Origin of the sequence: Enterococcus sp. AN402 (genome assembly GCF_040719405.1) — a bacterium.
In the GTDB taxonomy this organism is placed as follows: Bacteria; Bacillota; Bacilli; order Lactobacillales; family Enterococcaceae; genus Enterococcus; species Enterococcus faecalis.
The window spans coordinates 686,419-744,089 of the sequence record NZ_JBFDTM010000004.1 but is presented as its reverse complement, the minus strand read 5'-3'; the positions used below and the strand labels follow the sequence as shown (position 1 = coordinate 744,089).

The following is a 57,671-nucleotide window of genomic DNA, read 5'->3' as shown; positions in this document are numbered from 1 at the left end:
ATCCATACTACCACCGCTGAGAAGAATACTTTGGATATTACTCTCTAAACCTACTGCTAATTGACGGCGATTAGGCGCAATTTCGTCAAATGCACCGATGGCAATCAATGGTTCGATATTTTCAACTTTCAACCACTTACGGTCAATTCGCAAAAGAAACTCATCGAACGTTTTGTACGGTCCATTTTCTCGGCGTTCATTTAAAATATTTTGAATGAAGTCTCGGCGGATTCCTTTTAAAGAACTAAAACCAAATAAAATTTGCTGTTGCTGATTTAGGTAAAAGCTGTAGTGACTTTGGTTAATTGACGGCTGCAAAATCGTCTGCTTGTTTTTTCTAGCTTCGCCAATATATTCTTTAATTTTTGTTGGATTATGACGAACAGAATGCAACAATGCGACATAAAAAGCACTCGGATAATGAACCTTCAAGTAAGCCATTTGAAAACCAATAAAGGAATAGGCAAATGCATGCGAGCGGTTAAAGCCATAATTAGCAAAGCGCTCAATATAATCGTACACTTGGTTAGCTGTCTCTTGGGGATAGCCTTGTTGTAGCGCACCATTAACAAAATGATTTCGTTCTTCATCTAGCACATCTTTTTTCTTTTTACTAATGGCCCGACGTAAAATGTCAGCTTGCCCTAAAGAGAAGCCTGCCATTTTCGCAGCAACTTGCATAATCTGCTCTTGGTAAACAATAATTCCGTACGTATTTTCTAAAATGGGGGCGAGACTAGGCTCTGGATAACTAATTTGTTCCAAGCCTTTTTTCCGGCGGATGAAAACATCAATATTTTGCATCGGACCAGGACGATACAAGGCATTGACAGCAGCAATATCTTCAATGCTAGTTGGTCCTAATTTTCTTAATACATTCCGAATTCCAGCAGATTCAAACTGGAAAACACCACTTGTTTCCCCTTTTCTAAATAAAGCCAGCGTTGTTTCGTCATCTAATGGAATCTGATTTAAATGAATGGTTTGATTATAGACGCGTTTAATAGCTGTGAGGGTATCATCAATGATAGATAAATTTCTTAAGCCCAAGAAATCCATTTTCAGAAGACCAATTTTTTCAACATCATTCATAGTAAATTGGGTCAATAAAATTTCATTCGATCCTGGTTGTAACGGAACCAAATTCAAAAGATTTTCATCACTAATTACCACACCTGCTGCGTGCGTAGAAACATGGCGAGGTAATCCTTCTAGCTGAACAGCTGTTTTATAGAGCAATTGATTATTTGGCGAAAAATTGACCAATTCTTGCATCCGTTTCGACTCTTGGTACGCTTCTTCTAACGTAATTTTCAGCTTGTTGGGGACAGCTGCCGACCAACGATTCGCTTCACTCTGGGACAACCCGAAAACACGTGCAACGTCCCGTAAAACCATTTTCGCAGCCATCGTACCAAACGTGGCAATTTGCGCCATGTGATAATGACCATATTTTTGACTGACATAAGCTAAAACTTCCTCCCGCCGATTATCAGGAATATCTAAATCAATATCGGGCATCGTGTAGCGTTCTGGATTCAAAAAACGTTCAAAAAGCAAATCATATTTGATTGGATCTACATCTGTAATTGATAGCACATAGGACACTAAAGAGCCTGCAGCTGAACCTCGGCCAGCGCCTGTAACAATTTGATTGTTATGACAGAAGTCCATCACATCCCAAACGATTAAAAAGTAATCATCAAAACCCATATTGTGAATGATGGTTAACTCTTTTTCTAATCGTTTTTGGTAAACTTCATTTAGATGAGGCACTCTTTCTGGTAATTTTTCTAAACACAATGTGCGTAAATAAGAACCAGCCGTTTGATTATCAGGCACAGGAAAATGCGGTAATAATTTTTGATGTAAAGGAATGTCAACTCGGCAATTTTCAGCTAGCTGAATCGTATTCTGGACCACTTCTGCACCAGCTATTTGAAGCATTTGTTCCATCGTCGTCTCTGCTTCACGCAAGTAATTCAGACCTTCTATTTCCGGTGTTTGGCTTGTAATATTCAATTGATTATTTTCTTTGATGCTCTCAAGAACAGTTACGGCAAAGCCTTCTTCCCTTGTTAAATGACGTACCTCTTGCAAAGCCACGCCAGGTAATTGTTCTCTTTGGTAAAAAGAAAAGAGCGCTGGATTGCGTTGTTGATTCATTGAAAAAGAATGTTCAACAAATAACGACTGGGGATCAAAATATGAAGCAAGTTGTTGGAAAGCGTGAACCGCTTGTTGTTCATCTTCAAAAAATGTTTGGGCGACTTCTCCTTTGGCTGACAAAGTCACGGCAAATAAATCACTTAATAAGGATTGATGTTCCGCTAAGTAAAAGGGACCCTCTGTCGTCATTTTGCTGCTAGATAGTTGCATTAATTGCTGATAACCTTTTAAATTTTTAGCAAATAAAAGCAACTCGGAATGCCCTTCTTTTTCTGCTGGGGTATATTCTAATCTTAAACCGATAATTGGTTGAATTCCCGCTTCTTGGCATGCTTCATAAAATTCAACCGCCCCATGCAAGACATTGATATCGGTAATCGCTAATGTTTGATAACCTAACGCTTTCGCTTGTTTTACATAGGAACGAATCCTAACCGTACTAGATAAAAGCGAATAGGAAGTAACGGTATGTAATTGTGGAAATGACATTGGACAGCTCCTTTTTGAATCCTTGCTATTTTTTGCCTCTTCTCTTATTTTCCTATCGCGGATTCTTTACTTTTAAAGAAAATATGCTAAACTAAGAGCTAGAAAAGAGGTGCTCATATGCGTTATCTTGTTGTATTTTTCTGGACCTTCGCATTAGGCCAAGTCGTTGGATATATCGGCGGTGCATTATCTGGTGGTTCATACGACTTTAAAATGACAACGATTCTATCGTTGGCAACAGCCGTTATTATTTTATTAATTGCACACTTTGCAGTACCGAAAGAAACCAAACCTGTTAAATAAGAAAAAACCAGTTACTAAAGTTATTGTAACTGGTTTTTTTATCTTTTCAACTGTTTAGAGCTTTTTATTTAAAACTTTTCGGAAATTAAAGAAGGACAACCCAATGTTTCCTAAAACGAAACAAGCGGTTACCAGAAAAACAGAAGAATAGCCAAAACCATGGGCAACTGTTGACCCTACCATCGGCCCTAAAACTTGACCGAAATTACTACACATCTGATTGTAACTATAAACTCTACTTACGCCCTCCGTTGGCGTTATTTTACTAATTAACGTATTAATTGATGGCATTAAAGCGCCTGTTGAAAAACCTAAAAGGAATCGCAAAACGCCTAACTGAAAAGGTGTTTGCACAAACGCCATGGGAATGTAACAAATAAAAGAAAGAATTAATCCGCCTAATAAAACTTTTTGGTTCCCAATGCGGTCCCCAATTTTTCCCAAAGTTGGAGAAGAAATAATTGCTGAAACGCCGGCAATCGAAACAATCAAACCACTAACAAATAATACATTCTCTGTATCGCCACTTAAAGATCGAATATATAGCGTTAAGATTGGGCTGATACTTGTAATTCCTAATTGTAAAATTAACGTAGTCACAAACAAACCAATCAATACTGAAACATGATCCATCTTACTAAAAATTTCTTTCGTCGTTAATAAATCCTTTTTCTCAACTGGTTGAAAATCTTCTTTAACTAAAAAGATAGTCAACAACGTTGTAATGAATAAAATAACGCCGGTAATAATAAAGACATTTTCCATTCCAAACCACTGTGCCAACGCACCGCCAATCGATGGCGCAATTAACGTCCCAGCAATTGCACCTGTTGATAATGTCCCTAGAGCCCAGCCATTTTTCTCTTTTGGCGCCTGCGATGCAATCATCGCTGTTGCGTTAGGAATATAGCCGGATAAAATCCCGTTCATAAAACGCATAATCAACAGCCAGTATACATTAGGGACAAATGCTAACGCCCCCATTGTGATCGTCATTCCTGCTGCAGCCCGAATCATCATAATTTTCCGACCTTTTCGATCAGCTAAATTTCCCCAAATCGGTGCAACAATCGCAGCAGCAAACGCCGTGACAGAAATTGCCAATCCAGAAAACAACTCTACTTGACTCTTAGGCGTCCCTAATTGTTCAACATATACTGGAATAAACGGCATAACTAAGCTAATACTCGCCCCTGTAAAAAAGCAACCAATCCATGCGACTAATAAATTCTGCTTCCATTTTATTTTCATACTTTTATCCACCTTATCACCTCTTCACCTACCACTATACTCTAAAAGAGTGAATCTCTCAAAAGAAAATTCTTTTAAAAAAAAGTCTGACAGACCGGTCAAAACGACCAATCTGCCAGACTTCTTAACACTTGGGCTTAAGATAAATAGCTGAATAAACGCAACACCTTCAAAGCTAACCGCTGTTATCTCAGCCTCACTTCTATTTACTATAAAATAGCTAAGATTACAAAGTTTAAGATAAACAACGCATCAATGACCCAAATAATTGGTGAAACTTCTTTGGCTTTCCCTTTGACTACTTTCACCACTGCATAAAAGATGAACCCAGCAGCAATCCCATAAGAGATGCTATAACATAATCCCATGAAAATTGAAGCAAAAAATGCTGGAATCGCATCTTCTAAATCCGTCCAATTGATGTCTTTGAAAGAAGCTAACATCATAATTCCCACTAAAATTAACGCTGGAGCCGTAGCTTGTGCTGGCACAATAGCAATAAGTGGTGAAAAAAGACTACTTAGGGCAAATAGAATTGCTACCACTACCGATGTCAAACCTGTTCGACCACCCGCACCGATTCCTGCTGCACTTTCTACATAAGTTGTCGTATTCGATGTACCAAAAATCGCACCGATAGATGTTGCAATAGCATCTGCAAATAGAGCTTTGTCCATTTTAGTGCTGAAACCCTTACTATCTTCTAAAGCTAATTCATCTTCTTTAGAGAAAATCCCTGTTCGACGTCCCGTACCGATAAATGTTCCAATTGTATCAAACGTATCTGATAAACTGAAGGCAATAATGGTCATTAAAACTTGAGGAATTTTTGAAGAATCACTAAACAATGACTGTAACCCCTCAGCACCAAAAGCAGCGCCAAAAGTTGTACCTAATTCTTTAAATGAATTGCCCAACGAATTAGCATGCCAATCAACCGAAGCAGTGTCTACCACCCCCATTGGAATTGCGACTAACGTAGTAACCACAATGCCAATTAAAATAGCTCCACGAACATTCGTGACAACTAAAATCGTTGTTAAAACTAACCCAATTACCGCCAAAATAATGGCTGGATTATCAAAATTTCCTAAAGCGGGCACGATACTCGAACCATTCACAACACCATTTTGAGGTTCTGCTTGTACTGTGAAACTTAGTAAGCCAGCATTTTTCAACCCTACATAAGCGACAAAAATTCCAATCCCACCACCAATAGCATGTTGTAAACTCTCTGGAATTGCTTTAATAATCATTTTGCGAATTTTTGTCACTGTAATCAAAATGTTAATCAAACCACAAATAAAAACCATTGCTAATGCTTGTTGCCAAGTATACCCCATCCCAAAAACGACCGTAAACGTGAAGAAAGCATTGAGTCCCATTCCCGGTGCTTGAGCGTAAGGTACATTAGCAAACAGCCCCATAATTAATGTACCGATGATTGAAGCAATAATGGTCGCTAAAAAAACAGCCTGAAAAGGCATCCCTGTTTCTGAAAGAATGGACGGATTAACAAATAAAATATAACTCATTGCAAAAAAGGTCGTAATCCCCGCCATTATTTCAGTTGATACCGTTGTCTTGTTTTCCTTTAATTTGAAAAACGTATTCATAATTGCACTTCTCTCCCTTAAAATCCATGTTTTCGAATAATTACTCTTTGATTATAAGAGAATCGCTATCTTTTTACAACAAAATATTAACTATTATATATATTTTTCTATATAACGTTCGTGTTTCGCGGATATAAAAAAAGAAAAAGCTTTACATTGTTTCTTCTTTTCCTAATAATTGGATTAGCCCAAACAACAGCATCTGTAGAAACATCATTAATAAAATAAACATTAATTTTTGAAGGGACCAGTCAAAAAAGATAATTTTCACTGTTTCAATTGGACTCATGAAAAGATAGACACTGTGTAATCGATCAAAACGTCCAACATAAATCGCCAAAGCAGACAAGAAATGAAGGCTGGCTTGAAAGACTACAATTGTTCTATAACCGCAATAACTTTGCAATTTCTGGCTAACAGTTGTTACTGTTTTCATCCCTAAAAGCCCATATATAACAATCCCGCTAGTTAAGCAAACAAACGCCCACCAATCACCAATTTGGTTTGCAAAAATCGTATTAAAGCCTCGATAAATAGATAGCGTTTCTAAATGAAAAAAATCCGTAAATAGGTACGGCGCATTAGGATAAAAAATTAACCAAGCAAAACCTATCAACCAATCCCTTTTACGTTTTTCTGCGTTTAAAAGATAACTAAGTTCAATTGGAATATAGGCTAACAACACGTTCAACGCCATAAAATGAAAATGCGTAGCAAATAACCACATATAGATACAATAGATTAAGGTGATCACTCGTAAATAATTTCTAGAATTTTTCAAGATGCTCTGCGCTCCTTTTTCAAACTGTTTATTTTAGTGTAGCATACTTCTTAAGCTTTTTTTTAAACCTTATAAATGAACATGCTTCTCCCCTTGATAATCTTCGGTTTTATGCTAGACTGAGTAAAAGGCATTTAGGAGGAATTTTTACTTGAAAAAATTAATTGCTATTGATTTAGACGGCACAACATTAAATGCACAGTCTTTAATCAGTCCAAAAACCGAACAAACACTAAAAAAAGCGATTGACAACGGTCATTACGTCAGTATTGCCACTGGACGTCCCTATAGAATGAGTCATCAATTTTACCAACAACTTGGCCTAACGACCCCTATGGTTAACTTTAACGGCGCTTTAGTCCACATTCCAGAGAAAAAATGGGACTTGGAAAGCGAAGCCAATATTGAGCGTGACCTAGTCTTTGACATTTTGGCACAGAAAAAAGAATTACAATTAGATTTTGTTGCTGCTGAAAACAAAGAAACATTTTATATCGATACGTTAGATGGGTTCGATCCGAAATTTTTTGCTTCCAAAGCAACCTTAGATAATTTACTTACTGCTAAAAATTTACGAACAAATCCTACCTCAATGATGGTTCGGACCACACCAAACCAAGCTGAAAAAGTTGCTGATACATTGACAAAACAATATGGTGATTATATTGATGTCCGCACTTGGGGCGGTCCAATGCCTATTTTAGAAATGGTCGCAAAAGGAATTCAAAAGGCCCATGGCGTTGATCAAGTGGCGAACTTTTTATCTGTCAAACCAGCTGATATCATTGCTTTTGGCGATGAACATAATGACGAAGAAATGTTAAGTTATGCTGGTTGGGGTGTTGCTATGAACAATGCCACGGATAAAATTAAATCCGTAGCCAACGATGTCACTGAAAAAACAAATGATCAAGATGGTTTAGCAGATTACTTAGAAAATTATTTAGATCTATAAAAGGCTAAAATAAAAGTATTTCTTTAAAAAGAACTCACTTTGGTTTAGCTGATAATCTTAAGATTACGAAAGTAGGGCATAAGTCGAAACGACTTATGTCCTACTTTCGTTTTTTTTATTCCTTCAATGAATTTTGAAACGTGCTGATTCTTTCAGCCAATCTTTGATAAGTAGTAAAAGACGGATGCTTTAGCTCTTGTTCTTCGTTAACGGATAAAGTTTGTTGTGTCGTAATGGCCTTTGTTAGTGTATCTACAAAATGAATAAAAGAATTGTTGGTTTGTTTATTATATCCTGGTGAATAATATTTCGATTGACGATAAAAAGGCCGCAGAGCTGTTTCTGTGATTTTTTCCTGTTCATCTGAAAAGTATTCATCATAGCTGACATGTTTTATTTTCTGCTCTTCTGTTATCACTTGAAGTCGAGCGATTAGGCCATTGCCTAAATCTTCTGCGTAACCGATATACGTTTCTTTCGCTGGCTCTTTTAGCCAAGTGTCCATCTCTGCTGCTAAAGGCATTAAACCTTCACGCGCAGAAGTTGATGAACCGCGTACCGTATAAAAATTACCTGTGACACGATTTTCGTCACGCATTTGTTTTTCTACATAAGTAATACCATTAACAACGGTGACTAACGTATCGTCTGTACGCGTGTTGCTTGCTTGAAATTCAGGATAATCCGACAGGCGTTTGTTGACACCCGAATATCGTGTATCGTAATAAGGATCACTAGCAAACTCTGTAAACTCAACATTCAGAATCCGTTGCGTTTCAGGTTCCGTAATAATCTCTACAATGCCGTAATTTCCGCCAGTAAATACACCTTCATTTTTATAATAGTTACCCGTCATTAATCCCAAAGGCGGTTGATTGGACCAAAACATTTTTTCCTTTTTTTCTTCTGGTGTATATTTTGCTGGTGGGGTTGTCCCAAATGTCGTTTGTGTGGATCCTGTAACCACTTCGTACGTGTATTCATGAGAATCAAAAGTCAATTGATTAGCAATCAGTTCGTCATTTTTAGTCGGCGCTTGTTTTTCCACCGCAGAAGTCGTTTGATTGGTGACGGTAACTTGCTTCACTTGCTTTGTCTCTTGCGGACCACTTGTTGTTTGTTTCGTTAGCTCTTGATCTGGCGCACAACCAACCAAAATAAATAATCCGATAAAAACCAACATTCCTTTAATATGTTTCATTCACTTTTCTCCTTTTTATAAACGCTTAACTTCCTCTTATCTCCAGTGTAGCAAACATTTATAAACCAAAACTGACGGAAAAATGAATAAATAATAAACAAAAACGCTAAGCCTCCTGCAGCTTAAGAGACTTAGCGTTTTTTTATTTAATTGCTTGGCGCTTTTGGCGCAACCACTCTTCTTTAATGTGTTCAGATAGGCGAATCATTCGTTTACCAACTTCACTATATTGGTTAGTAGCTAAATTGGCTAAAGAAATTCGAACTGACCATTTGTCACTCCCGAAAGCATCCGCTTTTAAAAGCATTAATTTTTCTTTTTCTGCTAAAGAGGTTAATACTTTTGTGATCGTCCAAGATTTCGTTAAATAACTTGAAAATTCTGGGCCATAACGTTTTTCTGTCCAATCTCTAAAGTTAATTTCACAATAATATGCTGTATTTAAACTTGCTAAAGGCTCTTCAATGCCTAAGGTGCGGAACAAGAGCTTTTCACGCGTATGACAAATATCCATCACTTCGTCTTTATAAGCTTGACCGTCTTTTAACAAAGCATACAAACTAAATAAAGCCATCATCGCTTGCTGAATAGAAGAAAGTCCCGCTGCATGGTTCAACGCAATATCGCGGCTGTCTGCGACTAAGCGGCTGATAAAGTTAATTTGGCTTGTGTCTGCATTCAATGTAGCATAACGTGCCTGTAATTCCATTTTTCGAGCCACTGGCAATTCTTTTAATATTTGATCAAAGATGTTCTCTTGACTGACCGCAATGGTCCCCACACGCCAACCGGTAGCGCCAAAGTATTTAGAATAAGAATAGATACAGGCTGTATTGTAAGGTAACTCCGTAAATAGTGAACGGAAAGCTGGCACAAAGGTTCCGTAAACGTCATCTGTTAAAATCATTAACTTAGGGTTATCCACTGCAACGATTTGTTTGATTTGTTCAATGGTAGGTTTTCCCATAGCATTGGCAGTTGGATTGCTGGGATTTACGACAAAAACCGCTTTGATGGACGGGTCTTTTAGTTTATCAATTTCCTTGTTTGAGTATTGATACGTCGTTTTTCCATCAATGATCATTTGCTCTGCTTTGATTTTAACCACGTCAAAATCATAACGTGGTAGTTCTGGAATTTCTAGATAAGGAGCAAACGTTGGTAATAACAACGCAATACGATCACCTTTTTCTAGTAAATAATTATTTGCCAACGTATCAAACAAGTAACAAATCCCTGCTGTACCACCTTCAACGGCAAAAATATCAAACGGTTGTGCTTCGCTGGAAAATAATTCTTGATTTAAATATGCTTTAATCGGTTGTTCACACGCCTTCAAGCAACGAACAGGATTCGGATAATTATCCCCAATCACATAGTCTAACATGGCATCTAACCACATTTCCTTATCCATCCCAAAATAGTTATGCTCTGCTGTCCAAATTTCTTGTAAGAAAGTTGCCCCTTTGCTAGGATTTTCTGCTAAAAAGTTTAAGAAGCGTTGCGTTCTACCAAAACTTGGCTGAATCATACCAGCCGTTTGTTCGCTCCCCTCTCTTAACGTTTCTTTTGTAGCAAATTGACCTAATAAAAAAAAGGCTTCCCTTGGTGTTGGCGCCGTCCAATTAGGATTGCCTCGCCCTGCATTTAGCAATGTTTCTAAATTATGATTTTCTTCATGTAATTTCTTCTCTAAAAATAGACTTAATTCAAACGGACTAAGGTTTTCTGTCAATTCATCACTTGTTATCATTTTATCCTCCTGAAGCACACGCAGTCATTTAGTATTTAGTATGTAGTCTATACTACTCTTCTACCTCCAGATGTCAACCATTTAAGCGGAATATTCTGACAATTAATAAAAAAGAAGCAATCCTTTATAAAAAATAAAGGATTGCTTCTTTTTCGCTGATTAACCAAAGAACCGTTGCATCTCAATTTTTGCTGATTGGACAGAATCAGAAGCATGAATTAAATTTTTGGTGACAGACAACCCATAATCCGCTCGTAAGGTGCCACTTTCAGCATCTAACGGATTCGTTGCTCCAACTAATTTACGCACTTTTTTAACCACATTGTCCCCTACAACGACCATCACAACCACTGGGCCACTTGTCATATAGGCTAATAATTCAGGGAAAAATAGTTCATCTTTTAAATGCTCATAGTGTTCCTTCACTGTTTCTACTGTTAGTCGTTCGAATTTAAGGTGCAATAAGTCAATACCTTTATCTTCAAAACGTTGAATGATTTTGCCAACTAACTTCCGTTCAACGCCATCTGGCTTAATAATTACTAAACTTGTTTCCTTCATTTTTTCCATCCCTTTCAAAACTTCCTTTTGCCCTTTCCCAAGGGGTAGCTACAGAATAAAATGAAAGCGGATACTTTGTCAATGATAAATTTTCTTTTCCTTTTGATTAAATAAAAAATTAAAGATTATTCACAAGGTTTGTGAATTGTTCTTTCAGTTCTGTATTGCTTGTTTCTTTTAAAAACAAATAAGGTTGCTCCTCTACTGGCTGTTCTTTACTCACATAAACTTTGGCTTCACCATTCACTAAAGTAAATAAATAGACATGCTTCTGGGCAACTTGTGTCGCACTGTCAGAGTATACTGCCACCAGACAATAACCCCCTTCGCTGCCTGTTTCTGACCAATTTAACCAAATGGGATTGTTCCCAATAGCTGGTTGTATTTTAGGTTCATAACTCAATAAATCATCAGGCACTTGAATCGTGTAAAAAGCTACAGAGTGACCTGGTTGGTACGCTTGATAGTTCTGATTGCGTTCTTGACCCCAGATTTCCATGTATTGTCCTAACTGTTTTGCTTTTTGCTGATTCCAAATCGTCCCTTCTTCTGTAACTAATTCAGTTAATTCTTGTGTTTGCGTTGTTTGCTCTAATTCCAACGCCGTGGTTTGACTAACTTCGGTTGCTGAAATCGCTCTTGTTTCTTCAGTATTTACATTGTTTGTTTGTACGGTTTGTACTTTCTGTGATTCCTCTTTCGATTTTTGCCAACCACAGCTAGATAAAACGCTTCCAACAACCGCTATCATAATAATCCCGTTTAGTTTCATTCCTTAAACTCCTGTTTTTATTTTTATTCTATCGAAATAAACCTAAAATCTCAATCCCTTTCTTTGGATAGTTGAAAACCATTTGGGAACTAGTAATTGTTGGTATTGCTGTTCCATAGTCCTGATTTCTTTTTCACCAAAGCTCAGTGCCCAAACTAAAGAATAGAGTCCTGCGTGAAAAGTATAAAGCTTTTGAAACTGCCAAAATAAGGTAGGAACTTTCCCAGCAAAATAACCTTGTAATTGACCATAAGCAAACAATGGCGAAACATTTCTTGAAAAAAATTGTAACTTGTAAAATTCTTCATAAGGATCCCCAAAATCCCATCGATTAAAATCAATCACACCGACCTGCCTAGTTGGCAAGTAAATAAAATTTCCTGCATGGAAATCTCCATGCTGATAAACTACAGGCCGTTGTTGCAATAACGGTAATTGTTTTTCTAAATATGAAATTATTGGCTGCTGGTACGGCATACAAAATTGAGATTCCTTATACTTATTTAGTTGGCTCTGCTTTTTTTCGTATAAATTTTGCGCAATCTCTCTTTGACTAATCCTTTCGGGCAACAAAAGCTTATGGATTTTGTTTAAATAGCGGCCTGACTCTACGCCTAAAAGTTCAGTTGTCTTTTGGGAGAAAGAGCGGGTAAAACATCGCTTAAGTCTTCACCTTCTAGATACGTTAATAACATGTATCCTTGTTCACTTTCAGGAATAGGTGCACATAAAAAAGGTTTAGAACTGGGAAATCCTAACGCCGCTACTTTTTTGATAAATTGATATTCTTGTTGTTTGGCTAATAACTCTTCTTGTTGAAAAATTCGCAATAAAAAGGTTTCTTGATTTTTGGTAACTTTAAACTTTAAATCAGTTGACCAACCACGGTGAATAGCTTCAACTTTTTGCCATTGCTGAAACGCTGGAATCTTCTCAAACGCCCTCATTACTTTCGCCTCCATTTCCCTATTGGTTTTAGTATACCAAAGAAAAAAGGCTGGAGACAATTGGGGATAAATTGTCTCTAGCCTTGACTGGTTATCATTTTCTAGTTTTCCTTATATAAATCGTTCCACTCGTTACTAAGAAAGCTCCTCCTAAAACAATCCAGAAAGTACTAGGTACTTCTGCACCTGCTTTTGGTAATACTTTTTTGGGAAGCTGTTCTTTTTTCCCAATCATATTTTTATCAGAAAAAGCATGCGTACTTTCTGTTGATTTGGTTCCCTGATTTGCTGATGAATTCAGCGAATTATCTAAGGATGACTCACTAGTAGTTTTTCCAGCTTTGTCTGGGTTTTGGTTTTTTCCTTCGATTGGTTCTTCACTTGTTTTTGTTTCTTTGTCTTTATCTGGTTTGCCACTTGCATCTGGCTCTTTGTCTTTGTCTGGTTCGCCGCTTGCATTTGGCTCTTTGTCTTTGTCTGCTTCGCCACTTGCATCTGGCTCTTTGTCTTTGTCTGGTTCGCCACTTGCATCTGGCTCTTTGTCTTTTTCTGGTTCGCCGCTTGCATCTGGGTCTTTGTCTTTGTCTGGTTCTTCTACATGTGGTTGATTTATCTTGTGGTTATTTTCAAATAAAGCACCTAATTGTAGCAATGTTCGGTCTTCATTTAATGCACTATTAAATTGAATCCCCAAAGGCAGTCCTTCTTTTGAAACGTAAGTTGGTACACTTAATGCTGGATGTCCAAATAAATTTGCTTGTTGTGTAAACGGTGTATATGTGAACGCCGTCAGCCATTGGTCATAAATCAATTGTTTTTGTTCTGCTGGTGACAATTGATCAATTTTTTCCATCTGTGCTGCATGTTCTGGTTTTAGTAACGGATTATCAATACTAGGTGCCGTGGCAGCCGTCGTTGGTGTTAATAAGATAGGATACTGTTGATAAAATTCGTCCATCGCTTGTGCTTGTAAAGCAATATCTGTCCAAGCCGCAGTTGTCTCTTCACTCGTTATATTTTTTCCTGTTTGAAAAAGCGCCCATGTTAACAGTTCTACATCATTTCGTTCAAGCGGTCTTTTCAATTTCTGCCGCGCCATAAAATCGGCAATTCCTGCTGAGCCAGCAGCTACAGTATAATAATTTTTCATTAGACGTTCCCCATCAACAGGGTGCTTCACTTCAACCAATGTGTACCCTTGGTCTTTTAAAAAAGCAACAGCTTCAGCGACCGCCTCTTTTGCTTCGGCACTTATAGGCGTTCCGGCAGGAGATTCTGTTGTATAAGCAATGGGTTGCGCTTGACTTAAATGTCCCGCAGGAAGATCTTTTTTGGTTAATAAGGTTTCAAATAATGCATTTGTATCCGCCACGGTTCGACTTAAACCAAAGTGAACAGTTTGACCTTTTGCACTATTAGAATTGCCAATGATTACTCCTCTAGAAGGTTTCAAGCCTACGGTGCCTGTCCAAGAAGCAGGGATGCGGATAGAGCCACCAGCATCACTTCCAGAAGCAATGGGAACAAATGCCGAGGCGACACTAGCACCCGCTCCGCCTGAAGAACCACCTGAATAATGGTTAGGATTCCATGGATTGACGGAAACGCCATATAACTTTGAATCTGAAATATTCTTCCATCCTAATTCTGGATAATTCGTTTGACCAATGATTATGAATCCAGCATTTTGTAGTGCTTTGACAAAGGTCGATGTCCCACCAGCTACTTGATCTTGGAGAAAACCAAAACCGTTCGTGTTGCTTTCACCTTTCAAGGATTGTCCTAACCCTTTTAGTAAGAGCGGCACACCTAGAAATGGTTGACCTGTATCTTGTAAAGCTTTTGCTTCTGTCAAAGCCGCTTCTTCTCGTAAAGTAATGACCGCATTTAATGTAGGATTTTCACGTTTAGTGATGGCCAACGCAATTTTTACTAATTCTTCGCTCGTCACCTTTTTTTCTCTTACTAAAGTTGCTAACTCCAGTGCAGTTGCTTGTTTATAATCTGCTTCTGAAAAAACACTCTCTGCAGAAACAGCTTTTTCATCTGTATCACTATTTTGTATCTCATTTGTGGTTTCAGTAGTTACTGCAACCACATTTCCGCTACTGCTTTCGGCGATTGCCGGAGAGGATTCTTTTTCCTGCATCACCGTTTGGCTAGTAGTTTCAGATTCCAAGTTAGCTACAGTCTGACTGGTTTCTGTTGTTACTGATTCCGTCTCTGTTTGAACGGTTGTTTCTAATATACTTTCTTGTGCCAACATTGGTACCCCTACCAGTGTTTGGCTAATTAATAAAATAATCCCTAACTTTTTGAACAAAATCGACTTCTTCATAAGTCACATCCTTTATCTATTAATACAGATAAAAAATCTGTATTACTTATAGCATAAATGAAAGCGATTAAAAAGTAAAGTTCTCTTGAACATTCCAATGTTCAACTTTTAGGCTAGGTCCTTTTTATATGCTAAAATAGAATAGAAACGGAGGTTTTTTAATGGAATGGATTGAAATTAAGCACGCAACACAAAATAATTTGAAGAATATCTCTGTCAATATCCCTAAAAAGCAACTAACTGTTGTTACTGGACTTTCGGGTTCAGGAAAGTCCTCCTTAGTATTTGACACATTAGCCGCTGAATCACGTCGTGAACTAAATGATACATTTAGTTCGTTTGTTCAAAATTACTTACCCAAATATGGTCGTCCAGAAGTTGAAAAAATCGAGAATCTTCCTGTTGCAATTGTCATTGACCAGAAAAAAGTAGCAGGCAATTCTCGCTCGACAGTGGGAACGTATACAGATATTTATACGTTTTTACGTTTGCTGTTTTCACGAGCAGGTTCTCCATTTGTTGGTTATTCAGATACTTTTTCGTTTAATCATCCGGATGGAAAATGTCCAACATGCGATGGCTTAGGAAAGATTACCGAAATCAATCTTCATCAGCTAGTTGATTATGACAAATCATTAAACGAAGGGCCTATCGATTTCCCCACATTTACAGTTGGCAACTGGCGGTGGAAGCGTTATGCCCATAGTGGTCTATTTGATTTGGATAAAAAAATCAAGGACTATTCTCCTGAAGAGTTAGCATTATTTTTATATGCTCCACAACAAAAACTAGCTAATCCACCCAAAGAGTGGCCTCATACAGCTTTGTATGAAGGAATCGTCCCGCGCATGCAACGTAGCATATTGCATACAGACGAAGGCAAACGTCATCAAAAATACCTTAATCACTTTGTTACCGTAAAAAGATGTCCTGATTGTTTAGGAAGTAGAGTCAATGAACGTGTTCGTAGCTGCAAAATTAATCAGAAAAGTATTGCTGATGCTGTTGACATGCCACTCACTGAATTACATTCTTTTATTCGTTCAATGGACCTTTCCTTAATAAAAACTATTCAAGAAGAGCTACTTGTACGTCTAGAAGCATTAATTAATATCGGTCTCTCCTACCTCACATTAGGACGAGCAACTGAAACACTTTCTGGTGGTGAAGCACAGCGGATTAAAATTGCTAAGTATGTAAACAGCGCCTTAAATGATATTATGTATATTTTAGATGAACCAAGTGCTGGCTTACATCCAAAGGACATCGAACGGATCAGTCGTGCGTTGCTCAATTTAAAAAATAAAGGAAACACAGTGGTTCTCGTGGAACACAATCCACAATTAATTAGAGAAGCTGATTTTATCATCGATATAGGACCTTTCGCAGGCGAAAATGGTGGCCATGTCCAGTTTTCAGGAACGTATGACGCATTTTTAGCCTCCAAAACCTTGACTAGTCAAGCCCTTCAAGAGCCGCTCCCTTTAAACGATCAACCAAGAAAAGCAAGGAAGTCTTTAACAATCGAACATGCGACACTGCATAATTTAAACAATCTATCTGTCGAAGTTCCGTTAGGAGTTTTGACTGTTATTTGTGGGGTCGCTGGTTCAGGTAAATCATCATTAGCGGAAGAAATTTATCAAAAAGCCCAAGCTGATAACCAAGAAATTATTCATCTTTCACAAAAAAGCATTACCGCAAATTTACGATCCACACCTATGACCTATCTTAATATTTTTGATAAGGTCCGCAAACTGTTTGCGGAAGAAAATCATGTTAGTCCAGCTTTATTTAGCTATAATTCCAAAGGCGCCTGTCCTACTTGCAAGGGGAAAGGCATAATTGTCTCCGATATGTCTTTTATGGAGGATGTTACTAGTGTTTGCGAAACCTGTCACGGAACGCGTTACAAAGAAGAGGTGCTTCATTATCTGTATAACGGAAAAAATATCGTTGAAGTACTAGCTTTAAGCGTTAAAGATGGCTATGATTTTTTCAAAGACCAGCCTTTTGCTCTTTCATTAAAAAATTTACTGGAAGTTGGCTTAAGCTACCTTAAACTCAATCAATCGCTCTCAACATTATCTGGTGGCGAATTGCAAAGGGTAAAATTAGCAGACACACTTCACCAAAAAAAAGCTATCTATTTAATGGATGAACCTACAGATGGTTTACACTTAATTGATATCCAACAAAGTCTTCAACTTTTCAATCGAATGGTAGAAGAAGGAAACAGCTTAATTTTATTAGAACATCACATTGACGTGATTAAAAGTGCCGACTGGTTGATTGAACTAGGTCCCGAAGGTGGAGAAAATGGCGGACAGCTTCTTTTTACAGGAACCCCAGCAAATATGCTAAATTCCACTCATTCTATTACTAAAGGCTATCTGTAAAATAAAAAGTACAAACGGTGCAAGCAACAAGCACCGTTTGTACTTTTTTTATTTTAACCCAACTTCCATCTTCACAGGTTGGTGATCTGTATATTTAAATTGTTCGTCCTTTGTTTTCACGCTATGAACAGCCACATTATCAGAAACAATAAAACCATCAATTACATACACTTGAGATGTTTCATAAGAGCCAGTGTAAGGCTTATTAAGCACCCGCACAGTCGGTTGTTGATCATCATAAGCAAGTGAAAAATGTTTAGGTAAGTCTGCAGGATCAATTTCTCCTGGTGCCCAACCAGCTTCACCTAGGTTAGGATATCGATGACTGCCTTTGAAAACTTGATTAAAGTCACCTCCAGCAATTACATAGTTTCCTTTAGCGTATTCTTGGGATAATACGTCAGCTAACTTTTTGCTTTGAGCAATCTTCCCATCCCCATTGTCATAGGCTTCCAAATGTAAGTTAAAAACCACTAATTCTTTGTCTGTGCCTTTAATTGAAAAGCGCGTTTCTAGAAGCGCTCGTTTTAAGTTACTAATGCTAACGGGCCAACGAAAGGGATTGGGTAAAGCAATGCGTTTAGCCTCTGTTATTTTTTCATTTGATAATGTTAATAAACCACTTTCTACTCGTCCAATCGGCGGCCAAGGAATGGGCACATAATCTACCTTAAAATTATAAGCAAATGCGCTGTTCAGCTGTAGCTGTTTTTGTAATTCTTCCTCTTGATTGACTTCATAAGAACGTTGCGAGCGACGATCGACTTCTTGGAATAAGTAAATCATCGCTGGTAATTCTTTTAAGGTTCCTTCAATGCCTGTTAAATTCTGTTGGACCATTGCCTTATTAACTGGTTGGACAGTTTTGCCACCGTCCATAAAAAAATCTTCTGTTTGTCCTAGGCCAGCATAGCCTATGTTATACGTGACTAAAGAAATGGATTGATGTTTTTCGATGGTTTGCTCTGAAAATTGTTTATTTATAGCAACTGGTTCAACCGCTCGTGGTCGAAACTCTCGAAAGGTTAAATATCCTATCAAAATTAAAGCTATGCTTAAAAGAAGGACCATCAAGCTACCGAGATATTTAAAAAACTTTTTCATTGATTCCGATGTTCCTTTCACATTAGGTCAAACCAAAAGTAGCAATTATCTTCGTTGCTACTTCTTCTGGTGTCATGTTTGAATTATTTATTTTCGTTATTTTTACATTTGGAAATGTACTTTCTAGTTCACCTTCGTGGCTTACTAATCGATGTTCTTTAAAGGTATTGAGTAATTCTTTTCGAGAAAAGTCGACATCGCGTTTTGAAGGTTTTGCCTCTAGCCGTTCTGGATGAACATTTCGTTCTAGGCGGATTGATGTTGAAGAGACGAGTTCGACGAAATAAACGGACTCATGTTTACTAAGAAAAATTTCTGATATTTCTTCTAAAAATTGAAAATCCTGTTCTTGATCAAAAGCAATCACCACTGTAAAAATAATGTTTTTTGTTGTATTTGTGGCTGGATTTTCGACAAAGGCATGAAAAAGTTCCTTTCTAACGGAATCAGACAATTGAAATGCACGTTCCGTATACCCAAGATAGTTTGCAAATAAGTCAATGGTTTGATGATTAAATAGTAATTTAGCATCTAACTGCTTTTCTAAAGCCTTGCCAACGGTCATTTTCCCGACAGCTTGGGCACCAATTAAAACGATTAAAGACATCAACTTTCCCTCCTCTAGTCTAATTTTTAGGTGGCTATCTTCTACTATATCACACTATATTACAACACCTTACAAAACTGTTCGGAAAATTTTCTGTTTTTTATTACAAAAAAAAGACAAAAGACTCTATAATGAGAGAGGACTCGATTGATTATAGATGAGATAGGTGACGGAGAATGGCAATAGAAAAATATTTTCAAACAATAGATGGCAGTCAAATTTTTTATCAAATTTTTGGCAAAGAAACAAATTACCCCCTTGTGTTACTTCATGGTAATGGCAATGATCATACTTTTTTTAATTATCAAATTTCTTATTTCTCCAAGGAGTATCAAGTTATTGCGGTGGATACCCGCGGACATGGACGTTCCACCAATACACAAAGTCAATTAACTTTTCCGCTTTTGGCAGAAGATTTAGCTGGTATTATTCAACAAGAACACTTAACAAAAATTAATTTATTGGGCTTTAGTGACGGAGCAAATATTGCCATGGTTTTTACCCATTTATATCCTGATTTCGTCAACAAACTCGTCTTAAATTCTGGAAATGTCACCATGTCTGGTCTGAAAAAATATGTAACGATTGCCACTTATTTTCAATATTGGTTTTGTCGTATTGGCGCTTTTTTTTCAAAAAAATTGCGCACACGGCTCCCTATCGTGGCTCTGTTATTTGAAGATACTGGACTGACAAAACAAGATTTAGAACACATCCCCTGTCCTACTCTTGTTATTACTGGCAGTCGAGATTTAATTGCGCTTTCCCATTCACGGGCGATTGCTGATGCCATTCCTGATGGTAAATTGGTCTTGGTAAATAAACAGGGTCATTTATTTGCCAAAAACTCACCAGATATTTTTAATAAAACAATCGAAAAATTCTTAAAGGAAATGAAGGTGTCTAAATGAAACAAATTATTCATTGGATCAAAACGCATACAGGATTACTAAAAACACTGTTTGTTATTGCGGTCTCAATTATTGTTGTTGCCCAACTTTTATCAATTGGTAAAACGATCTCATTTGAACAGTTAAAACAGATTTTTGATGAGATTCCGCTATGGAAATTGTTATTGATGATGGTTATCGGTTTAGTTTCCGTTACTCCGATGCTAAATTATGACTTAACATTAAATCGCATTTTAAACTTGAAAGTCTCAAAACGGGAACTCCTTGAATCTAGCTGGATTGTCAATACTATCAATAATATTGGTGGATTCGGTGGTTTGGTCAGCATGGGACTTCGTTCTGAATTTTATGGAAATAAAACAGAGGAAAAGAAAATTTTACCTGCGTTAACCCATATTTTACTTTTTGTGTTATCCGGTCTATCTATTTATAGTATTCTTTGCTTTTTCCTTGTTCAGTTTGATCCAAAGATGGCTTATTTACAGCAATATTGGATTTGGTTATTAGGTGGCGGTCTTTATTTCCCGTTACTTTATCTTATTTTACATTTCCAAAAAAATAGTTCCTTTGGTAACCTCGATGCAAAAAATCGCTTATCTTTAGTTGTTTCTTCGTTTTTAGAATGGACAGGTGTTTTAATTACCTTTATCAGTATTGGTTACTTATTAGATGTACCGATTCCTTTAATTGATATTGTTCCTTTATATGTAGCAGCTTCGATTATTGGGATTGCTTCGATGATTCCAGGGGCTTTAGGTAGTTTTGATGTCATGATGATTTTAGGACTAAGCAACTTAGGTGTTGATCGTGAAATTATTGTTTTGTGGTTATTGCTCTATCGTTTATTCTATTATATTATTCCTTTCTTAATTGGCTGTTTGTTCTTTACAAAACACTTAAGCCAAAAGTTGGATACTCATTATCGTCAATTGCTAAAACAAATTACTTTGGAAATTGCCCACAAGCTGGAAGTGGTTTTACTTTATTTTTCAGGAATTATGATGGTGCTCCTAGCCACTATTCCAGAAGCCTTCACTCAAGTGCATTGGTTAAGAGATATTAACCCCTTCCGTTCTCATATTATTATTCAAATTCCGAGTATTGTCTTAGGCTTTGCATTATTAATTATGGGACGTGGGATTGCTGATCGTGTTAAAAGAGCCTATTATCCAACGATTATTTTATTAATTGGTGCTATCTTGTATTCATTTGTTGTTGACTTTAGTATGTTTTCCATTTTCTATTTAGCTATTTTATTATTTATCGTTATTTTTTCAAAATCAGAATTGTACCGTGAACAACTGGTTTACTCTTGGGAGTGGATGACGATTGATGGCTTTATCTTTGGCTTGTTGACTTTGTTATACCTGGTAATTGGTGTTTATAATTTACCGAACTTCCCACACCATCGTCATCATTTTGTGGAATTTTTCTTGTTCCCTTCCGAACGGATCTGGTTGTCAGGATTTATCGCTATCCTCTTAGTTATGAGTTTTAACTTTCTATTTGTTCGCTACCTCCAAGGGAAAAAACACCAAGTTGGTGAGTTTCCAGAAGATAGTATCTTGCATAATATCTTAACAACTTATGGCGGGAATATTGACAGTGAACTTGTCTTTCTTCATGATAAACAGGTTTTCTTATATCCCAAAGAAGAACCGACTGTCTTTTTACAATTCAACACCATTAATAATAAATGCGTTGTGATGGGCAACCCTTCTGGGAACAAAGAAGATTTTCCTGCGGCGATTGATGCATTCCTTAAAGAAACAGATCGTTTCGGCTATGTACCCGTCTTTTACGAAACCAATGAGGACAGCGTGATGTTACTACACGAATATGGCTACGAATTTATCAAAATGGGCGAAGAAGCCTTAGTTAATCTAGAAACATTTACGATGTCTGGGAAAAAATTCAAAGGTACCCGCGCAGTGTTTAATAAAATTACCAAAGCCGGCTATTCATTTGACGTACTCCAACCTCCTTTTAGTACCGAACAAATGCACGAATTAAAAGCTATTTCGGATAGTTGGTTAGACAATCGAAAAGAAAAAGGCTTTTCACTAGGATTTTTCGATGAAGCGTATCTTCAAAGAAACCCAATTGCTGTTGTCCGAAATGCTGAAGGAGAAATGGTCTCTTTCGCTAATATTATTCCTAGTTACACAAATGAAGTTGGTACCATCGACTTGATGCGTCACCATAAAGAAAAAGCCCCTTCTGGAAGTATGGATTTCCTATTTATTCATTTATTTGAATATATGAAAACAGAAAATATTCATTATTTCAATTTAGGGATGGCTCCGTTAGCCAACGTTGGTCAATCAAGAAAAAGTTTTATTCAAGAACGGATTGCTGCGTTAATTTATGAATTTGGTTCAGAAATTTACTCCTTCCAAGGATTACGCGAATACAAGGAAAAATTTGCTAGCAAATGGCAACCCCGCTATACACTTTATTCTAAAAGTAGCTGGATTGTCTACGTGATGATTGCTTTACTCATTGTCGATCAAAAAAATATTGACTAACAAAAAGAATCCCAATTAAGTATAAAAAGCTTGGCAACTTCACTGAAATTTAGTGAGGTTGCCAAGCTTTTTAATTTCTTTCATCTAGTTTTTCTTTAATTAAAAAGGCTGTTTCTTCGACAGATTTTGCGGTTACATCAATCACTGGGATGCCATACTTCGCAAAAATTTCTTCAGCATAAGCTAATTCTTGTTCAATCCGTTCAACATTGGTATAACTGGTCTCATTACCTAAACCTAAGGAAGCCAACCGACTGCTACGAATCTGTCCTAATGTTTCTGGCGAACAAACTAAACCAATCATTTTTTGTGGATCCATTTCTTCCAAAATTGGCGGCAATGGAACTTCTGGAATTAATGGTAAGTTAGAAACGCGGTAGCCTTGATTCGCTAAATACATACTGACTGGCGTTTTTGAGGTCCGCGAAACGCCTAACAACAATATATCAGAATCAAGAAACCCTTGAGGATTTTTGCCATCATCATATTTTACAGCAAATTCAATCGCTGAGATTTTATCAAAATAGGCACGATCTAGTTGGTGGCGTCGTCCAGGCTCTTCAATAGGATCTACTCCGGCTTTCGCTTGAATTAATTCAAAAAATGGCGCCATTAAATCTAAATATAACAACCCTGTTCGTTCACTAAATTCTTTCGCCGCTGTGATTAGTTGTTTACTGACTAATGTACTGACAACTAAGGCTTTATCTTTTAAGGCATCTTTTAAAATCTCTAATAATTCTTCTTCTGTTGTGACAAAAGAAAAATTGTATCGATTAAGAAAAGAAATATCTGGATATTGTGCGCTTGCTGCAGCTAACAATTTTTGTGATGTTTCTCCAAGTGAATCGGAAATAGTATAAACAATGATCTCTTTTTTCATAATTAAGCTCCCTTATCTGTTTTGTGCGGCTTCTTTCGCTTGTTGCGTAATATAGGTTAAAATTTTCGTTTTCGTAATTTTTCCAATAACTTTTTTAGGATTTTCTTTTTCAACGACTGGCAAAGAATCCACTTCGTATTTTTGCAAAGTGTCAGCAGCTTCAAGAATAGTAAATTCTGGTGTGCAGGTTTTCACATGTGGCACTCTTGTCATACAAACAGCAACAGGTGTGCCATCAATATTTGTATTTAAAGAGGCCCGTAATAAATCTTTTCGTGACAAAACCCCTAATAATTCTTTTGCTTCATCCATGACATAAAGAGAACCGACATCATACATAAATAAGTTGGTAATCGCATCTCGAATTGAGGTGTCTTGGGCAACCATCAATGGTGGACTCATGATCTCCTGAACTTTTGTTTGAAAAACATCAAAAAAGAAAAAAGCCTCCATATTATCACTTTCGTAAGTATACCCAACTTTCGGACTTGCTTTTAAAATTCCTGAAAGTGTTAAAAAAGACAAATCAGAACGCAATGTCGCACGTGAAACGGCTAGTATGTCCGAAATGCGTTCACCACTAACTGGCTGATGCTCTTTTACAACAGCGATAATTTGCTCTTGTCGTTTACTTAATTTCATCATTTCCTCCTCAATTCCTCTTAAACAAATTGTGCATTCGCTTACAATTATACACATATTTATTGTTTTTTCAACATATTGACAAGAAACTTTTTCTATTGACAAACTTATTTCCGTCTATTATGATGTTTATTGAACATATAAGACACATATTAAACGGAGGTCACGCATGAAAAAGTTTATTTATTCTTTTAACGAAACACACAATGAAGGTAAAGAGACTCTTGGTGGTAAAGGGGCAAACTTGGCAGAAATGACACGCTTAGGTTTGCCGATTCCACAAGGATTCACGATTACAACCCGTTGCTGTATGGACTATTTGGCAGATGCTACTTTCTTTGAAGAACACTTACAATCAGAAATTTTGAAAGCGGTTAAAAATCTAGAAACTGAAACAGGCAAATCTTTTACCGCGGACAATGAGATTCTCTTAGTTTCCGTTCGCAGCGGTGCTGCCTTCTCGATGCCTGGTATGATGGATACTATTTTAAATTTAGGTTTAAATGATCAACGTGTGAAAAAATTTGCGACCTTAACCTCTCCTGGTTTTGCTTTTGACTGTTATCGCCGACTTATTCAAATGTTTGGAGACGTCGTCTATCACATTCCCAAAGAATTATTTGACCAACAAAAAGAGCGCTTGGAACAAGAGCTAAACAAAAAAATTACCGCTTTTCAAGAAGCAGATCATTTCGCCTTGATTGTCCGCTACCAAGAAGTTTTTGAACAACATCAGGTGGTCTTCCCGCAAGACCCTGTCGCACAACTTTTTGAAGCAATCAAAGCTGTTTTTGATTCATGGAATAATCAACGTGCGGTGGTTTATCGAAACTTACATCATATTGCACATGACTTAGGTACAGCTGTCAACATTCAAGAAATGGTTTTCGGCAATCGTGGACTAGACAGTGGCACTGGCGTTGTTTTCACTAGAAATCCGGTCACAGGGGAAAATCAACTGTTTGGAGAGTTTCTTTTGAACGCGCAAGGAGAAGATGTAGTGGCTGGTATTCGGACGCCAGAACCCATTCGTCGTTTACGTTTGACTATGCCAAAAGTTTATCAAGATTTTCGCCATTACGCAGAACTTTTAGAATATCATTATCGTGACATGCAAGATATTGAATTTACCATTGAAAATGAAAAATTATATATTTTACAAACAAGAAACGGGAAACGAACCGCCGCAGCTACGGTTAAAATTGCTTTAGACTTAGCCAAAGAAAATCGCATTACTAAACAAGAAGCACTGTTGCGTGTGACACCTGATACGATTGATCAATTAATTCATCCCGTGTTTGATCAAGAGAAACGACAACACATGGAACGTTTAGCTATGGGACTTCCTGCTAGTCCTGGTGCAGCAAGTGGCCAAATTGTTTTTACAGCAGAAAAAGCCAAAGAACTGACCAATCTAGGAAAGAAAGTCATTCTTGTTCGTCAAGAAACTTCACCAGAAGATATTGAAGGCATGGTTGTAAGCGAAGCAATCGTGACCAGTCGTGGCGGAATGACTTCTCATGCCGCTGTGGTCGCACGAGGAATGGGAACTTGCTGTGTGACTGGTTGTGAAAGTTTAACCGTCAATGAAGAAGCCAAACAACTACACTGCGGGCCACAGGTCATCTTAGAAGGAACAATCATTTCCGTCGATGGCTCAACGGGGGAAATTTATCTTGGCGAAATTCCTACAATTTCTGCTGATAATAACGATGACCTTCAAGAGCTCTTGTCTTGGGCAGATGCATATGCTGATTTAACTGTTCGTGCCAATGCAGAAACTACACAAGATTTAGAGACTGCTATCCGTTTTGGCGCAGCGGGGATTGGTTTAGCGCGAACAGAGCATATGTTTTTCGGTGAAGAGCGTGTCTTGGAAATGCGTCGCCTGATTTTAGCAGAGTCTGAAAAGGAAGCAACCTATGCGTTGGAGCAACTTCTTCATTTTCAACAGGAAGACTTTTATCAAATGCTGAAAGTAGTTCAAGACAAACCCATGGTGGTCCGCTTGTTAGATCCGCCGATGCATGAGTTTTTACCTCATGAAAAGAATGATATTCAATTATTGGCGAAGCAACTACAACGGTTCCCGGTGACCATCGCCAAACAAATTGAACGGTTACAAGAAACCAATCCAATGTTGGGCCATCGTGGTTGTCGCTTAGGTGTGACCCAACCACAAATATACAAAATGCAAGTTACAGCCTTATTTACTAGTGCCATTCGATTAGTCAAAGAAGGAATTACTGTTTATCCAGAAGTGATGATTCCTCTAATCGCCGAAAAAGAAGAACTTCTCTATCTCAAACGCATTTTAAAAGAAACGATTGACGGTCTCTTTGAAGAACATAAAATGACTCCTTTCCCTTACGAAATCGGGACAATGATTGAACTACCTAGAGCTTGTCTGATTGCGGATCAGTTAGCAGAAGAAGCAGACTTTTTCAGCTTTGGAACAAATGATTTAACACAAATGACCTATGGTTTTTCTCGTGATGATATCGGTAAATTCATTAATACGTATCGGGAAAAGAAAATCATTACCCAAGATCCGTTTCAATCACTAGATCAAACAGGTGTTGGTCAACTGATTCAATTAGCTGTAGAGAAAGCGCGTCGTACTAAACCAAACATGAGTATTGGCGTATGTGGAGAAGTCGGTGGTGATCCGCAATCCATCACATTTTTCCAAACACTTGGCCTAAACTACATCTCTTGCTCACCTTATCGGGTACCTATTGCGAAACTCGCAGCTGCCCAAGCCAAAATTTTAACCGAACCGGCTGTGACTGAAGAACAAATGGTCCTTCTTTAATTTAACGTGTGTAACAAATGATTCATCCTTACAAGATAAAAAGTGCTAGGAACATCAGTCGAAACGCTTGATGTTCCTAGCACTAAATTTTAAGATCAATGATTGTACTCTGGTTATTTTCTTATAAACGCGGCATCTTTTGTCAAGGGGTCTGTTACATCTGATACATATCTTTCTACTTTCATATGCAAATCATATTTTTCTCTAAGTTCCGTAATACGGGTCATCATTGGAGAAGCGTGGTGTTTGTCTAATGCTTCCTGATCTGTCCAACTATCAATCAGCAGAACTGTTTCTTCATCGTCCATTGGAAAAAAGTATTCATAGCGACTATTCCCTTTTTCTGCACGAATCGCCTCTACAATTCCGCTGGCAATCATTTCTTTGGCAAATTCTCTTGCACCTCCATTTGTCCCACTATAATAAATATTTATAGTAATCGCCATCTGTCTTCCCCCCTAAATTTACTTGCCTTTTTACGTTCCCGACTGGAATTGAACCAGCGACCTACCGCTTAGGAGGCGGTTGCTCTATCCTACTGAGCTACGAGAACAATCTGTTTTAATTTTAGAAGTCTTCACTACATCTGTCAATAGACAAAAAGAAAGTATCCTGCATAAATAATTATGCGAGATACTTTCTTTCAGTGAAACACGTCGTTCGTTTATCTATTATTTTTTTTGCCGCCGATCAAGAATCATTTTTCCTAAATAATAAAGTCCTGTCGCAATAGCTATATATTGCCCAATTTTATTATTGCGTGCAACTTTTTCTTGTTTCGTTTTCGCCATTGTCCCCATCACCTTTCTAAAATAATTCTTTTTACATTTTTATTATAGTAGGTTCTGTCATTTTTTGCGAATAAACACACTTTTAAAAATAATCTTCTAAAATTGGCATGCCTTTGACTAAACGTTGTCCTAAACGTTGAGCTGTCGTTGCGTCTCCTTGCAAGCGTTCATAAAAAGATAACGTCTCTGCTGAACGATAGCCCAAGAATAGTTGCGTCCACGTTTGGATATCTGCTTTCAAAGCAGCAGTCCCTTCTTTTTCCGCAGCACCTTTAGTCACTGTTGCTTTTCCTTGTTCGTCAATTGTGATTGTCCAAATGCCTTCATTCCATGGCCCATAGGAATCTTCAATCTCTAAAGAATACGTTTCTTTTTCTCCTGATTGAAATGGATATTTTTCCAGAAATGTTTGTAACTCAACGATTCGTGCCATCATGTAAGGTAAAATTTTTACAGAAGCTGCTGGCGTTGGCATTAAATCATTTAAATCTTTTCCAGCAAAACCATTAATCCAATGGAACGATTGAACGGAACCACTATGTGAGCCAATAAACCCAGCTAAAGCTTTAAAAGCTGTATTAGTTAAATAGTTCCATTCTACGATTTCAAAGGTGCCAGCAGCTATCCGATAAATCACATAGCCTTCTGCTTTCCCTTCTGACGAATAATAAATCGCTTGATTATTTGGTTTACTTGCACGATTCAGCGTATAATCCAGCCACCAAGTTTCACGGATCACACCACCAGAGTGCGCTCTTTGATTTTCAAGGTATACGTCTTTAATGACCTCTTTACCGTCAGCCCAAGAAACTCGTTTAATGGTACCCGGAACTCGTTTAACACGTGGCCAATCTTCCGTTTTAATTGTATACTCTGCTTGTTCAAATGTTTGTTCATAGCCATATTGACGATAAAATGGATATGAAAACGGTGCTAAGTAAGAAAGGGCAACCTTTTGTTTCGCTAAATCAGCCAACATTTCTTTCATAATAGCAGAGATGCCGCCTTCACCACGATATTCTGGATAAGAAGCCACATAGCCAATTCCAGCCATGGGATAGCGGACACCATGGAAATTCACTTGAAAAGGTGTCGCCATCACTTGACTTGTTAACTGCTCATCAATTAGGAAGCCATAGCTTTGCGTATGTGACAACAATTTTTCAAAACGTTCTTGGCGTTCCGCCGTGGGTTCCTGATTAAAAGCATAGATAACAAGATCAAACATCTCTTTCATTTCTTCTTTGCCCATTTTTTTGACTCTTTTAGTTGTCATTTTCTTTCCTCCTCGCACATTGTATCAATTCATTTTATCACAGAAACGGTTCTCTTTCTAAAAGCCGTTATTTGCTGTCATTTCTTTGAACCAACGACCGCTTTTCTTAATGGTCCGTTTCGCATCATCATCTAAATCCACAGCGATGAAGCCATAACGATTTTTATAGGCATTGAGCCAAGACCAGTTATCCATACACGTCCACATATGATATCCTTGAACATTACTACCTTCTTGAATCGCTTGGTGCACCCATTTCAAGTGATCTTGCACGAATTCAATCCGATAATCATCTTCAATGACTCCTTGTTCATTGACAAAGCGTTCTTCTCCTTCTACGCCCATGCCATTTTCTGAAATGTAGCAGCGAATGTTGCCATAATTTTCTTTTAAATTCATTAATGTATCATAAATACCTTTTTCGTAGATTTCCCAGCCACGGTAAGGATTCATTTTTTTGCCAGGCATATCGTAGACATCATAAAAATCTTCTGGAAGTAAGCCTTCTGGTCGTGTTTCAACAGGTGTTTCTTTTGCTTTGGCACGACGTGGTTGATAGTAGTTTACTCCTAATAAGTCCACAGTATTTTCAGCAATTATTGCTAAATCTTCTGGCGTTGTTTCTGGCAATAAGTCATTTGCTTTCGCCCAAGCAACCATATCTTCTGGAAAATGACCTTTAACAGCCGGGTCTAAAAACGAACGATTAAAGAAACCATCGACAAATTTAGCCGCATTTACATCGGCTTCGTTGTGCTCATCACGAGGATAAGTCGGCGTTAAGTTTAAAATAATGCCAATTTCACCTGATAAGTTCATAGAGTGATAGACGGCAATCGCTTTGGCACTAGCTAAAGCTTCATGATAGAGTACTTGAATCCCTTCTTTTAGATTCACTTTATCAGGATAATGCCAGCCATAGAGATAACCACCTTCAACTGGTACAATTGGTTCATTGTGCGTAAACCATTTTTTCACGCGATCGCCAAACAATTCAAAACAGGTTTTGGCAAAGTCAACATACAAATCAACCACTTCACGGCTTTCCCAACCGCCTTTTTCTTGAAGTACCATCGGCATATCAAAATGATACAAGTTCATAAAGGGCTCAATCCCGTGTTCTAATAAATCATCAATGACTTGATTATAAAAATCAACTGCTGTTTGATTGACTTTTCCTGTTGTAGGATCTGGAATTAAACGGCTCCATTGAATGGATGTTCGAAAAGAGTTATGTCCCGTTTCTTTCATTAACTGAATATCTTCTTGGTATTTTTTATAAAATTGTGAGGTCTTATCTGGACCGACTTGTTGAAAAAATTTTTCTGGCGCTTCTTGATACCAAAAATCCCAAATATTTTGACCTTTACCATCACCTTCAAAAACGCCTTCTGTTTGAGGACCGCTGGCTGCAGAACCCCACCAAAAATTTTCTGGAAATTGATATTTCATGTTATTTGCTCCTTTACGATTTAATCATTAAAAAAAGGATTGAACCCTCCGTAAGAGTCCGGACGATTCAATCCTTCGATTTTTTACTCAGCTGCTTCTGCGGCTGCTTCTTGTTTCAAGTATTGATCTGTTGCTACTTTTACGAAAGGCATGTAGATCAAAATAGAAATCAATAAGTTAACAGCTGCTAAAACTCCGCCGGCGATACTCTTCGTTGCTAAAAATCCGCCAATAATTGGTGGTGTTACCCAAGGTGGCATAAAGGTTGCAGCTGGTACTAAACCAGTTGCTGTCGCCACATACGCAACAGTTACAAGAACCATTGGGACTAAAATGAATGGGATAAACATAATTGGGTTTAAAACAATTGGTAAACCGAACATGACTGGTTCATTAATATTAAATAGTCCTGGTGCTAAACTTAAGTTTGTAATGACTTTGTATGGTTTGTTACGACGACCAACGATAAAGATAGCAATTAACAGACCTAATGTTGCCCCTGTTCCACCTAAGTTTACAAATGAATCAAAGAAAGGTTTGTTTACAATATAAGGAATTGCTTTACCTGCTTCTAAAGCTTTAATGTTCGCATCAATCGCTGGTACGTTGATTGTTTGCATTAATGGGTCAACCATGTTGGCACCATGTAAACCAAAGAACCATAAGAATGGTGTAATGAAAGCTAACAATAATGCTGATGGGTAGCTGTTTGCAAGTCCCATAAATGGTTGTTGAACTGCTTCATAGAATGAAATAACGATATTGTCAATTCCTAAAGCAAATAGAATTGATGTGATTAAACTAAATAAACTGATTGTAATCATTGCTGGTAATAATGCCGCAAATGATTTTGCTACTGCTGGTGGTACACCATCAGGCATTTTGATAACTAATTTAGGATTGCCAGATAAACGTTGGAATAGTTCTCCTGAAATAAGTGCAATAATCAAAGCAATAAATAATCCAGTTGCGCCCATACCTTCTAAGCCGCCAACTGCGAAGAATGAAGCTACAGAAACTGTACCGGCTGCAATGCCGTCTTTTCCATAAGATTTAACTAAATTGTGTGCTACTAAAAAGGCTACTAAAACGGCAAAGATTGCGAATGTACCGTTCCAAATGTTACCACCAAAGCTTTTCCAAATTGGTGCATCGTTATACATCATTGGGAAAATTTTGTTTAAAAAGTCCTCATATCCTGGAATTGGAATATTATTAATTAATACCGCCAAAGCCCCTAAAATCATTAATGGCATCGTTACGACAAACGCGTCACGAATTGCTACCAAGTGCCGTTGCGCTGCGATAACTGACGCTTTCGGCATAAAGTGTTTCTCCATCCATTGAACAAATCCGTCCATTGTTATTCCTCCTAATTAACGCTTTCTCAAGCGCGTTTTTCTTATAAGACGCATTGACAACGAGATTACTCGTTATCAATACGGCGATAAAGATCGATAATTTCTTTTGCTAAATCTGTAAATGCAATCGCAGTCATTAAATGATCTTGACTGTGCACTGTTAACAATGTTACTTGCATGTTATTGCCTTTTGCTTCTTCTGTTAACATTCCTGTTTGCGAATGATGTGCATGTACAAGTGATTCTTCTGCATCTGCAATTTTTTTGTCTGCTAATTCAAAATCCCCCGATTTTGCTGCGGCAATCGCTTCCATTGCATCGCTTTTAGCATTTCCGCCATACATGATTAAACCCATGATTGCTTCTAAGTTCTGTTGTCCGTCCATTACCTCTACCCCATTTTCTGCTCTAGTTTGATGATCCCATTAATGAAATTGCTTGATCTAAAACTTTTTCGCCATTCATCATGCCATAGTCCGCCATGTTAATGACATCTAAAGGAATCCCTTTTGGTTGTAATTTTTGTTCAAATTGCCCTTTCATGAAACGAACTTGTGGACCTAAAAGTAAAACATTCACCTCTTTATTTTCCAAGTTTGTATCTGCTTCAGAAGCCGATACTGCAAAGATGTCTGCTTCCATGCCACGATCTTCTGCTGCTTTTTGCATTTTTGTTACTAATAAACTTGTGCTCATTCCTGCGGAACAAACTAACATAATTGTTTTTTTTGCCATTTTCCTTCATCTCCTAAATTCTCTTTGTTTTGCTTTACACCTTTATATAAGCAAGAAGCGTGCCAAGTTTTAACACATTGAAAACCTTGATATGACAACGTTTTTCAACATGGAAAGCGTGTACACACTAAAAATAAAACGATTACACACAGCTTTTTTGTGTGCGTTTCCAAAATAATAGGGCCACAAAAAAAAGTGAGCGATAAGTCGAAACGACTCATCGCTCACTTTCTAAAGCTGAAGAGAATCAACTGGACAAAAGCCGCTTTTTCCCTTTAAGCAGTTTCCATCATTTTAAGCATTTTATAAAACTGTTTCTTTTTAAAATAACTTAAAAAGATACCTAATACTGCATCATTCAGTTTTTGTAACGCCCCATAAGAAACCATTGTTTCTGTATAACGCAGTTCACAGCTTTTTTCATCAATTGGCTGGAGCTCATACCGCACCGAGAAATCATTTTTAGTTGTGGATGTTCGAAATTGATAGGTCTTATTTTCTACAGCTTCTTCAATAACTATTTTCGCGCGACTATTTTTACTATATTCTTTGATGTATTCAAACTTACGCAACTGCTTTCTTGTAAGAGTTTTGCCTGTTTGCTTACGGATATCAAAAATAACAGAATTCATTAATTGCGTGTAAAATTCATCTGCTGAAATAGTTAATGTTTTCGTAATTTCCATTACCGTTTCACCTCATCCTTTGTCGCCTCTTCTTCAGCAACTTTTTTTCCTTTAAAAAACAGGTAACCACCAAGTCCAATGAAAAAAATCCCCGTTGTCAGACTTAATAAATCATAGTTTAAGGAGCTGGGATTCAACGAATACAAAACAATCAAGAAGCCAATACTACATAAAAATAATCCATTTCTAATCATTTTCATCCATCCTATCTTTTTAGACTACCGTTGCTTGGAAGTATAAAACGCCACCCCAAGGTTGTTCCTTAATCAGCTGTTTTGCAACTTGTGCAGCAGTTTCAGGGTCTCCTTCAACTTCAAAAAATAACTTAATACCATTCTTTTCTTTAAAAGTAAATGTTTCATTTTCCCCTTGATATGCCTCTAATAAAGTAATAATTTCCTCTTGCTTCATTGCACTTGCAATCGAAATCATGCTGCTCGCTCCTTTCTATACAAGTAATTGCTGTTTTTATTGCCTATTGCTCACTTTCGCCTAATGCAGGATCCATTTTGTTAGCAGCGATAACAAACGGTGTCCAAATCAAGAAAGTGACTACCATACATACCAACGCTACGATTGGTGCGCGCCAGTCGGCACCTGTCGCTAAGAAAGATAATAGCAACGGCGGTGTCACCCATGCGACTTGTTGAGAAACTGGGGCGACTAGCCCAAGATACGTTGCAACCCAGCCAATTGTAGTAGCAACTAATGGCGCAATTACAAATGGAATAAACATAATTGGATTCAGAACAACTGGTAAACCAAACATAATCGGTTCATTGATATTAAAGATCCCAGGTCCTAATGATAATTTACCAACTGTTAAATAATCTGCTCGTTTGGAGAATAACAAGATTGCAATAATTAGGACAATTGTACCGCCTGAACCACCAAACCAAGCAAAAGCATCAAACGAACCACGGACCCACATGTAGGCTTTACCGTCGTCAATAGCGGCTAAAACCGCAGCTGTTCCTGTTTTTCCTTCATAACCTTTTTGGAAAATATCAATATTGATTAATTGTGCTTGTCCCCAAATTCCTTCAAGAACTGGTGCCAAAACGTTTGGACCGTGAATACCAAAGAACCAGAAAATTTGAACAAAAACCGTTACGATTAACACAGCGCCTAGTCCTTGTGATAACCCAAGGAACGGTTCCGCGATATATTTTTGAATTAAGTCAATTAATAATTGACCGCCTGAAAGTTTTGACACCGTAAAGTTAATAATTGCTACGACATACAATGCGATTGTTGCTGGTAAAATTGCCGCAAACGCTTTTGAAACTGCTGGTGGTACAGAATCAGGCATTTTTATTGTTAAATCCGCTTGCATTAATTTACAAAAAATAATGGTTGATAAAGCGCCCATAATCATCACTGTAAAGAAAGCGTTACCATTTAGATGGTTGAGATTTAACCAACCCCATGGATTGACAGTCAATTGATTATTAGCAATTGACGCACCAATTTCTGCCCCATTAATTGCGTTGGCAATCTTTTCTGGCACTTTTACAGCTAATTCAGCTGTGTTATTTGGTGCAAAAGCAACACCTGAAATTAAGGTAGCTAAACTGACAATCCCACCAGCTAGCTCATTCACATTGTATGCTTTCGCTAAGTTATAGCCCCAAGAAAAAGCGAAAATCAAACCAGCGATAGCCAATGTACCATTCCAAACAAAACCATTAATCCCAATGATGACATTCAATACTGCAAAAATACCTTTGTCTGCTTCCAAACTTGCCGCATAAGTTGAGACAAACTCTTGGGGAAGATCTCGAATAATTGCGTTAATCATTACGGCGACTGATCCAGCCATTGTCGCAGGTAATGTACCAATAAAAGCATCCCTTAGTGCCACCAGATGTTTCTGTGCACCAATTTTTGCGGCAGTTGGTAAGATATATTTTTCCATCCATGCCATTAATCCGTTCATTTTTATTCCTCCTGTATCCATTTATATTTATTAAAAAGGCAGTAGCCTCATTAAACGAATGAATCGAGCGTACAAAACAAAACCTTTGGTAACATGCACTATCCTTGTTTGCTATTCACTTTTCCTAAACGTTTTAATTCCTTATCCCATTAATGAGATTGCTTGATCTAAAACTTTTTCGCCATTCATCATGCCATAATCTGCCATGTTAATTACATCTAAAGGAATCCCTTTTGGTTGTAATTTTTGTTCAAATTGCCCTTTCATGAAACGAACTTGTGGACCTAAAAGTAAAACATTCACCTCTTTATTTTCCAAGTTTGTATCTGCTTCAGAAGCCGATACTGCAAAGATGTCTGCTTCCATGCCACGATCTTCTGCTGCTTTTTGCATTTTTGTTACTAATAAACTTGTGCTCATTCCTGCGGAACAAACTAACATAATTGTTTTTTTTGCCATTTTTTCTTCATCTCCTTAAAAGTTATGATGTTATACACTTTATTTATAGCAATAATTGTGCCAAGTTTTCCCCTCATTAAAATACTGATATAACAGCTTTTGTCATCGAAAAAAGCGTGCACACACTAAAAGAAAACGCTTACACACATGAAATTGTGTGTAACTTACAAAAAGAAAACATCAAGAAAAAAGAGAGCGTTTTCTCATTTCTTGATGTTTTTTTATTTATTATTGTTTACTTTTAATTTCATTTTCTAAAAACATTTGGGTAACATGCGCAACTTCCGCTTCTGGAATCGTCACACGATACGCCCGTTCAATTAACATAAAATTCGTGCGTACGACATCGATTTCTAAACGATGTGTTTTAACATATTCCGCTAAGTTTGGAAAAGTTCTTGCTTCTTCTCCTTTAATTAAAGCATCTACCAGAAAAGCCAAATGAATCATGATTCCGGCATCCACCCCTGGTTCAACAATAATATGCATGTCTGTTTGTATTTGATGAACTGTTTTTTGTAACATGAGAATTAATTTTTGTAAGGAGTCCACAGAAGTAATGACGCCACTTAGTGAATGAACAATTGTATCAATCGCCACTTCATCACTAGCAATCCGTTTCAGTACATTTAATTTTTCATCATCAAAAATATCATAGACGGAAAAGAAAGGAATATTTTGATATTCAACATCCACAGTTCCCGCAATGGCCTTAATTTCATATTCTTCCATCAAGTTGTCGATATGTTTTTTAAATGTTTCTCGTTCAATAAATTGCATTTGAATCAGTTCTACTTTTGTTTCATCAATAACGGGTAAGATTCGTTGGTATAGTTTTGCGGCGACCCCTTCTCCTGTAAAGCACGTCACGATTACTGCTTTTTTTACGTTTTGACGTTTTTGCAGACTAGAGCGAAATTGTTCTCTCACAACGCTTTCAAAAGAAAGTTGAATATTTTGGTAAATGTCCTCTAAACTTCGTCCCACGCTTGCCATTCGAATAGCTTCTAAGACAATCATTGTGCTCGTCATTGTAATCGCCTTCGTTCGGATACCTGTTTCTTCAAACAACATATTTCCAAACGAATTTAATGAACCCATATCCGTCAGTAATAAAATCCCATTATTTAACGATTCTTTTTGCGTAATTACTTGGTTTCGTAATTGTTCATACATTGTTTGAACTTCCATCGTTAACGGCATATTCATCGCTGTTCCGATTGATGTTCCTAAAAGTTCTTGGGCGGTTTTCAACATACTTGAGGCAGTAGAATCCCCATGCATTAAGACGAACACACCAACATTATTTTCTGGAGTTCTTTCTTCTTTACCGACATTTATAGATAAAAACATACTAATAAAGCCAATTTCATCGAAAGGAATCTCTATGTTGTTCTCTTCTTCAATAATAGAAGATAAATCTAAGGCTACTTGAAATTCTTTTTTCATGTTTTTACGGACATTATTTAAATCAGGATGGACAATCACATGACCTTCTTTGACACGTTCAATCGTACTTTGTAAATGAAGCGCAAAGGCAAAGCGTGCTGTTTCGTTGTACGTGTGTTCCAAACGCTCTTCTGCGATATCATAAAGACGATTCGTTAAGTCCCAAATAGCTTCTGGTAATAACTCCTTATGTAAAGAATGTTGGGTTAATTCTTCGACATAATTTTTAAAATACGCATTCATATCTTTGGAAATCAATTCTTCTAAATCAACATTTTCTAAGTCAGCTTCGGACAAGTCAGCGACTTTTTCTTCGATTTCATTGTAAACTTGCATGTCTCTAGCTGGATCTTGTGACCAAACAATTTTGTTGGTGCCTGGCTGGAAAGATAAATAATTACTTTTACTATCGACAAATTGATCCAAGCGCTCAGGTACTTCTTTAATTTTTAATAATCCTTTTTGGACAGGTAACGACAAATCCCGTTTACGGATAACCAAATGTTCTAAATTGTGCGTCCGATAATAAAGAAATGACTTAGCACAAACTAATTTTAAGTCCCGCTTCACCTGACCAATATTTCCTTCTGCATCGTATAACATAAAAGCCAAAACTGCTTCGCGTTCGATATCAATTTGTTGGCCCAAACGTGTTGCCTCTTGCTGAATAAATAACGAAATGATGGCATAACGCTCATCTAGCGTCCGTGCATCTAAAGATGGTAATGTAATCGACATCGGAATCCGCCGATTAAAAGTGGTTAAAAAGTTTTCTGAGGATTCCGTTGTCGCACCAATAATTTGAACAGAGGCTTCATAGGTTTGGCCACTTTCTCCTAATGGACGGTACACGCCTTTATCAATAAACGTAAAGAGCATTTCTTGACCTTCTGGCGGTAAGCGATGAATTTCATCTAAAAAGAGAATCCCGCCATCTGCTTTTGCCATTAAGCCTGGACTATCTTCATTCGCACCAGTATAGGCGCCTTTTTTTACCCCAAAGATATGACCAAATAATAATTGTGGGTTTTGTGCATAATCAGCACAATTAAAAGAGACAAAAGGGGCATCTTCATCTAAGGTTTTTGAATCAATGGCAAAACGGTACATACATTCAGCAAAAAGAGATTTCCCTGTTCCTGTTTTCCCAAAAATAATCGTATGCAAACCTCTTGGTGGATATAAAATAGCCGCCTTGGCCTGCTGAATACTCACTTTTAAAGAATCATTGGCACCTACTAATGTGTCAAAACTAACAGAGGTAGACTCATCTACATGGACTTGTTCTCCTTCATTGATTGTTGGCACTGAATAGATAACAGGACGTCCAGTACTTCTAGTAATTTTCTTTTCTTTGAATAATTCATTTAAATAACGGCTGGCATTACTGCGATCAATCATTAACTGTTCTGCTACCGCTCCTGCCGTTAAGCCAGTTTCATTTTTTTGAAGTAACGCTAAGATTTCTTCCTTCCGAGATTTCATGGAATCCTCCTCGATACAACGTTCTGCTTGAAGCTCGTAAAGCGTTATTTCTTCGCTTTACGAGCTCCTTTGTTTTTCGTGTTTTTCTTTTTGTTTTTCTTCTTTTTGCGTGTTTCTTGCGGTTCTTTGACAACAGAATTTACTGTTTCTGGTTTTCTTTCTTTCGTACTCTTTTTTTCTGAATACGTATCTTTGACTACGTTCTTTTTTTCTAGTTCATCTTTGGCTTTTGGCTGTTCATGAAGTGCACCATCATATAAAAAGATTTCCTGATAGGGAATGGCCAATTGTTTCATCAAACGTTGATAATCCCTTTTGGTGCCATCGTTGATAAACGTAATCACTGCCCCTTGTGCACCCATCCGGCCAACGCGACCAGAACGATGAATATAGCTCTCTTCGGTTAAAGGAACATCTACGTTTACGACGTAAGGGACCCCTGTGAAATCTAAGCCCCGTGCCGCAATATCCGTGGTTAGTAACAACTTCACTCGTTCTGCTTTAAATTGATCGATCGCCAATTTACGCAACTGTTTACTTTGATCTGAAGCCAGACCAATAGCCGGCACATTCTCATAAACTAATTTTTCTTCTGCTGCACCTAAATCAGCAACTTGATTGAAAAAGACCATACTTCTGAATGCTTCTGTATGGGCCAAACGACGTAAGTAATCAGCTTTTTTTCTTGGTGCTAACCGAATAAAGTAGTGGACGACTTGACCTGCTGAAGTATCTTCTTCCGTCACATCAATCACCTGTAATTTTTGGCTTAAAGATTGCGCTTGATTCACGACACGATCAGCAGTCGCTGAATAAAAAACAAGTTGGTATTCGGTTGGTGTGTGTGTCAAAATTTGCTTGGTTAAACTTAGCTCTTCCTCTTGGAAAAGTTGATCAACTTCATCCATTACAATTGTTTTTAACAACTGAGCTTTGACTTTTTTGTTCTTCATTAACTCTAAAATCCGACCTGGCGTTCCGATTAACACTTCGGGACGTTTTTTTAACTTGTCAATCTGGCGTGAAACATTTGCCCCGCCGATTAACGTTTGAACCGTTAATTGAAGTGGCTTAGCCCAAGTCCGAGCAACTTCAGCAATTTGCATAGCTAATTCTTGAGACGGAGCAATAATCAACAATTGATTTCCCTGTCCTTTTTCAACAGTTAAGAGTAAAGGCAGCATATAAGCAAGTGTTTTTCCAGTTCCTGTCGGCGAAATTCCTAAAACATTTTCTCCTTCGCGAAGGGGCGTAAAACTTTTTTCTTGAATTGTTGATGGTTCGTTAAAGCCAGAAGCTTGCCACTGTTCTTGCCAAGCCTCTGGAAGTTGTTCTAAAAATCTCATATTGTTCCTTTCCTATCGCTTAATTCTTATTTATCAGCATCAAAAATAATGCCGGCACTATGACGTAAATCAGTGACTACTTTATTGACATTTCGAGCAAGCTCAACCCATTCTTCATACTTGGTGCCCCAATACTTATCTGTTGGGTTATTTAAAACTGCTGCAAAATCACGAGCTTCTTCAATCATTGGATTATCGGCTACTTGAATATCTAAGACATCACGTTCTTCATGTGCGCGATCATGGTACTCAGCCGAAGAAATAGCATTGACACTGTCTAAAATCAAGGTCCCGTTTTCAAAGTAAATTTCGGATGGCGCAAAAGAATCACTAATTTTCCCAGTATTTAACGTCACGTCAAACTGATCATAACGTAAAATAATTGTTCCTAAGCCATCGACACCTGTCGCAATTTTACTAGCAAAATAATGGCTTTCCTTTGGTACGCCAAACCAACCTAAGGCTGCATAAACTAAATAAACGCCTAAATCCGCTAAGGCTCCCCCAGAAAAATGAGGAGAAAAAATATTTGGCTCTTTGCCTTCTAATACTTGATCATAACGAGAAGAATATTTCATATACGTAAAATTCGCACCTAAAATTTGGTTTTTTAATGGCAATAATTCAGCAATTTTTTGGAAACTTTGCTCATGAATATTACGGGCCGCTTCAAAGAAATACACACGATTTTTATTCGCTAATTCAATAATTTCTGCCATCTCATCAGGCGTTGAAAAAGCTGGTTTTTCAACAATTACATTTTTTTTCGCTAAAATTGCTTGTTTCGCTTGTTCAAAATGTAATGAATTTGGTGAGGCAATATAAACCGTATCCATATGTGCAATACCAAAAAACGTCTCTAAATCAATTGCATATTCCACATCCCCATAGCGAGAACCAAATTCTTGTGCCGTTGCTAGTTTCCGAGAATAAACAGCCGTTAAATCATACGCACCCGTTTCTAAAGCTGCTGCAACAAATTGATGACTAATCCAATTGGTACCAATTACGCCTAAATGTATCATAATCAAAAACCTCCATTTTTTGTTTATTTACTCTCTTTATAATAGTAATCTCTCGTACAAAAGTCACGTAATTACCCTGCCTTAAAGCGCTAGGAGTTCTTCAAGTTATTTATTAGGATCATCAAATGCCTGTAATAAATCAAAGGTTACCTGTGACTTAAGTTCAATCGTTGCTGGTGTTACGTGGCAATTGTAAGCAAGGACTTGCACACCTTGATCAATTGCAGCACCCACATTTTCAGCAAAGGCGGGTTGCATCTCTTGGTGAATCGTTGCTTGCTTAATTTCTTCAAATTGGACCACAAACAAAACGTAACAGCGGTAACCCGCTTTAGTTGCAGCCATTAGTTCAGTGACATGCTTCAAGCCACGAAGTGTTGGCGCGTCAGGAAAAGCACCGATGCCTTTATTTTCTAAAGTCATGCCTTTCACTTCGACAAAAGCTTGTTCGTCTGCATCCGTTTCCACTAGAAAATCAAATTTTGAATGTGCAAATCGTTGCTCACGTTTAACAGTTTGGATCGTACCAACTAAACCAGGAAGCACAATTTGACCATTTTTTAACGCTTCATTGACTAATGTATTCGGTACTTGGCTATCAATATTAATCCAAAAAGAACCTTTTTTTACTGCAATCAAATCGTAATCTGTTTTTCTTTTAGGCGATGGTTGATAACTAAGCGCCACAACAGCACCTGGTAAAAAAACTTCTTTCCCTCTGCCAGTATTTTTGACATGTGTGATTACTTCTTCATTCGTTTCCATTAAACGACAGTGTGCAATAAACCGATTGGGTCGTTCGATAAAATAAGCAAGTTGGACATTCGGGTACTTCATACACAGACTTCCTTTCTTACACACTATACCATAAAAAAACAAGGAAAAGTATAGACCAAAACCAACAATTTTACTATCTTGTGTCAATCATTAAATATTTGTCAATTCTCAGCGATTTAGTCGAATATTTTAGACAAGTTCTATATAATAAAGGTAACGAAGACGAATAAATGAAAATGAAGGTTAGGAGGAATTTCTTTGAAAAAACATTGGACTTTCTTGGTTGGTGCATCTTTACTTACTGGATTAGCAGGCTCTATCCTCTGGAAAAAAAATAAACAGCTCCCTTCCCCACAGGAGCTTCAACACAACTATACTGGACATTGGTGGTTTGTAGACGTGAAGAAAGCCACGCAACACACCTTGGAAATCACCTCATCTTTCAATGTTTTCATTGATGGCAAACAAATGCATGCCTTGCTTGTTGAATTAACCCCTAAACGCTTAGTTATCTTAGACAAGTTAGGTTACCATTTAATCATTCAATGTGAAAATGGTGTCCCTGCGACGCTTTACGATGAAGCCGACGACGAAACCTACACACTAGAACGGGCTATTTACAATTAATAAATCACCCACGACACATAAAATGAAGTATGTGCGGTGGGTGATTTATTTTTTTACATCCCTTGCAAAAGCATTCAGAAAGTTTTCTTACAACTTGAATATTATTAAATAGTCAAATGCGCCTTTTTCTGATAAACTTAGGATGATGTTTTTTTGAAAGGATGAGCCCCTATGACACCAAATCGCGAAGACTATCTAAAATTAATTTTTGAATTAGGTGGCGACGAAGTTAAAGTGAATAATAAACAAATTGTTTCTGGACTCGATGTTTCGGCAGCTTCGGTTAGTGAGATGATTTCAAAGTTAGTAAAAGAAGATTTGGTTGAGCATTCTCCTTATCAAGGGGTACAATTAACTGAAAAAGGCTTAAAAAAAGCGAGTACGTTAATTCGCAAACACCGAATCTGGGAAGTCTTTTTAGTAGAGCACTTAAATTACACTTGGAATGATGTGCACGAAGAAGCAGAAGTTTTAGAACATGTTACTTCACAGACGCTTGTGAACCGTTTAGCGGATTATTTAAATCATCCAGAATTTTGTCCACACGGTGGTGTTATTCCCGAAGATAATCAACCCATTCATGAGGAGAAACGCCAAACGTTAACAGACTACCCTGTTGGCACAAAAATTCGGATTGCACGTGTCTTAGACGAAAAAGAATTACTGGATTATTTAGTTTCCATTGATTTAAATATTCAAGAAGAATATACGATTAAAGAAATTGCTGCATATGAAGGACCGATCACCATTTATAATGAAAACAAAGAATTATCCGTCAGCTTTAAAGCAGCAAACACAATTTTTGTTGAGCCGTTGATTAGAGAAAGTGAGGAAAACTAATGAATGAAAAAGTAGCATTATTTACTATTTTCGGGGGGACAGGTGATCTTGCCAAACGCAAATTGTATCCTTCCCTGTTCCGCTTATATAAAAAAGGATTATTAGCTGAGCGTTTTGCGGTGATTGGTACCGCACGTCGGGAATGGACAGACGAATACTATCGTGAAATCGTTCGTGAAACCATTCAAGACTTAAATCCTACGGCCGAAGAGGCAACTGAATTTTCTAGTCATTTCTATTACCAATCACATAATGTGAATGATACGGAACATTATAATACCTTAAAAGAATTATCTGATCGCCTAAATGAACAATACCACTTAGAAGGCAATCACGTTTACTATTTAGCTATGGCCCCTCAATTCTTTGGAACCATTGTTAATCACTTGAAATCACAACATATTATTTCGGAAGAAGGCTTTGATCGTCTAATTATCGAAAAGCCATTTGGTTCTGATTATGAATCTGCCTACGAATTAAATGAAGAAATTCGTGCTGCATTTCCTGAACAAGATATTTTCCGAATTGACCATTACTTAGGCAAAGAAATGATCCAAAATATTTCAGCCATTCGTTTTGCCAATAATATTTTTGAATCACAATGGAACAATCGTTACATTGATAATGTCCAAATCACCTTCGCTGAAAGCTTAGGTGTCGAGGATCGTGGCGGCTATTATGACCACAGTGGCGCACTAAAAGATATGGTTCAAAATCATATTTTACAAGTCGTTGCTTTGCTTTCTATGGAGCCTCCTGTTGCCTTTTCTGAAAAAGAAATTCGGACTGAAAAAGTAAAAGCTTTACGTGCCATCCGCCTTTATTCTGAAGAAGAAGCCCTTCAAAATTTCGTGCGTGGCCAATACGGCGAAGGTCAGCTAGCTGATCAAACATTTGCAGCCTATCGTGATGAACCAAATGTGGCAGAAACTTCATCCACTGAAACTTTTGTTGCTGGTAAATTTTTAATTGATAATTTCCGTTGGTCTGGCGTCCCTTTCTATGTTCGCACAGGTAAACGATTAACTGAAAAAGGCACACGTATTAACATCGTCTTTAAACAAGTACCTATTAATGTCTTCAAAGATGATACGTGTGAAGAATGCGATAAAACCGATTTACCACCGAATGTTTTAACTATCTATATCCAACCAACTGAAGGATTTTCATTAACCTTAAATGGAAAAGAAATCGGTCAAGGGTTCAATACAACTCCAGTGAAACTTGATTTCCGTCAAAGTGCTGAAATGACTGAAAATAGTCCAGAAGCATACGAAAAACTTCTATTAGACTGCCTAAATGGCGATAGTACAAACTTCTCTCATTGGGACGAAGTTGCCCAATCTTGGCGCATTGTTGACATTATTCGACATGCTTGGGATAAAACAGACGTTTCTTTCCCTAATTATGCCGCTGGCACAATGGGCCCGCAAGCTGCCTTCGACTTATTAGAAAAAGATGGCTTTACTTGGGAATGGCAACCAGATAACTGGTACCGTGACCGCGGTCAACTTGATCAATAAATAAGCCAAAAAAGATCCGCTAGTTAACGACTAGCGGATCTTTTTTCTTGTTTATTCGAATCCTTCAGCAACCGCTTCTGGATAATTTTCTTCAACAATGTGTGCACAACGGCCACAAAGTGTTGGTAATTTTTCATCTGAGCCGACATCTTGACGAACGGAACGACAACGGTCGCACGTTTCGCCTTCTGCTTTTTCAACTAAAATAGCCATGTCTTCAAATTGAACAGCTTCACTAGGTGCTACTTCTTTTGATACTTCAAAGTCGGAAACAATTAGTAATTGAGCAATATCTGCATCAACAGCTGTCATTAATTGACGAATTTGTTCATTTGGATAAACAGTTACTTTAGCTTCTAACGATTTACCGATTAATTTAGAATGACGAGCTTCTTCCAACGCTTTTAAGACATTGTCACGGAAATCCATAAAGGCTGCCCATGTATCCATCAATTCTTCTTCATTAGTAAACGTTTCGTAACCTGGGAATTCAGCTAATTGCACATACTCTTCTTCTTCTTGTAAGAAACTCCAAATTTCTTCCGCTGTATGTGGAATAATTGGTGTCAATAATTTTGTTAATGAAACCAATGTTTGATAGAAAACAGTCTGCATACAACGACGTTGATAATCATTTTCTGCTTCAATATAAACGACATCTTTCGCAAAGTCTAAATAGAAAGAAGATAGATCCACAGTTAAGAAGTTCATAACTGTCCGATAAATATGCATGAAATTATATTTTTCATAACCATTTTCACGGATTTCTTGAATGACTTGATTTAAACGAACCGTCATGTATTTATCTACAGAACGTAAATCAGCATAAGCTACAGTATGCTCAGCTGGATTAAAATCACTCGTATTCGCTAACAAGAAACGCATAGTATTACGGATTTTCCGGTACACTTCAGATACTTGGTTTAAGATATCCATTGAGACACGCACATCGGCTTCCGCGTCAACACTACTTACCCACAAGCGTAAGATATCTGCACCCATTTGATTGATAACTTTTTCAGGTAAGATAGTATTGCCTAACGATTTACTCATCTTACGGCCTTCGCCATCGAGAACCATCCCTTGAGAAATAATTGATTTATAAGGCGCTACTCCATTGATAGCGACACTTGTTGTAATACTTGAGTTAAACCAACCACGATATTGGTCAGAACCTTCTAAATACATATCTGCTGGGAAAGTTAACTCTTCTCTTTCTCGTAAAACTCCTTCATGTGAAGAACCTGAGTCAAACCAAACGTCCATGATATCTGTTTCTTTGGTAAACTCGCCATTTGGTGAACCTGGATGTGTAAAGCCTGCTGGTAGTAACTCTTTTGCTTCACGCATAAACCAGATATTTGATCCATGTTCTGCAAATAAATTCGCTACATGTTCAATTGTTTCTGGCGTAATGATGGCTTCCCCATTTTCAGCATAGAAGATCGGTAATGGTACACCCCACGCTCTTTGGCGAGAAATTACCCAATCACCACGGTCACGAATCATATTATACAAACGTGTTTTTCCCCAAGGAATTAGCCAGTCAACTTTCTCAACTTCATCTAAAATATCTTGACGGAATTTAGAGATTGAAGCAAACCATTGTGGCGTTGCACGGTAGATAACTGGTTTTTTGGTACGCCAGTCATGTGGATAACTATGCGTAAAGAAATCTAATTTTAATAACGCGCCTTTTTCTTCTAATAACTCAGTAATCATTGGATTCGCTTTGTCATAGAAAATTCCTTCAAAACCAGGTGCTTCATCTGTAAAGACCCCACGGCTGTCAACAGGAGAAATAACAGGTAAATCATATTTACGGCTAACGATATAGTCATCTTCACCATGTCCTGGTGCGGTATGAACTAAGCCAGTCCCGGCATCTAGCGTCACGTGGTCGCCTAGCATAACAAGTGATGTTCGATCATAGAATGGATGTTGAGCTGTCATACGATCTAATTTTTCACCAGAAAATTCTCGCAAGACTTCTACTTCTTCCCAACCAATCGCTTCTTTAACTGTTGTTAATAAATCTTTAGCAATTACAAATTTACGACCGTCTGCCTTCACTTCAACATACGTAAAATCAGGATTAACTGAAATACCTAAGTTGGCTGGTAATGTCCAAGGGGTTGTCGTCCAGATGACGAAGGCTGTCTCGTTATCTAAAAGACCTTTACCATCGGCCACATTAAAAGCTACGTAAATAGAAGGTGATTTTACATCTTTGTATTCAATTTCTGCTTCTGCTAAAGAAGATTCACTTGAAGGAGACCAATAAATTGGTTTTAAACCTTTATAAATATAGCCTTTTTCTGCCATCTTACCAAAAACACGAATTTCTGCTGCTTCATACTCTGGATCTAACGTAATGTATGGATGTTCCCAATCGCCTGACACACCTAAACGTTTAAAATCGTTACGTTGTTTATCGACTTGTGATAAGGCATACTCTTTACATTTTTCGCGATACTCAGCGACAGTCATTTCTTTACGTTTAACCCCTTTATTGGTTAACACTTGCTCAATTGGTAAACCATGGGTATCCCAACCAGGCACATAAGGAGAACGGAAACCAGACATTGATTTTGAACGAATAATAATATCTTTACTGATTTTATTCAAAGAATGTCCTAAATGAATATTTCCGTTTGCATACGGAGGGCCATCATGTAAAACAAAGGTTGGTTTTCCTTCGTTTAATTTTTGACGTTGTTCATATAACCCTTTTTCTTCCCAGTCTTTTTGCCATTCTGCTTCACGGTTTGGCAAGTTCCCACGCATTGGAAAAGCTGTTTTTCCTAATTGCAATGTTTCTTTCATTTTCATATGCATTTGCCTCGCTTTCATTTTATCGATTTAATTGTGTTAGTTCATACTAAAGATGAACGATAGCTGATAAAAGTAGATAAAAAAAGAGTACTCCATCCCAAGGGACGAAGTACTCGTGTTACCACCCAAATTCAAAGTAGAGTTGCCCCTACTTTCTCTGAAATTGATAACGGTAATTATCCGGCAGTTCCTACTCAAGTGTTCAGAACTGCATCTAGGATAGAGGATCTGTTTAATGCCAGTGTCTGTCAAACTTTCACTATCATTGACTCGCTGCTAAGAATAAACATTAAACGTTCTGTTCTATCTATTTTGATTCTTCTTCAATTGTTTCTTCAGTGACTTCAATTACAGGCTTTTTTTCTACTACAGCATCTGTGTTCTCTTCAGAGTTTACAACAGTTTCATTTTCGTTGTCAAGGGCTTGTTCATCAAGAATTTCCTTAACTGCTGTATGTTTGTCTCCGACATAACTAGAAAAAGGCTTTAAAATTTCTTCCCACTCTTCACTCTTTACTTGCTCTAATTGAGTTTCAAGCATTAAGCTTAAGCGTTGATGGAAGACACGTGTTTTCTTCTTCAAGTCTTCTGTTTCCCCAGCTAATTGGCGGGCACGTTCAATTGCTTCTGCTAAGATTTGTGTTGATTTCGCTTCAGCATCTGCAATCATTGCATTTGATTTACGTTCAGCTTCTACCAAGGTTTCTTTGGCTTGGTTATCTGCCGAAGTGATAATCATTTCTGATTCTTTATTGGCACTTGATTTCACTTTATCAGCGGTATCTTGTGCAACAATAATTGATTGGTTCAATGCATCTTTCAATTCATTGAAGTATTGTAATTTTTCTTCTGCGTGTTTTAATGATTTCTCAAGTTCACGATTTTTTTGTAATGCATCTTCATAATCACGTGTGACTTGATCTAAAAAGTCATCTACATCGTCTTGGTTATAGCCTCTCATTTTTGTTGAGAAGTCTTTGTTTTGAATATCTAATGGAGTTAATGCCATATTCCTTCACCTCTTTGGATTATTTTTGTAAAACCCCTTATGAACACATTCTCATACTAATCCTGAAATAGCAAATATCTTACTTTTTTTATTATACACAACTTCGTCTGAATGAACAGCCAAAATGGTTTTCTTAAACAAAAGTTCGAGATTATTTTCTCAATACCCCTAAGAGGACACGAAATTTTTCTTTCTTTGTTTTTCCTTCTAATTCTTGAATCTGAAGGCGCCCAAATCCCCGTATCGAAACAATATCTAATAAGTCTAAAGCAAAATCTGGTCGTGTCGTTTCTGTCCAATTGACTTTTACTTTACCAGATTCGATCAATTGTTTTGATCGCTGCCTTGAAATATTAAATACGGCGGAAATCACACTATCCAGCCGCAAAGAGCTCATAGTCGTTCGCTCTTCCTGCCAACCATCCTTCGGTATCAAAATTTGTGTATAATCACGCTCTTCTAAACGAACAGTAATTTTACCAATTTTGTCGACTTGGTTAACAACGAAGCCAGCTACTTCTTGTGCTATAAAAACCTGCCACTTATCACCATCGGAAATAATATCTCCAAAGGCTTCCCTACGAACCCCAACATTCATCAAGGTGCCTAAAATTTTCCCATGAGATAATGTCGCAAATTTAGATGGATAAATAATTTCAAATAATACAACACCAAAATCTGTCTCTTCTGGTATGTAATACGCTGGATAAATCAAGCAGCGTTTTCGTTCTGCTTGCTCATAACCACCATAAAAAGTAAACGATAAATCACTGTTTTGTCGAATCAACGTTTCCAAAATATACGCCTGTCTAGGATCAAGAAAGTCTGTCAAATAAGGCGCGTATTGCATCTCCACTTGCTCTAGCCAATCCCCGACAGTGTCAATAAAAGGATGTTCATCTTTGCGGAAATGTTGATACACATTTGCGTTCATAGATAAATCATCCTTTCTAAAAGTTATTAATAAACAATAGCTCGTAAAATGACTGCTAAGCCACCCGCTGCTAGGTTAAGGACAATAATCCCTACCATTACGTTAAATCCAACCATTCCAATCCTTAAATTCAAACGGTCAAACAAACTTAAGTATGGTTCACAAATTCTAGAGAGCAAACGCCCGAAAGCAGAATCATATGCTCCTGGAAACCATGAAAGTAGCGCGTAAATCACTAGTAATCCTGAATAGATTTGAACGCCTTTGTATAATAGAGTAATCAGTGTTGCGATAATAACACCTCCCTAAGGCTTAGAAATCAAAGAATTGTTTGTTGGCTAAAGATTGTGCTGTCGCACTATCAATTTCCATATTCGCTGGTGTGCATAAGAAGATTTCATTGCCAACGCGCTGAATATCTCCGTCTAAAGCATACACAGTACCAGTTAAGAAATCAACGATGCGTCGTGCTTGGTCTTCTTCTACTAATGTAAAATTAACTAGCACAGCTTCTTCAGCAAATAAATGTTTCGCAATGCTCATTGCTTCTGAATACACACGTGGTTCAATAATAGTAATTTTATGTGTTTTTGCATTGGCGGTGCTTTCTTGTGCTCGTCTTGTATTCGTAGTCGCTGATTGATTAGAACTACGCATAGAAACCACTTTTTTCTCTGTGTAAGCAGCTTGTTGTGTGTCTCTTTCTTGATGCGCTTCAGCAGAACGATAGCGTGCAGAAGGTTTTTCAACTACAGGCTCACTTTGTTGTGTATAAGCTGGCTGACTGTAACTTTCCTGTTGTTGAACAGGGCGTTGTGGTTTAGGCCGAGCTGCACGACGCGGTGGTTCATTAACTGCTTTGCGCTCTTCATATTCTTCGTAGTTATCATAATAATCATCTTCTTCGCCAGATAAGCCAAAAAAGCTCGATAACGCATCCTTGTTAAAAATTGACATAAATTCCTCTCCTTTACGCATCTCTGAATAACGCTGTTCCGATTCGTATAAAAGTTGCACCTTCTTCAACTGCGATTGGGAAATCGTTACTCATTCCCATGCTAAGTTCTGTACAAGGAGCAAAAGATAAATGTTTCTCATTTACGGTCATTTGCAGCTCTTTTAATTCTCTAAATGTTGCATGTAATACTTCTTCACTTGCCCCAAAAGGTGCCATAGTCATTAGACCGACGATTTGAATTTTGTCCAAATCAGCAAGTTCTTGAATGAAAGGTAAGACGTCTTCTTTACGAAAGCCGTGCTTGCTTTCTTCCCCAGTTATATTCACTTCAACAAAACAACGAATAACTTTCGTTGCTCTTTTTTGAATTTCTTTGGCTAGACTCAGACTATCTAATGCATGAAAATAATCTATCTCATTAATAATTAATTTTACCTTCCTACGTTGTAAATTACCAATTAAATGCCACTGAATATCATTAAATTTTTCCAATCCAGCTTTCTTTTCTAGTAACTTATCTACTCGGTTTTCAGCTAAATTCTGGACACCAAGCTGAACAAGCTCTGCTGCTTCCTCAATTCCTACTGATTTAGTGACGCCAATCATTGTCACATCAGCAACAGAGCGCTGTGAGCTTTTGCATGCTAGCTGAAGTTGATTATTAATATTTGTTAAGTTTTCAGCTATCATTTCTAATCGATGCTCCTTATCGTTTTCTGCGGAAAAATGGTGGCGTACTTAATTCGTCATCATTGTGATTTGGTTCTTCACGGTGGAATGTGTCAAATTCTTTTTTGTCTACTTGTTCTAATGAAGATTCATCAACTTTTGGACGTGTATTTTGTTCTCTGCGAATATCCCAATCGCCAAAAGCACTTGCTTCTTCTTGTGATTTTGGTTGATCCATTTCCACAGATTGAGTTGTTTGTTGCATTGGTTGAACCGCTTGTCTTGTTTGACGGTGCGGTTTTCTATCCTTTTTTGATTCATCAATACCTGTAGCGATTACTGTTACACGAATTTCGTCGCCTAAATCTTCGTTGATTGATGTACCTAGGATGATGTTCACATCACCTGAAGCAGCATTTGTAACGATATCTGAAGCATCTTGTGCTTCAAACAAGGTCATATCTAAGCCACCAGTAATGTTTAATAAGACTTGTTCCGCACCATCGATTGATGTTTCTAACAATGGTGAAGAAATAGCTTTTTTCGTTGCTTCAATTACACGTTCTTCGCCGCTCGCTACACCAATTCCCATTAAAGCTGTTCCTTGGTTTTCCATCACTGTTTTCACGTCAGCAAAGTCCAAGTTTACGTAACCTGGTGCAGTGATTAAATCTGAAATCCCTTGAACACCTTGACGTAATACATTATCAGCTTCTCTAAATGCTTCAAGCATTGGCGTTTTCTTGTCAACGACTTCTAATAAGCGGTTGTTTGAGATAATTAATAGTGTATCAACGTTTTCTTTTAATAAGGCAATTCCTTCAGCGGCAAAACGACCACGTTTTGGACCTTCAAAACTAAATGGACGAGTTACTACACCAACTGTTAAAGCGCCTAATTCTTTAGCGATTTTTGCAACTACTGGCGCAGCACCTGTACCAGTTCCGCCACCCATACCAGCAGTAATGAAAATCATATCCGCGCCTTGTAATGATTCTGAAATCACTTGTTCACTTTCTTCTGCAGCTTTTTGGCCAACTTCAGGTTGTGAACCGGCACCTAAACCACGAGTGTATTTAGGGCCTAATTGAATCACTGTTTCTGCTTTTGAATGTTTTAATGCTTGAACGTCTGTATTGGCTGTGATAAATTCCACGCCTTTAACGTTTTCTTCGATCATACGGTTTACAGCGTTTCCGCCGCCGCCACCTACACCGATAACTTTAATGACTGCACCGTTGTTAATGTTATTGTCTAATGAAAATTCCATGATATCGTATCCTCCTGTTTGTGTGATTAGTCGAAAATGTTCGAGAAGAAGTCTTTGATTTTGCCTGTCACTTTTTCACCAGACTCACGTTCGTTGAATTCTTCGTATTCTTCTTGAGGCTGTTCAGCATATGTGTCATAGCGAACTTCTTGTTGGACAGCGACTGATTGTGCTGGTTTCGATTTTTCACCAGGGATTGCATATTTGGCAATGTGATAAATATCGTTTAGTTGCGCTGAATATTCCACAATGCTAATGACATTAGCAAAGACTGGGTTACGTAAGCCCATGTGATTTGGTACGTATAGTTTTACGTTGGCTTCAAAAATCTCTTGCGCCAAATCGACAATACCTGGCATACTAGCGGCGCCACCAGTTAACACAACGCCTCCAGGTAATTCAAACGCATCAATTTCATCCAGAACTTCTTTTGATTTTCTCAAAATTTGTTCCACACGCGCTTCAATAATTTCTGAAAGGTAACGTTCGTCCACTCTTACAGGCTCTGACTTACCGATAACATCAACAGGAAACTCTTCGTTTGCTGAAGTTCTTTCTGGATAAGCATCCCCATAATTAATTTTTAAGGCTTCGGCGTTGTTAAAAGAAGTATTCAATACGATTGAGATATCTTTCGTGATGAACTCGCCGCCTTCTTGGTTAACATGAGTAAATTTCAATTGTTTGTCGTGGATAACAGATGTCGTTGTTTGACCGCCACCCATATCAATGACAATTGTTCCAAAGTCTTTTTCGCCATCTGTTAAAATTGTTTCTGTTAAAGCAAGCGGTGTAATCACTAATTCGTTAATTCCTAAGCCAGCTTTTTCAACACATTTACGGATGTTATGGATGATTGTTTTTGGTCCAGTATAGACAACGCCAAACATCTCCATGCGAACGCCAAGCATTCCACGTGGGTCTTTGATGCCTTCAAAGCCGTCGACGGTAAAGTCTTGCGGTAAGATTGCAACAATTTGACGTTCAGGAGGAGTTGAACGAACCAAAGCTGCAGATGCGACGTTGCGCACATCCTCATCTGTAATTTCTTTTGATTCACTGCTAACAGCTATCATTCCTTGACAGCTTTCTACTTCTAATAAATTCGCTGGTAATCCAACATTTACGCTTTTAATTTGAATGCCGGCTTTTTCTTCGGCTTGTCGAACGGCCCGTTGGATTGCTTGAACTGTTTGATCAATATCGACGACAATCCCTCGATTCAAACCGTCTGATTTTGCATTTCCAACGCCGATGATGTTCATTTGACCTTCAATATATTCAGCGACAACTACTTTGACAGAAGTTGTACCAATATCGAGGCCTACATACATTCCTGTTTTTGCCATGAACGGAATTCCTCCTCCTATTAATTCCAATATCTAAGCGGACAAAGGCGTCCGTTTAACTATCTCTTTTTTAGTATTATTCACTTCTTCCAATTTTACCATAAAAATGGGGGTTTTAGAAAGCAGATTATACGAATTTGTTCGTTAATTTTTGAAACATTTTTGTAAAAAACTTATTCTGCTTGTTGCACTTCTTGATTTTCTCCATTTGTCGGCGTACCGTTATTCGCTTCATCCGTTGCTGCGCCTGCATTTGGGTCCACAACTTCTTGATTTTCAACCGCTGAATCTTCGGAAACTTCACTGCCCGTTTCTTCACTTTCTTTTTCATACGGATAAGAAAAAATGCCGACTTCCATATCAACGATTCCAGGTTTGTCCATTTGCTCGGCTACTTGTGAATAATAAGCCATTTTTTCACTTAAATCAGAAATATTAACAATCACTCGATTTCCATCATTCATATAGACATTAATCAAGTCTTTATTGGTTTTTGATGGTGCATATTTAATTTCTGAAATTCCTTGTTTAATTTCTTGAGGTAATTTGTTGTAAGAGGCCATTAATTCAGGGATTAATTTATCCTCTTTGAAATTCTCAAAAATTGGTTTGCCACTTTCAGCAGCTTTGGTGGTTTCCGCCAAAGTTTTACCATTCTCTAAAATCGGATGATAGCCGCCTTTAGTCGCAGCAAGAGCGACAATTTGATACTCTTGAATATCAATTTTAAATGAATTAATACCATTTAACTTAATGTTCGCCTTTTTTATAATTGGAAACTTTTTCTGAATATTTGCAGAAAAATAATTTCTATTTGAATACTGCTCCCATAAGCCACTGCCCGTTTCAAGTTTTGACTGCTGAATAATCGCTTGGCTCTCCACACTTTTGTTACCTGAAACTGTTACTTCACTCAATCGACTAAGAGGCGAAACAAAATACAATGCCACTAAAATGGCTGTCCCTAAACAAGTTAAAATAAAGGCTAAACGCCTATATAAGCGCTTGTTCCGTGTTTTCTTAACGTTCGGTAAACGATCTGCAAAATGCTCCTCTTCTTCCACTGTTTCTTGTGGAAGATGTTGTTGAGGCTCTTCTTGACTTTGTTCTTGTAAAGTGATGGTGACTTCTGCTTGTTCGTTTTCACCTTTTGAAGCAGCTTCTTCCGCTTGCTTCTTCAAATATTCTTGGTTTTGTTTTTGCCAAGGTGTCAGTTCAGGTTGAGACTCTTCCGATTTTTTTGGAGGTAATGGTTTTCTTTTTTTGAATATATCGTTCTCGTTACTAATCTTCCACACCTCCTATCTCAGACTAACGTTTTCACAACTTGATACAAACGATCACTTGCATCTGGGATGCCTTCCCCTTTGGACGCCGTTGCCATCTGTTGTCTTTTTTCATTGTTTAATAAAATATCATCAATTGCCGCAACTAAACGAGCGCCGGTCAATTCTGCATCTGGAATCATTTCAACAGCACCAACTTTTACTAAGCTTTGCGCGTTTTTCGTTTGATGATCATTCGTGACGTAAGGACTCGGAATTAAAATTGCTGGTAATCCTAATGCGGTGAACTCCGCAATTGAGGTTGCTCCTGCACGTCCCACCATTAAATCGGTATTAGCCATCACTTCAACCATTTTATCAATATACGGTTGCACACTTATGTTTGTCAATTTCTTTTCAGAAAGCTTTAGACTTTCTTGAAGTTCCTGATAATATCTTTCTCCTGAAGCGTATAAAACTTGATACTCTCTCTCTTCAAACAAAGGAAAGGCCTGTTCAAACGCTTGATTGATTTTCAAGGCGCCACGACTTCCGCCAAATAAAACCACCGTTTTCTTTGCTGAATCTAAGCCAAACTCTGATAAAATAGCTGACTTTTCCACCGTTACGACTTCTTGTCCCCGCGGGTTCCCTGTCAAAATTGTTTTTTCTTTCGGGAAAAAACTAGCGACATCCGGAAAACAAATCGCAATTTTATCTACATAACGACTTAAAAATTTATTTGTCATTCCAGGGATACTATTTTGTTCATGAATAATTGTCGGTATTTTTAATTGGTGGGCCGCATAAACCACTGCACCAGAAACATAACCGCCTGTACCAATGACCACATCTGGTTGAAATTCACGAATAATTTTTTTTGCTTTATTAATGCTTGTTAAAAATAAATAAATTGTTTTAAAATTTTGAGGACTTAGCGAACGCCTGAATCCTTGAATTTTAATCGTTTTAAATGGAATTTTCGCCTTTGGCACAATTTGACTTTCTAGACCATTTTCTGTTCCCACATACAAGAATTCTGTTGCAGGTGCTTCTTTTTTGACGTGTTCGACGAAGGATAACGCAGGATAGATATGCCCACCTGTGCCACCACCAGTTACTAGTATCTTCATTTTCTCACATTTCACTTTCTTTTAATTGTTGAACAGCTTGCATAAAGGCTTCCCCGCGTACTTCGAAATTCGGGTATTGATCCCAACTTGCGCAAGCAGGTGATAGTAAAATAGTATCATCTTTTTCCGAATAATCAAAGGCAATGGTAACCGCCGTTTGAACATTTTCAGCAAATAAAATTGTTTCAATGTTCGCTTTTTTAGCAGCTTCCGCCAATTTTTCTTTAGTTTCTCCAAATAAAACAATTGCTTTGAGTCCCAGCAGAGCAGGAACCAATTCATCAAATGAGTTACCGCGGTCCAAGCCACCCGCAAGTAAAAGTAGCTTTTGGTTGTCAAACCCACTTAACGCCATCTCTGTAGCTAAAATATTGGTTGCTTTTGAATCGTTATAAAAACGTCTTTGCTGAACTTCGCCAACAAATTGCGTTCGATGGGGAACGCCCGAAAAGTTTTTCAAAGTTTGTCTAATCTGAACATTCGATACATTTTTTAATTTAGCTACACAAATCGCTGCGAGTGCATTTTCAATATTGTGACTACCAGGAATCCCTAGCTCATCGGCGGGCATAATATATTCTTCATTAAAATATAATTTCCCATCTAAAAGATAAGCCCCTTCTACTGCTTCTTTCGTTGAAAAAGGCAATACGTTGGCAGCTGTGGTTTTGGCTAACGTTTGAAGCTCTACTTGATTCCAATTTAAAATCAAGGTGTCATCTGCGGTCATGTTTTTTTGAATGGCCCATTTTGCAGCAACATATTCTTTCCGCGAACCATGATAATCCAAGTGTGCCTCAAAAATATTTGTAATTACTGCAATTTGTGGGTGAAACGTCTCAATTCCCATTAACTGAAAACTAGAAAGTTCCATCACAAGATCATCCTTGGCTGTTGCTTCTTGAGCCACCGTACTCGCTGGAAAACCAATATTTCCCGCCAAACGTGCCTCACCAGCCGTTCTGTCAGCGTTTAGCAATAAACCAATCATCGTGGTCGTGGTTGTTTTGCCATTGGTGCCCGTAATGCCGACAATTGGACATTCGGCAATTTGACCTGCTAATTCCACCTCAGTTATGATAGGAATTTTCCGAGTTAGTGCTTCTGCCACAAGTAGATTTGTATAAGGAATACCAGGATTTTTAACGATTAGTTCAAATTCTTCATCCAACAATTCAATTGGATGCCCCCCTGTAACAACACGAATACCCAAGGTTAATAAATCTTGGGCGTCAGGGTTTTGATCAAATTGTTTTGCGTCATTAACGGTAACGAGCGCACCTAACTCATGTAAGAGTTTCGCTGCGCTGACACCACTTTTAGCTAGTCCTAAAACCAACACTTTTTTGTTTTGATAGGTTGTTATTTTTTTCATTGTCAATTTCCCCTTTGATAGATTAGAAAAGAATCCATAATGTGATTCCTGAACAGATTAAACCGACAGACCAAAAGA

The 57,671-nt window shown here is 37.7% G+C and carries 48 protein-coding genes, 1 tRNA gene and 2 pseudogenes (2 of these 51 only partly in view); 9 read left to right on the top strand and 42 right to left on the bottom strand.

Annotation, left to right across the window (positions count from 1 at the left end):
* Positions 1-2,658, bottom strand: the 5' portion of a protein-coding gene (dnaE, locus tag AB1I62_RS04950) for a DNA polymerase III subunit alpha (RefSeq protein WP_016615989.1). 672 nt of this gene lie to the left of the window's left edge; the window shows 2,658 of its 3,330 coding nt (coding positions 1-2,658); the start codon lies at positions 2,656-2,658; the stop codon falls past the left edge of the window.
* Positions 2,659-2,775: 117 nt separating this feature from the next.
* Between dnaE and AB1I62_RS04945 the strand changes: the two genes are divergently transcribed.
* Positions 2,776-2,961, top strand: coding sequence for a YjzD family protein (locus AB1I62_RS04945; RefSeq protein WP_002355945.1), 186 nt, complete (start codon positions 2,776-2,778; stop codon positions 2,959-2,961).
* A 54-nt stretch (positions 2,962-3,015) separates the two neighbouring features.
* On the opposite strand, the gene AB1I62_RS04940 is transcribed toward AB1I62_RS04945, so the two are convergent.
* From AB1I62_RS04940 to AB1I62_RS04930, 3 genes are all read right to left on the bottom strand, one after another.
* Positions 3,016-4,212: a multidrug efflux MFS transporter gene (locus AB1I62_RS04940; RefSeq protein ID WP_002381323.1), complete on the bottom strand. Its 1,197-nt coding sequence runs from the start codon at positions 4,210-4,212 to the stop codon at positions 3,016-3,018.
* Positions 4,213-4,421: 209 nt separating this feature from the next.
* Positions 4,422-5,828, bottom strand: a complete 1,407-nt coding sequence (locus tag AB1I62_RS04935) for an NCS2 family permease (RefSeq protein WP_048737172.1) — start codon at positions 5,826-5,828, stop codon at positions 4,422-4,424.
* Between the two features lie 151 nt (positions 5,829-5,979).
* Positions 5,980-6,555: a DUF1361 domain-containing protein gene (locus AB1I62_RS04930; RefSeq protein WP_048737182.1), complete on the bottom strand. Its 576-nt coding sequence runs from the start codon at positions 6,553-6,555 to the stop codon at positions 5,980-5,982.
* A 205-nt stretch (positions 6,556-6,760) separates the two neighbouring features.
* On the opposite strand from AB1I62_RS04930, the gene AB1I62_RS04925 reads away from it, so the two are divergent.
* On the top strand, positions 6,761-7,564 hold the full coding sequence (locus tag AB1I62_RS04925) for a Cof-type HAD-IIB family hydrolase (protein WP_002355941.1): 804 nt from the start codon (positions 6,761-6,763) through the stop codon (positions 7,562-7,564).
* Between the two features lie 115 nt (positions 7,565-7,679).
* Here the strand turns inward: AB1I62_RS04925 and AB1I62_RS04920 are convergent, their stop codons facing one another.
* The 6 genes and pseudogenes from AB1I62_RS04920 to AB1I62_RS04895 form a co-directional block, all read right to left on the bottom strand.
* A complete protein-coding gene (locus AB1I62_RS04920; RefSeq protein ID WP_104859648.1) occupies positions 7,680-8,765 on the bottom strand; it encodes a hypothetical protein in 1,086 nt (361 codons plus the stop codon).
* A 142-nt stretch (positions 8,766-8,907) separates the two neighbouring features.
* Positions 8,908-10,518: an aspartate 4-decarboxylase gene (aspD, locus tag AB1I62_RS04915; RefSeq protein ID WP_104859647.1), complete on the bottom strand. Its 1,611-nt coding sequence runs from the start codon at positions 10,516-10,518 to the stop codon at positions 8,908-8,910.
* 159 nt (positions 10,519-10,677) lie between these two features.
* A complete protein-coding gene (gene ndk / locus AB1I62_RS04910; RefSeq protein ID WP_002381321.1) occupies positions 10,678-11,088 on the bottom strand; it encodes a nucleoside-diphosphate kinase in 411 nt (136 codons plus the stop codon).
* 109 nt (positions 11,089-11,197) lie between these two features.
* A complete protein-coding gene (locus AB1I62_RS04905) occupies positions 11,198-11,851 on the bottom strand; it encodes a DUF4767 domain-containing protein (RefSeq protein WP_002363425.1) in 654 nt (217 codons plus the stop codon).
* A 42-nt stretch (positions 11,852-11,893) separates the two neighbouring features.
* Positions 11,894-12,813, bottom strand: a pseudogene (locus tag AB1I62_RS04900) (aminoglycoside phosphotransferase family protein).
* 79 nt (positions 12,814-12,892) lie between these two features.
* Positions 12,893-15,136 (bottom strand): amidase family protein, encoded by a 2,244-nt coding sequence (locus tag AB1I62_RS04895; RefSeq protein ID WP_367019126.1) that lies wholly within the window; start codon positions 15,134-15,136, stop codon positions 12,893-12,895.
* A gap of 161 nt (positions 15,137-15,297) precedes the next feature.
* On the opposite strand from AB1I62_RS04895, the gene AB1I62_RS04890 reads away from it, so the two are divergent.
* Complete coding sequence (locus AB1I62_RS04890; RefSeq protein ID WP_104859532.1) at positions 15,298-17,535, top strand: excinuclease ABC subunit UvrA; 2,238 nt, start codon at positions 15,298-15,300, stop codon at positions 17,533-17,535.
* Positions 17,536-17,583: 48 nt separating this feature from the next.
* On the opposite strand, the gene AB1I62_RS04885 is transcribed toward AB1I62_RS04890, so the two are convergent.
* Together AB1I62_RS04885 and AB1I62_RS04880 are read right to left on the bottom strand one after the other, a co-directional pair.
* A complete protein-coding gene (locus AB1I62_RS04885) occupies positions 17,584-18,639 on the bottom strand; it encodes an endonuclease subunit UvrC (protein WP_002386202.1) in 1,056 nt (351 codons plus the stop codon).
* A 22-nt stretch (positions 18,640-18,661) separates the two neighbouring features.
* Positions 18,662-19,246 carry a hypothetical protein gene (locus AB1I62_RS04880; protein WP_002381317.1) on the bottom strand — a complete coding sequence of 195 codons (585 nt, stop codon included), beginning with the start codon at positions 19,244-19,246 and terminating at the stop codon, positions 18,662-18,664.
* A 176-nt stretch (positions 19,247-19,422) separates the two neighbouring features.
* Here AB1I62_RS04880 and AB1I62_RS04875 point away from each other — a divergent pair, with 176 nt between their 5' ends.
* Both AB1I62_RS04875 and mprF read left to right on the top strand, forming a co-directional pair.
* Positions 19,423-20,157, top strand: a complete 735-nt coding sequence (locus AB1I62_RS04875) for an alpha/beta hydrolase (protein ID WP_002355929.1) — start codon at positions 19,423-19,425, stop codon at positions 20,155-20,157.
* Positions 20,154-22,685 carry a bifunctional lysylphosphatidylglycerol flippase/synthetase MprF gene (gene mprF / locus AB1I62_RS04870; protein WP_002355928.1) on the top strand — a complete coding sequence of 844 codons (2,532 nt, stop codon included), beginning with the start codon at positions 20,154-20,156 and terminating at the stop codon, positions 22,683-22,685. Before AB1I62_RS04875 ends, mprF begins: the two co-directional genes overlap by 4 nt.
* Before the next feature lie 70 nt (positions 22,686-22,755).
* Here the strand turns inward: mprF and AB1I62_RS04865 are convergent, their stop codons facing one another.
* Positions 22,756-23,568: a pyruvate, water dikinase regulatory protein gene (locus tag AB1I62_RS04865; protein WP_002355927.1), complete on the bottom strand. Its 813-nt coding sequence runs from the start codon at positions 23,566-23,568 to the stop codon at positions 22,756-22,758.
* A 12-nt stretch (positions 23,569-23,580) separates the two neighbouring features.
* On the bottom strand, positions 23,581-24,210 hold the full coding sequence (locus AB1I62_RS04860; protein WP_002355926.1) for a helix-turn-helix transcriptional regulator: 630 nt from the start codon (positions 24,208-24,210) through the stop codon (positions 23,581-23,583).
* Between the two features lie 169 nt (positions 24,211-24,379).
* Here AB1I62_RS04860 and ppdK point away from each other — a divergent pair, with 169 nt between their 5' ends.
* The gene (gene ppdK / locus AB1I62_RS04855; protein WP_016622306.1) at positions 24,380-27,025 is read left to right on the top strand and encodes a pyruvate, phosphate dikinase; all 2,646 of its coding nucleotides are present in this window, start codon (positions 24,380-24,382) and stop codon (positions 27,023-27,025) included.
* Positions 27,026-27,138: 113 nt separating this feature from the next.
* Here the strand turns inward: ppdK and AB1I62_RS04850 are convergent, their stop codons facing one another.
* The 16 genes from AB1I62_RS04850 to sfsA all read right to left on the bottom strand — a co-directional run bounded on the left by AB1I62_RS04850 (position 27,139) and on the right by sfsA (position 41,866).
* Positions 27,139-27,471 carry a putative quinol monooxygenase gene (locus tag AB1I62_RS04850; protein WP_002355924.1) on the bottom strand — a complete coding sequence of 111 codons (333 nt, stop codon included), beginning with the start codon at positions 27,469-27,471 and terminating at the stop codon, positions 27,139-27,141.
* 33 nt (positions 27,472-27,504) lie between these two features.
* Positions 27,505-27,578: transfer RNA gene (locus tag AB1I62_RS04845), tRNA-Arg, on the bottom strand.
* A gap of 320 nt (positions 27,579-27,898) precedes the next feature.
* Positions 27,899-29,092 carry a GNAT family N-acetyltransferase gene (locus tag AB1I62_RS04840; protein ID WP_002355922.1) on the bottom strand — a complete coding sequence of 398 codons (1,194 nt, stop codon included), beginning with the start codon at positions 29,090-29,092 and terminating at the stop codon, positions 27,899-27,901.
* Positions 29,093-29,149: 57 nt separating this feature from the next.
* Positions 29,150-30,544, bottom strand: coding sequence for a glycoside hydrolase family 1 protein (locus AB1I62_RS04835; protein ID WP_002355921.1), 1,395 nt, complete (start codon positions 30,542-30,544; stop codon positions 29,150-29,152).
* Between the two features lie 83 nt (positions 30,545-30,627).
* The gene (locus tag AB1I62_RS04830) at positions 30,628-31,905 is read right to left on the bottom strand and encodes a PTS sugar transporter subunit IIC (protein WP_002355920.1); all 1,278 of its coding nucleotides are present in this window, start codon (positions 31,903-31,905) and stop codon (positions 30,628-30,630) included.
* A gap of 65 nt (positions 31,906-31,970) precedes the next feature.
* Positions 31,971-32,291, bottom strand: a complete 321-nt coding sequence (locus tag AB1I62_RS04825; RefSeq protein ID WP_002355919.1) for a PTS lactose/cellobiose transporter subunit IIA — start codon at positions 32,289-32,291, stop codon at positions 31,971-31,973.
* A gap of 22 nt (positions 32,292-32,313) precedes the next feature.
* The gene (locus AB1I62_RS04820) at positions 32,314-32,640 is read right to left on the bottom strand and encodes a PTS sugar transporter subunit IIB (protein ID WP_002355918.1); all 327 of its coding nucleotides are present in this window, start codon (positions 32,638-32,640) and stop codon (positions 32,314-32,316) included.
* A 275-nt stretch (positions 32,641-32,915) separates the two neighbouring features.
* Positions 32,916-33,326, bottom strand: coding sequence for a DUF3284 domain-containing protein (locus AB1I62_RS04815; protein WP_002355917.1), 411 nt, complete (start codon positions 33,324-33,326; stop codon positions 32,916-32,918).
* A complete protein-coding gene (locus AB1I62_RS04810; protein ID WP_002355916.1) occupies positions 33,326-33,526 on the bottom strand; it encodes a DUF3188 domain-containing protein in 201 nt (66 codons plus the stop codon). The genes AB1I62_RS04815 and AB1I62_RS04810 overlap by 1 nt, the downstream gene beginning before the upstream one ends.
* A gap of 13 nt (positions 33,527-33,539) precedes the next feature.
* Entirely contained in the window at positions 33,540-33,758 is a 219-nt protein-coding gene (locus tag AB1I62_RS04805; RefSeq protein ID WP_002355915.1) for a hypothetical protein, read from the bottom strand.
* Positions 33,759-33,801: 43 nt separating this feature from the next.
* Entirely contained in the window at positions 33,802-35,265 is a 1,464-nt protein-coding gene (locus tag AB1I62_RS04800) for a PTS sugar transporter subunit IIC (RefSeq protein WP_002364646.1), read from the bottom strand.
* A gap of 141 nt (positions 35,266-35,406) precedes the next feature.
* Positions 35,407-35,724, bottom strand: a complete 318-nt coding sequence (locus AB1I62_RS04795) for a PTS sugar transporter subunit IIB (protein WP_002355913.1) — start codon at positions 35,722-35,724, stop codon at positions 35,407-35,409.
* A gap of 228 nt (positions 35,725-35,952) precedes the next feature.
* On the bottom strand, positions 35,953-38,658 hold the full coding sequence (locus AB1I62_RS04790) for a sigma 54-interacting transcriptional regulator (RefSeq protein WP_002355912.1): 2,706 nt from the start codon (positions 38,656-38,658) through the stop codon (positions 35,953-35,955).
* A gap of 44 nt (positions 38,659-38,702) precedes the next feature.
* Complete coding sequence (locus AB1I62_RS04785; protein WP_002414731.1) at positions 38,703-40,004, bottom strand: DEAD/DEAH box helicase; 1,302 nt, start codon at positions 40,002-40,004, stop codon at positions 38,703-38,705.
* 26 nt (positions 40,005-40,030) lie between these two features.
* Positions 40,031-41,029: a Gfo/Idh/MocA family oxidoreductase gene (locus AB1I62_RS04780; RefSeq protein WP_002383416.1), complete on the bottom strand. Its 999-nt coding sequence runs from the start codon at positions 41,027-41,029 to the stop codon at positions 40,031-40,033.
* A gap of 105 nt (positions 41,030-41,134) precedes the next feature.
* Positions 41,135-41,866, bottom strand: a complete 732-nt coding sequence (sfsA, locus tag AB1I62_RS04775) for a DNA/RNA nuclease SfsA (RefSeq protein WP_010823484.1) — start codon at positions 41,864-41,866, stop codon at positions 41,135-41,137.
* Between the two features lie 198 nt (positions 41,867-42,064).
* Here sfsA and AB1I62_RS04770 point away from each other — a divergent pair, with 198 nt between their 5' ends.
* The 3 genes from AB1I62_RS04770 (at position 42,065) to zwf (ending at position 44,796) form a co-directional block, all read left to right on the top strand.
* A complete protein-coding gene (locus tag AB1I62_RS04770) occupies positions 42,065-42,433 on the top strand; it encodes a DUF4828 domain-containing protein (protein ID WP_002397919.1) in 369 nt (122 codons plus the stop codon).
* A gap of 171 nt (positions 42,434-42,604) precedes the next feature.
* A complete protein-coding gene (locus AB1I62_RS04765; protein WP_002358896.1) occupies positions 42,605-43,273 on the top strand; it encodes a metal-dependent transcriptional regulator in 669 nt (222 codons plus the stop codon).
* Entirely contained in the window at positions 43,273-44,796 is a 1,524-nt protein-coding gene (gene zwf, locus AB1I62_RS04760; protein ID WP_002355906.1) for a glucose-6-phosphate dehydrogenase, read from the top strand. Before AB1I62_RS04765 ends, zwf begins: the two co-directional genes overlap by 1 nt.
* Before the next feature lie 51 nt (positions 44,797-44,847).
* On the opposite strand, the gene ileS is transcribed toward zwf, so the two are convergent.
* The 12 genes and pseudogenes from ileS to mraY form a co-directional block, all read right to left on the bottom strand.
* Entirely contained in the window at positions 44,848-47,628 is a 2,781-nt protein-coding gene (ileS, locus tag AB1I62_RS04755; protein WP_002381313.1) for an isoleucine--tRNA ligase, read from the bottom strand.
* Between the two features lie 388 nt (positions 47,629-48,016).
* Positions 48,017-48,640: pseudogene (divIVA, locus tag AB1I62_RS04750) on the bottom strand (cell division protein DivIVA); the annotation flags it as partial.
* Positions 48,641-48,791: 151 nt separating this feature from the next.
* Positions 48,792-49,574, bottom strand: coding sequence for an RNA-binding protein (locus tag AB1I62_RS04745; protein WP_002355903.1), 783 nt, complete (start codon positions 49,572-49,574; stop codon positions 48,792-48,794).
* A gap of 26 nt (positions 49,575-49,600) precedes the next feature.
* Positions 49,601-49,858 (bottom strand): YggT family protein, encoded by a 258-nt coding sequence (locus AB1I62_RS04740; protein ID WP_002355902.1) that lies wholly within the window; start codon positions 49,856-49,858, stop codon positions 49,601-49,603.
* Between the two features lie 28 nt (positions 49,859-49,886).
* Entirely contained in the window at positions 49,887-50,531 is a 645-nt protein-coding gene (locus AB1I62_RS04735; protein WP_002355901.1) for a cell division protein SepF, read from the bottom strand.
* Positions 50,532-50,544: 13 nt separating this feature from the next.
* Entirely contained in the window at positions 50,545-51,222 is a 678-nt protein-coding gene (locus AB1I62_RS04730) for a YggS family pyridoxal phosphate-dependent enzyme (protein ID WP_002358890.1), read from the bottom strand.
* A 16-nt stretch (positions 51,223-51,238) separates the two neighbouring features.
* Positions 51,239-52,471: a cell division protein FtsZ gene (ftsZ, locus tag AB1I62_RS04725; protein ID WP_002355899.1), complete on the bottom strand. Its 1,233-nt coding sequence runs from the start codon at positions 52,469-52,471 to the stop codon at positions 51,239-51,241.
* A gap of 26 nt (positions 52,472-52,497) precedes the next feature.
* Positions 52,498-53,820 carry a cell division protein FtsA gene (ftsA, locus tag AB1I62_RS04720; RefSeq protein WP_002355898.1) on the bottom strand — a complete coding sequence of 441 codons (1,323 nt, stop codon included), beginning with the start codon at positions 53,818-53,820 and terminating at the stop codon, positions 52,498-52,500.
* Positions 53,821-53,993: 173 nt separating this feature from the next.
* Positions 53,994-55,118, bottom strand: a complete 1,125-nt coding sequence (locus AB1I62_RS04715) for a cell division protein FtsQ/DivIB (RefSeq protein ID WP_002355897.1) — start codon at positions 55,116-55,118, stop codon at positions 53,994-53,996.
* Positions 55,119-55,126: 8 nt separating this feature from the next.
* Positions 55,127-56,218 (bottom strand): undecaprenyldiphospho-muramoylpentapeptide beta-N-acetylglucosaminyltransferase, encoded by a 1,092-nt coding sequence (gene murG / locus AB1I62_RS04710; RefSeq protein ID WP_048738066.1) that lies wholly within the window; start codon positions 56,216-56,218, stop codon positions 55,127-55,129.
* Between the two features lie 4 nt (positions 56,219-56,222).
* Positions 56,223-57,593 carry a UDP-N-acetylmuramoyl-L-alanine--D-glutamate ligase gene (gene murD, locus AB1I62_RS04705; RefSeq protein ID WP_048738064.1) on the bottom strand — a complete coding sequence of 457 codons (1,371 nt, stop codon included), beginning with the start codon at positions 57,591-57,593 and terminating at the stop codon, positions 56,223-56,225.
* Between the two features lie 22 nt (positions 57,594-57,615).
* A protein-coding gene (gene mraY / locus AB1I62_RS04700) for a phospho-N-acetylmuramoyl-pentapeptide-transferase (protein WP_002355894.1) crosses the window boundary here: on the bottom strand, positions 57,616-57,671 show its final stretch. 910 nt of this gene lie beyond the right edge of the window; only the last 56 of its 966 coding nucleotides appear in the window; the start codon falls outside the window, past its right edge — the gene reads right to left on this strand; its stop codon occupies positions 57,616-57,618.

Excerpts from the sequence above, each read along its gene's own strand:
- AB1I62_RS04945 (WP_002355945.1), top strand. The coding sequence starts at position 2,776 with ATGCGTTATCTTGTTGTATTTTTCTGGACCTTCGCATTAGGCCAAGTC.
- AB1I62_RS04940 (WP_002381323.1), bottom strand. The coding sequence starts at position 4,212 with ATGAAAATAAAATGGAAGCAGAATTTATTAGTCGCATGGATTGGTTGC.
- AB1I62_RS04935 (WP_048737172.1), bottom strand. The coding sequence starts at position 5,828 with ATGAATACGTTTTTCAAATTAAAGGAAAACAAGACAACGGTATCAACT.
- AB1I62_RS04930 (WP_048737182.1), bottom strand. The coding sequence starts at position 6,555 with ATGTGGTTATTTGCTACGCATTTTCATTTTATGGCGTTGAACGTGTTG.
- AB1I62_RS04920 (WP_104859648.1), bottom strand. The coding sequence starts at position 8,765 with ATGAAACATATTAAAGGAATGTTGGTTTTTATCGGATTATTTATTTTG.
- aspD (WP_104859647.1), bottom strand. The coding sequence starts at position 10,518 with ATGATAACAAGTGATGAATTGACAGAAAACCTTAGTCCGTTTGAATTA.
- ndk (WP_002381321.1), bottom strand. The coding sequence starts at position 11,088 with ATGGAAAAAATGAAGGAAACAAGTTTAGTAATTATTAAGCCAGATGGC.
- AB1I62_RS04905 (WP_002363425.1), bottom strand. The coding sequence starts at position 11,851 with ATGAAACTAAACGGGATTATTATGATAGCGGTTGTTGGAAGCGTTTTA.
- AB1I62_RS04895 (WP_367019126.1), bottom strand. The coding sequence starts at position 15,136 with ATGAAGAAGTCGATTTTGTTCAAAAAGTTAGGGATTATTTTATTAATT.
- AB1I62_RS04890 (WP_104859532.1), top strand. The coding sequence starts at position 15,298 with ATGGAATGGATTGAAATTAAGCACGCAACACAAAATAATTTGAAGAAT.
- AB1I62_RS04885 (WP_002386202.1), bottom strand. The coding sequence starts at position 18,639 with ATGAAAAAGTTTTTTAAATATCTCGGTAGCTTGATGGTCCTTCTTTTA.
- AB1I62_RS04880 (WP_002381317.1), bottom strand. The coding sequence starts at position 19,246 with ATGTCTTTAATCGTTTTAATTGGTGCCCAAGCTGTCGGGAAAATGACC.
- AB1I62_RS04875 (WP_002355929.1), top strand. The coding sequence starts at position 19,423 with ATGGCAATAGAAAAATATTTTCAAACAATAGATGGCAGTCAAATTTTT.
- mprF (WP_002355928.1), top strand. The coding sequence starts at position 20,154 with ATGAAACAAATTATTCATTGGATCAAAACGCATACAGGATTACTAAAA.
- AB1I62_RS04865 (WP_002355927.1), bottom strand. The coding sequence starts at position 23,568 with ATGAAAAAAGAGATCATTGTTTATACTATTTCCGATTCACTTGGAGAA.
- AB1I62_RS04860 (WP_002355926.1), bottom strand. The coding sequence starts at position 24,210 with ATGAAATTAAGTAAACGACAAGAGCAAATTATCGCTGTTGTAAAAGAG.
- ppdK (WP_016622306.1), top strand. The coding sequence starts at position 24,380 with ATGAAAAAGTTTATTTATTCTTTTAACGAAACACACAATGAAGGTAAA.
- AB1I62_RS04850 (WP_002355924.1), bottom strand. The coding sequence starts at position 27,471 with ATGGCGATTACTATAAATATTTATTATAGTGGGACAAATGGAGGTGCA.
- AB1I62_RS04840 (WP_002355922.1), bottom strand. The coding sequence starts at position 29,092 with ATGACAACTAAAAGAGTCAAAAAAATGGGCAAAGAAGAAATGAAAGAG.
- AB1I62_RS04835 (WP_002355921.1), bottom strand. The coding sequence starts at position 30,544 with ATGAAATATCAATTTCCAGAAAATTTTTGGTGGGGTTCTGCAGCCAGC.
- AB1I62_RS04830 (WP_002355920.1), bottom strand. The coding sequence starts at position 31,905 with ATGGACGGATTTGTTCAATGGATGGAGAAACACTTTATGCCGAAAGCG.
- AB1I62_RS04825 (WP_002355919.1), bottom strand. The coding sequence starts at position 32,291 with ATGGACGGACAACAGAACTTAGAAGCAATCATGGGTTTAATCATGTAT.
- AB1I62_RS04820 (WP_002355918.1), bottom strand. The coding sequence starts at position 32,640 with ATGGCAAAAAAAACAATTATGTTAGTTTGTTCCGCAGGAATGAGCACA.
- AB1I62_RS04815 (WP_002355917.1), bottom strand. The coding sequence starts at position 33,326 with ATGGAAATTACGAAAACATTAACTATTTCAGCAGATGAATTTTACACG.
- AB1I62_RS04810 (WP_002355916.1), bottom strand. The coding sequence starts at position 33,526 with ATGAAAATGATTAGAAATGGATTATTTTTATGTAGTATTGGCTTCTTG.
- AB1I62_RS04805 (WP_002355915.1), bottom strand. The coding sequence starts at position 33,758 with ATGATTTCGATTGCAAGTGCAATGAAGCAAGAGGAAATTATTACTTTA.
- AB1I62_RS04800 (WP_002364646.1), bottom strand. The coding sequence starts at position 35,265 with ATGAACGGATTAATGGCATGGATGGAAAAATATATCTTACCAACTGCC.
- AB1I62_RS04795 (WP_002355913.1), bottom strand. The coding sequence starts at position 35,724 with ATGGCAAAAAAAACAATTATGTTAGTTTGTTCCGCAGGAATGAGCACA.
- AB1I62_RS04790 (WP_002355912.1), bottom strand. The coding sequence starts at position 38,658 with ATGAAATCTCGGAAGGAAGAAATCTTAGCGTTACTTCAAAAAAATGAA.
- AB1I62_RS04785 (WP_002414731.1), bottom strand. The coding sequence starts at position 40,004 with ATGAGATTTTTAGAACAACTTCCAGAGGCTTGGCAAGAACAGTGGCAA.
- AB1I62_RS04780 (WP_002383416.1), bottom strand. The coding sequence starts at position 41,029 with ATGATACATTTAGGCGTAATTGGTACCAATTGGATTAGTCATCAATTT.
- sfsA (WP_010823484.1), bottom strand. The coding sequence starts at position 41,866 with ATGAAGTACCCGAATGTCCAACTTGCTTATTTTATCGAACGACCCAAT.
- AB1I62_RS04765 (WP_002358896.1), top strand. The coding sequence starts at position 42,605 with ATGACACCAAATCGCGAAGACTATCTAAAATTAATTTTTGAATTAGGT.
- zwf (WP_002355906.1), top strand. The coding sequence starts at position 43,273 with ATGAATGAAAAAGTAGCATTATTTACTATTTTCGGGGGGACAGGTGAT.
- ileS (WP_002381313.1), bottom strand. The coding sequence starts at position 47,628 with ATGAAAATGAAAGAAACATTGCAATTAGGAAAAACAGCTTTTCCAATG.
- AB1I62_RS04745 (WP_002355903.1), bottom strand. The coding sequence starts at position 49,574 with ATGAACGCAAATGTGTATCAACATTTCCGCAAAGATGAACATCCTTTT.
- AB1I62_RS04735 (WP_002355901.1), bottom strand. The coding sequence starts at position 50,531 with ATGTCAATTTTTAACAAGGATGCGTTATCGAGCTTTTTTGGCTTATCT.
- AB1I62_RS04730 (WP_002358890.1), bottom strand. The coding sequence starts at position 51,222 with ATGATAGCTGAAAACTTAACAAATATTAATAATCAACTTCAGCTAGCA.
- ftsZ (WP_002355899.1), bottom strand. The coding sequence starts at position 52,471 with ATGGAATTTTCATTAGACAATAACATTAACAACGGTGCAGTCATTAAA.
- ftsA (WP_002355898.1), bottom strand. The coding sequence starts at position 53,820 with ATGGCAAAAACAGGAATGTATGTAGGCCTCGATATTGGTACAACTTCT.
- murG (WP_048738066.1), bottom strand. The coding sequence starts at position 56,218 with ATGAAGATACTAGTAACTGGTGGTGGCACAGGTGGGCATATCTATCCT.
- murD (WP_048738064.1), bottom strand. The coding sequence starts at position 57,593 with ATGAAAAAAATAACAACCTATCAAAACAAAAAAGTGTTGGTTTTAGGA.